This window comes from Plantibacter cousiniae (nom. nud.), assembly GCF_977070315.1.
Genome location: NZ_CDRVEU010000012.1, coordinates 1 through 57,157, shown reverse-complemented (window position 1 = coordinate 57,157; position 57,157 = coordinate 1). Strand labels below are relative to the sequence as shown.

51 protein-coding genes (1 of these 51 cut by a window edge) are annotated in these 57,157 nt (G+C 60.0%); 31 read left to right on the top strand and 20 right to left on the bottom strand.

Annotated features, from left to right (window positions below; translation table 11 throughout):
• The 13 genes from ACW55A_RS21255 to ACW55A_RS21195 form a co-directional block, all read left to right on the top strand.
• Positions 1-842 carry the 3' portion of an ATP-grasp domain-containing protein gene (locus ACW55A_RS21255; RefSeq protein WP_455809580.1) on the top strand. The gene continues 157 nt to the left of window position 1, outside the view, so only the last 842 of its 999 coding nucleotides appear in the window; its start codon lies off the left edge, out of view; its stop codon occupies positions 840-842.
• A gap of 54 nt (positions 843-896) precedes the next feature.
• Positions 897-2,036, top strand: a complete 1,140-nt coding sequence (locus ACW55A_RS21250; protein WP_498811577.1) for a trypsin-like peptidase domain-containing protein — start codon at positions 897-899, stop codon at positions 2,034-2,036.
• Positions 2,037-2,102: 66 nt separating this feature from the next.
• Positions 2,103-3,236: a phosphoribosyltransferase domain-containing protein gene (locus ACW55A_RS21245; protein ID WP_498811576.1), complete on the top strand. Its 1,134-nt coding sequence runs from the start codon at positions 2,103-2,105 to the stop codon at positions 3,234-3,236.
• Positions 3,229-3,987, top strand: a complete 759-nt coding sequence (locus tag ACW55A_RS21240) for an HAD family hydrolase (RefSeq protein ID WP_003430718.1) — start codon at positions 3,229-3,231, stop codon at positions 3,985-3,987. Before ACW55A_RS21245 ends, ACW55A_RS21240 begins: the two co-directional genes overlap by 8 nt.
• The gene (locus ACW55A_RS21235) at positions 3,980-5,074 is read left to right on the top strand and encodes a cysteine protease StiP family protein (protein WP_046719953.1); all 1,095 of its coding nucleotides are present in this window, start codon (positions 3,980-3,982) and stop codon (positions 5,072-5,074) included. Before ACW55A_RS21240 ends, ACW55A_RS21235 begins: the two co-directional genes overlap by 8 nt.
• A complete protein-coding gene (locus tag ACW55A_RS21230) occupies positions 5,074-6,024 on the top strand; it encodes an HpcH/HpaI aldolase/citrate lyase family protein (protein ID WP_003371290.1) in 951 nt (316 codons plus the stop codon). The genes ACW55A_RS21235 and ACW55A_RS21230 overlap by 1 nt, the downstream gene beginning before the upstream one ends.
• Entirely contained in the window at positions 6,025-6,771 is a 747-nt protein-coding gene (locus ACW55A_RS21225) for an HAD-IB family hydrolase (RefSeq protein WP_003371292.1), read from the top strand.
• 34 nt (positions 6,772-6,805) lie between these two features.
• Positions 6,806-7,411 carry a TerD family protein gene (locus tag ACW55A_RS21220; RefSeq protein ID WP_499140635.1) on the top strand — a complete coding sequence of 202 codons (606 nt, stop codon included), beginning with the start codon at positions 6,806-6,808 and terminating at the stop codon, positions 7,409-7,411.
• On the top strand, positions 7,408-8,601 hold the full coding sequence (locus tag ACW55A_RS21215) for a TerD family protein (protein ID WP_498811575.1): 1,194 nt from the start codon (positions 7,408-7,410) through the stop codon (positions 8,599-8,601). The genes ACW55A_RS21220 and ACW55A_RS21215 overlap by 4 nt, the downstream gene beginning before the upstream one ends.
• Positions 8,568-9,101, top strand: coding sequence for a tellurite resistance TerB family protein (locus ACW55A_RS21210; RefSeq protein ID WP_498811574.1), 534 nt, complete (start codon positions 8,568-8,570; stop codon positions 9,099-9,101). Before ACW55A_RS21215 ends, ACW55A_RS21210 begins: the two co-directional genes overlap by 34 nt.
• A 26-nt stretch (positions 9,102-9,127) precedes the next feature.
• Positions 9,128-10,162 (top strand): TerC/Alx family metal homeostasis membrane protein, encoded by a 1,035-nt coding sequence (locus tag ACW55A_RS21205; RefSeq protein ID WP_003371301.1) that lies wholly within the window; start codon positions 9,128-9,130, stop codon positions 10,160-10,162.
• A 27-nt stretch (positions 10,163-10,189) separates the two neighbouring features.
• Positions 10,190-10,765: a TerD family protein gene (locus ACW55A_RS21200; RefSeq protein WP_003371302.1), complete on the top strand. Its 576-nt coding sequence runs from the start codon at positions 10,190-10,192 to the stop codon at positions 10,763-10,765.
• A 37-nt stretch (positions 10,766-10,802) separates the two neighbouring features.
• The gene (locus tag ACW55A_RS21195) at positions 10,803-11,381 is read left to right on the top strand and encodes a TerD family protein (RefSeq protein WP_003371304.1); all 579 of its coding nucleotides are present in this window, start codon (positions 10,803-10,805) and stop codon (positions 11,379-11,381) included.
• Positions 11,382-11,605: 224 nt separating this feature from the next.
• Here the strand turns inward: ACW55A_RS21195 and ACW55A_RS21190 are convergent, their stop codons facing one another.
• Positions 11,606-12,682, bottom strand: a complete 1,077-nt coding sequence (locus ACW55A_RS21190) for a TIGR00266 family protein (RefSeq protein WP_003430709.1) — start codon at positions 12,680-12,682, stop codon at positions 11,606-11,608.
• 47 nt (positions 12,683-12,729) lie between these two features.
• Entirely contained in the window at positions 12,730-13,578 is an 849-nt protein-coding gene (gene nadC / locus ACW55A_RS21185; protein ID WP_044310142.1) for a carboxylating nicotinate-nucleotide diphosphorylase, read from the bottom strand.
• Between the two features lie 353 nt (positions 13,579-13,931).
• Between nadC and ACW55A_RS21180 the strand changes: the two genes are divergently transcribed.
• From ACW55A_RS21180 to ampE, 3 genes are all read left to right on the top strand, one after another.
• Positions 13,932-16,172: a DUF1631 domain-containing protein gene (locus ACW55A_RS21180; RefSeq protein ID WP_498811573.1), complete on the top strand. Its 2,241-nt coding sequence runs from the start codon at positions 13,932-13,934 to the stop codon at positions 16,170-16,172.
• A gap of 222 nt (positions 16,173-16,394) precedes the next feature.
• The gene (gene ampD / locus ACW55A_RS21175) at positions 16,395-16,943 is read left to right on the top strand and encodes a 1,6-anhydro-N-acetylmuramyl-L-alanine amidase AmpD (RefSeq protein WP_003430703.1); all 549 of its coding nucleotides are present in this window, start codon (positions 16,395-16,397) and stop codon (positions 16,941-16,943) included.
• A gap of 15 nt (positions 16,944-16,958) precedes the next feature.
• Complete coding sequence (gene ampE / locus ACW55A_RS21170) at positions 16,959-17,795, top strand: regulatory signaling modulator protein AmpE (protein ID WP_003371314.1); 837 nt, start codon at positions 16,959-16,961, stop codon at positions 17,793-17,795.
• A gap of 34 nt (positions 17,796-17,829) precedes the next feature.
• Here the strand turns inward: ampE and ACW55A_RS21165 are convergent, their stop codons facing one another.
• Positions 17,830-18,624, bottom strand: coding sequence for a TatD family hydrolase (locus ACW55A_RS21165; RefSeq protein ID WP_074809160.1), 795 nt, complete (start codon positions 18,622-18,624; stop codon positions 17,830-17,832).
• A gap of 2 nt (positions 18,625-18,626) precedes the next feature.
• Positions 18,627-19,622: a catabolite repressor/activator gene (gene cra / locus ACW55A_RS21160; protein ID WP_003371318.1), complete on the bottom strand. Its 996-nt coding sequence runs from the start codon at positions 19,620-19,622 to the stop codon at positions 18,627-18,629.
• 355 nt (positions 19,623-19,977) lie between these two features.
• Between cra and ptsP the strand changes: the two genes are divergently transcribed.
• The 3 genes from ptsP to ACW55A_RS21145 are packed head-to-tail and all read left to right on the top strand — an operon-like array spanning position 19,978 to position 25,544.
• Positions 19,978-22,848 (top strand): phosphoenolpyruvate--protein phosphotransferase, encoded by a 2,871-nt coding sequence (gene ptsP, locus ACW55A_RS21155; RefSeq protein WP_455809575.1) that lies wholly within the window; start codon positions 19,978-19,980, stop codon positions 22,846-22,848.
• Positions 22,848-23,789 carry a 1-phosphofructokinase gene (pfkB, locus tag ACW55A_RS21150; RefSeq protein WP_003430696.1) on the top strand — a complete coding sequence of 314 codons (942 nt, stop codon included), beginning with the start codon at positions 22,848-22,850 and terminating at the stop codon, positions 23,787-23,789. Before ptsP ends, pfkB begins: the two co-directional genes overlap by 1 nt.
• A 12-nt stretch (positions 23,790-23,801) precedes the next feature.
• Entirely contained in the window at positions 23,802-25,544 is a 1,743-nt protein-coding gene (locus ACW55A_RS21145) for a PTS fructose-like transporter subunit IIB (protein WP_003430694.1), read from the top strand.
• Between the two features lie 39 nt (positions 25,545-25,583).
• On the opposite strand, the gene ACW55A_RS21140 is transcribed toward ACW55A_RS21145, so the two are convergent.
• The 12 genes from ACW55A_RS21140 to dksA all read right to left on the bottom strand — a co-directional run bounded on the left by ACW55A_RS21140 (position 25,584) and on the right by dksA (position 40,692).
• Complete coding sequence (locus ACW55A_RS21140) at positions 25,584-26,762, bottom strand: acetyl-CoA C-acetyltransferase (protein ID WP_455809574.1); 1,179 nt, start codon at positions 26,760-26,762, stop codon at positions 25,584-25,586.
• A 107-nt stretch (positions 26,763-26,869) separates the two neighbouring features.
• Positions 26,870-27,736, bottom strand: coding sequence for an oxygenase MpaB family protein (locus ACW55A_RS21135; RefSeq protein WP_455809573.1), 867 nt, complete (start codon positions 27,734-27,736; stop codon positions 26,870-26,872).
• Between the two features lie 259 nt (positions 27,737-27,995).
• Positions 27,996-29,660, bottom strand: coding sequence for a glucose-6-phosphate isomerase (gene pgi / locus ACW55A_RS21130; protein WP_498811572.1), 1,665 nt, complete (start codon positions 29,658-29,660; stop codon positions 27,996-27,998).
• A 253-nt stretch (positions 29,661-29,913) separates the two neighbouring features.
• Positions 29,914-30,765, bottom strand: coding sequence for a pantoate--beta-alanine ligase (gene panC / locus ACW55A_RS21125; protein WP_455809572.1), 852 nt, complete (start codon positions 30,763-30,765; stop codon positions 29,914-29,916).
• Positions 30,762-31,562 (bottom strand): 3-methyl-2-oxobutanoate hydroxymethyltransferase, encoded by an 801-nt coding sequence (panB, locus tag ACW55A_RS21120; RefSeq protein ID WP_455809571.1) that lies wholly within the window; start codon positions 31,560-31,562, stop codon positions 30,762-30,764. The genes panC and panB overlap by 4 nt, the downstream gene beginning before the upstream one ends.
• A gap of 228 nt (positions 31,563-31,790) precedes the next feature.
• Positions 31,791-32,297 carry a 2-amino-4-hydroxy-6-hydroxymethyldihydropteridine diphosphokinase gene (folK, locus tag ACW55A_RS21115; RefSeq protein ID WP_498811571.1) on the bottom strand — a complete coding sequence of 169 codons (507 nt, stop codon included), beginning with the start codon at positions 32,295-32,297 and terminating at the stop codon, positions 31,791-31,793.
• Positions 32,290-33,693 carry a polynucleotide adenylyltransferase PcnB gene (locus ACW55A_RS21110; RefSeq protein ID WP_455809570.1) on the bottom strand — a complete coding sequence of 468 codons (1,404 nt, stop codon included), beginning with the start codon at positions 33,691-33,693 and terminating at the stop codon, positions 32,290-32,292. The genes folK and ACW55A_RS21110 overlap by 8 nt, the downstream gene beginning before the upstream one ends.
• Positions 33,694-34,391: 698 nt before the next feature.
• The gene (locus ACW55A_RS21105) at positions 34,392-35,825 is read right to left on the bottom strand and encodes a sigma-54-dependent transcriptional regulator (RefSeq protein WP_003430684.1); all 1,434 of its coding nucleotides are present in this window, start codon (positions 35,823-35,825) and stop codon (positions 34,392-34,394) included.
• Positions 35,826-35,847: 22 nt separating this feature from the next.
• Complete coding sequence (locus ACW55A_RS21100) at positions 35,848-38,796, bottom strand: sensor histidine kinase (RefSeq protein ID WP_032609075.1); 2,949 nt, start codon at positions 38,794-38,796, stop codon at positions 35,848-35,850.
• A complete protein-coding gene (locus ACW55A_RS21095) occupies positions 38,786-38,962 on the bottom strand; it encodes a hypothetical protein (protein WP_002552060.1) in 177 nt (58 codons plus the stop codon). The genes ACW55A_RS21100 and ACW55A_RS21095 overlap by 11 nt, the downstream gene beginning before the upstream one ends.
• 98 nt (positions 38,963-39,060) lie before the next feature.
• Entirely contained in the window at positions 39,061-39,948 is an 888-nt protein-coding gene (gene gluQRS / locus ACW55A_RS21090; RefSeq protein ID WP_046719946.1) for a tRNA glutamyl-Q(34) synthetase GluQRS, read from the bottom strand.
• A gap of 303 nt (positions 39,949-40,251) precedes the next feature.
• The gene (gene dksA / locus ACW55A_RS21085) at positions 40,252-40,692 is read right to left on the bottom strand and encodes an RNA polymerase-binding protein DksA (protein ID WP_003430674.1); all 441 of its coding nucleotides are present in this window, start codon (positions 40,690-40,692) and stop codon (positions 40,252-40,254) included.
• Between the two features lie 348 nt (positions 40,693-41,040).
• Here dksA and ACW55A_RS21080 point away from each other — a divergent pair, with 348 nt between their 5' ends.
• The gene (locus ACW55A_RS21080) at positions 41,041-42,213 is read left to right on the top strand and encodes a pyridoxal phosphate-dependent aminotransferase (RefSeq protein WP_455809569.1); all 1,173 of its coding nucleotides are present in this window, start codon (positions 41,041-41,043) and stop codon (positions 42,211-42,213) included.
• The gene (sfsA, locus tag ACW55A_RS21075) at positions 42,213-42,926 is read left to right on the top strand and encodes a DNA/RNA nuclease SfsA (protein WP_455809568.1); all 714 of its coding nucleotides are present in this window, start codon (positions 42,213-42,215) and stop codon (positions 42,924-42,926) included. The genes ACW55A_RS21080 and sfsA overlap by 1 nt, the downstream gene beginning before the upstream one ends.
• Before the next feature lie 30 nt (positions 42,927-42,956).
• Here the strand turns inward: sfsA and ACW55A_RS21070 are convergent, their stop codons facing one another.
• Complete coding sequence (locus tag ACW55A_RS21070) at positions 42,957-43,463, bottom strand: Rieske (2Fe-2S) protein (protein WP_498811570.1); 507 nt, start codon at positions 43,461-43,463, stop codon at positions 42,957-42,959.
• 49 nt (positions 43,464-43,512) lie between these two features.
• Here ACW55A_RS21070 and deoC point away from each other — a divergent pair, with 49 nt between their 5' ends.
• Positions 43,513-44,298, top strand: a complete 786-nt coding sequence (gene deoC, locus ACW55A_RS21065) for a deoxyribose-phosphate aldolase (protein ID WP_455809567.1) — start codon at positions 43,513-43,515, stop codon at positions 44,296-44,298.
• A gap of 366 nt (positions 44,299-44,664) precedes the next feature.
• Here the strand turns inward: deoC and ACW55A_RS21060 are convergent, their stop codons facing one another.
• Both ACW55A_RS21060 and ACW55A_RS21055 read right to left on the bottom strand, forming a co-directional pair.
• Positions 44,665-45,009 (bottom strand): pentapeptide repeat-containing protein, encoded by a 345-nt coding sequence (locus ACW55A_RS21060; protein ID WP_455809566.1) that lies wholly within the window; start codon positions 45,007-45,009, stop codon positions 44,665-44,667.
• Between the two features lie 100 nt (positions 45,010-45,109).
• Entirely contained in the window at positions 45,110-46,648 is a 1,539-nt protein-coding gene (locus ACW55A_RS21055; protein ID WP_455809565.1) for a bifunctional aminoglycoside phosphotransferase/ATP-binding protein, read from the bottom strand.
• A gap of 130 nt (positions 46,649-46,778) precedes the next feature.
• On the opposite strand from ACW55A_RS21055, the gene mrcB reads away from it, so the two are divergent.
• From mrcB to ACW55A_RS21040, 3 genes are read left to right on the top strand one after another with little or no spacing between them, the layout of a single operon-like run.
• Positions 46,779-49,100: a penicillin-binding protein 1B gene (gene mrcB, locus ACW55A_RS21050; RefSeq protein WP_003371363.1), complete on the top strand. Its 2,322-nt coding sequence runs from the start codon at positions 46,779-46,781 to the stop codon at positions 49,098-49,100.
• A 17-nt stretch (positions 49,101-49,117) separates the two neighbouring features.
• Positions 49,118-49,861, top strand: a complete 744-nt coding sequence (locus ACW55A_RS21045; RefSeq protein WP_044310159.1) for a tetratricopeptide repeat protein — start codon at positions 49,118-49,120, stop codon at positions 49,859-49,861.
• Positions 49,861-50,190 (top strand): YqcC family protein, encoded by a 330-nt coding sequence (locus ACW55A_RS21040; RefSeq protein WP_003371368.1) that lies wholly within the window; start codon positions 49,861-49,863, stop codon positions 50,188-50,190. Before ACW55A_RS21045 ends, ACW55A_RS21040 begins: the two co-directional genes overlap by 1 nt.
• 11 nt (positions 50,191-50,201) lie before the next feature.
• Here ACW55A_RS21040 and ACW55A_RS21035 read toward each other — a convergent pair whose 3' ends face one another.
• Positions 50,202-50,618 carry a DUF4124 domain-containing protein gene (locus tag ACW55A_RS21035; protein WP_003371370.1) on the bottom strand — a complete coding sequence of 139 codons (417 nt, stop codon included), beginning with the start codon at positions 50,616-50,618 and terminating at the stop codon, positions 50,202-50,204.
• A 397-nt stretch (positions 50,619-51,015) separates the two neighbouring features.
• Between ACW55A_RS21035 and ACW55A_RS21030 the strand changes: the two genes are divergently transcribed.
• The 6 genes from ACW55A_RS21030 to msrQ all read left to right on the top strand — a co-directional run bounded on the left by ACW55A_RS21030 (position 51,016) and on the right by msrQ (position 57,029).
• Positions 51,016-52,740, top strand: a complete 1,725-nt coding sequence (locus ACW55A_RS21030; protein ID WP_003430666.1) for an acetolactate synthase 3 large subunit — start codon at positions 51,016-51,018, stop codon at positions 52,738-52,740.
• 2 nt (positions 52,741-52,742) lie between these two features.
• Positions 52,743-53,234 carry an acetolactate synthase small subunit gene (gene ilvN / locus ACW55A_RS21025; protein WP_002552075.1) on the top strand — a complete coding sequence of 164 codons (492 nt, stop codon included), beginning with the start codon at positions 52,743-52,745 and terminating at the stop codon, positions 53,232-53,234.
• Positions 53,235-53,281: 47 nt separating this feature from the next.
• A complete protein-coding gene (ilvC, locus tag ACW55A_RS21020) occupies positions 53,282-54,298 on the top strand; it encodes a ketol-acid reductoisomerase (protein ID WP_002552076.1) in 1,017 nt (338 codons plus the stop codon).
• Positions 54,299-54,468: 170 nt separating this feature from the next.
• Positions 54,469-55,314 (top strand): CDP-diacylglycerol--serine O-phosphatidyltransferase, encoded by an 846-nt coding sequence (gene pssA, locus ACW55A_RS21015; protein ID WP_498811569.1) that lies wholly within the window; start codon positions 54,469-54,471, stop codon positions 55,312-55,314.
• 69 nt (positions 55,315-55,383) lie between these two features.
• Entirely contained in the window at positions 55,384-56,397 is a 1,014-nt protein-coding gene (gene msrP, locus ACW55A_RS21010) for a protein-methionine-sulfoxide reductase catalytic subunit MsrP (RefSeq protein ID WP_003430665.1), read from the top strand.
• Positions 56,397-57,029, top strand: a complete 633-nt coding sequence (gene msrQ / locus ACW55A_RS21005) for a protein-methionine-sulfoxide reductase heme-binding subunit MsrQ (protein WP_129485213.1) — start codon at positions 56,397-56,399, stop codon at positions 57,027-57,029. Before msrP ends, msrQ begins: the two co-directional genes overlap by 1 nt.
• Positions 57,030-57,157 lie beyond the last annotated feature (128 nt).

Here is a 57,157-nt window from a genome sequence, read left to right as displayed (position 1 = left end):
ACGACGAGCGTATCGACTGGGTGCTGCAGACTGCTCGCTCGCTGGGCGTCAAGATTATTGTCGCCGGGCGTATAGGCAGCTTTTACGAAGCGCAGCGTGCGCGTTTTGTCGCTGAAGGGTTGGACCTCGTTACCGGCGGAACGTCCCTGCAGACCTTCATGGATGTCGATGACAAGAGTCGTTTCACGGCGGCGGCCGAGGCGGCGGGGCTGGCGTGTATTCCGGGGATTGCCGTCAGCAATGCCGAGGAGTTGCAGACGGCTTACGATGCGTTGGCGGTGTCTGGCGAGGTGTGTATCAAGCCGGTGGTCGGGATTTACGGGCGCGGCTTTTGGCGCTTCAAGACCGGCGTTGACGATTTTCGTTGTTTCGCCAACCCCGATGCGCGTGAGACGACCTTTCAGGCGTACCTTAATGCTTATCGTCAGGCTGATGACGTGCCGGACATGCTGCTCATGCCGTATATGCCGGGCAGTGAGTGTTCGGTAGACATGGTTTGCGAGCACGGCAAGGCGGTCGCCTTTGTCGGGCGGCGCAAGGTGGGGCTCAATCAGACTTTCGAGCGTGACAGCGAAGCGGTACAGCTGGCGGTACGTGCGGCGGAGCATTTTGCCTGCGACGGGCTGATCAATGTGCAGACCCGCGACGACGCGGATGGCAAGCCGCGCTTGCTGGAGATCAACCCGCGTTATTCAGGCGGCATTGGCTACACCCGTGAAACCGGCATCAACCTGCCGGGTATTTTCGCGGCCCGGCGTCTCGGCTTGAAAGAACCGGAAACACATTGGCTCGAAGATATCCGCGTCAAGGCCATCACGGTCGCTGTACGGGCCTCGGTTTGATCGTGATAATAGATTTTTGCTATCACTAATCGCTCTTATCAGGGAGGATCGGGCATGAAGCTTCTTGCGCCAGGTGCAAACACTGCTTTAGCTAACTCCCACTGCTCCTGGAACCTGGAGAGCGGTAAGTCTTCGGCTTTTGGTGAGTACGCAGCGGTCGCCTTGCTGGCGGTCAACGACAAACGCCAGCCAATGGGTGATCCGGCGCTGCTGCATCAGGAGCAGGGCTGGATGGAGTGGAGCGGCGGCCCTCAGGACGTTGGCTGCACGTTAAGGCTGGACAGGTTGCCGACGGGCAGTGATCGCGTGCTGCTGATGGTCTACGTCTACGCCGCCATGGGGCCGATCCGTGATATTGCCAGCCTGCACCTCAACGTGGATGGTGATATCGAGCACCGCCTGGACCTGCGCGATAACGGCGAAGCGGCGATCATCATCGGCGAGTTCTACCAGCGCAATGAGCAATGGAAATTCCGCGCGCTGAGCGAAGGCTCGGCGTATGGACTGTCGGCGTTCGGGCGCAAGATCGGTCTGGACGTGGACGACCGTCATCCGCGCCGCCCGTCTGCGGGTTCGGGAGTCGGGCCGCGGCATGAGTCGGCGACCGGCACGGCGTTCGTGGTCGGCCCGGCGCACGTCATGACCTGTGCGCATGTCATCGAAGACATGGGCGTGTTCTACATCACTTCACTGGAGGGCCGTTACAAGGCCGAGCCGGTGGTCATCGACCGTCGCAACGACATCGCGCTGCTGCGCGTGCAGGGCGCACCGCTGTTGTCTCCGGTTACATTCCGGGACGGGCAGGGCTGTGAGCCGGGTGATACCGTAGCGGTTTTGGGCTATCCACTGGCGTCCATTTCAGGTGGCGGGTTGCAGGTGACTCAGGGCGGGATCTCCGGTCTGTTCGGTCTGCACAACGATGCCAGCCTGTTTCAGTTCACGGCACCGATACAGCCGGGGTCCAGTGGCAGCCCGTTATTCGACAATGGGGGCGCGGTGATTGGCATGGTGACCTCAACCGTACCGGACGGGCAAAACATGAACTTCGCCGTGAAGTCCGCACTGTTGCTGGCCTTTCTGCAGGCGTGCCGCATCGACGCTGCGCATGCCCGCCCGGAAAGGTCCTACACCACCACAGAAATCTCACGCACCGCTCAGTCGTCGTTATGGCTCGTTGAAGCCTCTCGCCAATGAAGTTGGTGTTGCCTGGCTGGTCTGCAGGCGTCAGGGGCTGCGGCCCCGCTAATCAGGAATTTATCGATGGACAGCAGCGCAGCTTTTTCCAACCCTACAAAGCTTCGTGCTGATCTGCTTCGTGGTCGCCTCGATGTCAGCGTCGATTCGTCGACCATCGCTCCGGATTCACTGTTCGGCTTCGCCGAGCGGCGTAACCCCAAGCGCGCGTTTCTCTTCGTGTCCCGAGTCTTGGGGCGCCATATCCCTGCGCGTCCAGGCGTGATGCTGAAAAGTTTTCAGGACCTGGCGCACAAGATCCCCGCAGACCTGCCCGGTCCGGTGCTGGTCATCGGCATGGCCGAAACGGCTGTCGGCCTTGGTGCCGGCGTACACCGTGCCTACAGCGCAACGCGCCCGGATGCCTTGTACATGGTCAGCACGCGCCATCCGACCGGCAGCGCATTGTTTGCCCGCTTTGAAGAAGAGCACAGCCACGCCAGCGCTCATCTGATCCACCTGCCCGTTGATCCGGCGTTACGCGAGATGATGCTCGGTGCCCGTTCGCTGGTGCTGGTCGATGACGAGGCGTCGACGGGCAAGACCTTCATCAACCTGCATCAGGCGCTGGTCGAGGCCGGGTTGAGCAAGATCGAGCGCGTGGTGACCTGCGTGCTCACTGACTGGTCGGCGGGCGCGGTCAGTACCTCGATGGGCGCAGTGGCAGAGCAGGTTTCGCTGCTGCAAGGCTCTTACTCCTTTGATGAAGACGTAAGCGCGCCGCTGCCGGAGATGCCGGAAGTCGGCACCGTTGCCATGGGGGACTGGCCGCTGGTCACCGCCAACGATTGGGGACGCATGGGTGTGCTCTCGGTGGCCGATACGCTGGCACCCGGCATTACCGTCAAAAAGGGCGAGCGCATTCTGGTGGTTGGCACCAGTGAGTTCGTCTGGCGTCCGTTCCTGCTCGCCGAGCGTCTGGAGAAGGCCGGAGCCGACGTGCACTTCAGCTCCACCAGCCGTTCACCGATTGCACTCGGTCACGCCATCGGCCATGCGCTGTCGTTCTCCGACAACTATGGCCTGGGCATTCCCAACTTCCTCTACAACGTGCGGCCGGGTCAGTTCGACCGGGTGCTGATCTGTACCGAAACCCCAAGGCAGGCGGTGCCTGCCGAGTTGATCGAAGCACTGAACGCCGAGGTCATCTGCGATGAGTAACGACCGCCCGCTGATCTTCGTCGATCTGGACGACACCCTGTTCCAGACCGCACGCAAAACGCCGGCTGACATTGAAAAGCACGTCGCAACGCTGGACATCTCCGGTAATGCCAATGGCTACATGACCAATGTGCAGAAGTCGTTCGCGCACTGGCTGCTGGCGCATTCCGATGTGGTGCCGGTGACGGCGCGCAGTGTCGAGGCCTACAGCCGGGTCAAACTGCCGTTCACCGCAGGTGCGATCTGCTCCCATGGTGGCGTGATGCTCGATGTCATGGGACGGCTGGACCATGACTGGAACGAACAGATGAAACAGACCCTGGCCAGTTACCAGTCGCGCCTGCATGAGCTGTCGGCGACGACACTGGCGATCGGTCAGGAGCTGGGGTTTTCATTGCGCGGCTGGGTGGTCGAAGAGGCGCAGTTGTTCCATTACGTCGTGACCAAGCACAACGAGAGCGATGACAGCATCCTCGGCAAAGTGCTGGCCGAAGTGCAGGCGCGTGGCTTGCTCGACGGCATGCATATTCATGGTAACGGCAACAATCTGGCCTTTCTGCCCGAAGGGCTGGCCAAGCGTTACGCGGTTCAGGAGTGGCTGCGACGCGACAAAGCGATCAATGGCGAACGCCCGGTGCTCGGTTTTGGCGACAGCATTACCGATCTGGGTTTCATGGAGGAGTGCCACTGGTGGGCGACGCCTGCCCGCAGTCAGTTGGCGAAAATGTTTGTCGGAGCCGCGCATGAGTGATCCCGTTCACGGGCTCGATACGGTCGGTAGTGGCAGTTACCTGCACGACGACGTGCATTTCCTGTTGCGCGGCGTGGCGATGCAGACCACCAGCGTCGAGGAGAAGGAGCGCCTGATTCAGACGCGACAGAAGCACTATTCGGAAATGATCAGCGAGGAGTCAGCGCCCAGCGTCGCTCACAAGGCGCTGTATGAGCGGGCGCTCAAGCAGAACGGCGCGCGCATGGCCGAAGATGTACAGGCCCTGGCCCAGACGCTTGACCGCGATTGCACAGGCGCTGAAATCATTCTGGTGTCGTTCGTGCGCGCCGGTCTGCCGCTGGGTGTGCTGTTGCGACGGGCGCTGATCGATCTGGGCCGCGAAGCGCACCACTACGGCATCAGTATCGTCCGTGATCGCGGCATTGATACGGTGGCGCTTGAAGCCATTATTCAGGCCCACGGCGCGCAGAACATCGTGTTCGTCGACGGCTGGACCGGCAAGGGCGCGATTTCGGGGGAGATCCGTCGCAGTCTGGCGGGCGATACGCGCTTTCCGGATCAGCCACGGCTGGTGGTGCTGGCCGATCCGTGCGGCAGTGCCTGGCTGGCAGCGTCGGCAGAGGACTGGGTGATTCCGTCCGGCATTCTCGGTGCCACGGTGTCCGGTCTGGTGTCGCGCTCTATCTGGCCGACGGACGGCGGGCTGCACGGTTGCGTGGTGTACGAGCAGTTGCGCGACCACGACGTCACGCAGTCTTTTATTGAACAGATCGACAGCCAGCGTCGTCAAAACAGTTCTACGCTCACACTGACACCCTGGACGCTGCCTCAGCGAACCGAACTCAAGGCCGCCGCATTACAGGTGGTCGACCGTCTGGCCGAGCGCTTCGGGATCAATAACTTCAATCGCATCAAGCCGGGCATTGCCGAAGCAACCAGAGCCGTCATGCGCCGCGTGCCGGATCATGTACTGGTGCGCAACCTGGCTGACAGCGACGTGCAATTGCTGTTGCACCTGACCGAAAAAGCGGGGATTCCCGTCGAAGAAGTTGGCGATCTCCTGGGGCCCTATCGGGCTGTGACCATCATTCGGAGTCTGAGCTAATGGCCTTATTCTCGCCTTATGCGCTGGGGGCAACGCTGTACATGCCCGCGACCCGGGACGACATCGTCGATGTGGTGTTCGGTGAAAAGATTCCCGAGCTGCGTTCGCTGGTCGTCTGTCTGGAAGACGCCGTAGCACTGACCGATGTCGACACGGCGTTACTCAATCTTCGTCAGGTACTCACCCGTATCCGCGATCGTGGCGGTCGTCCGGCCGACGGTCCGCTGCTGTTCGTGCGTCCAAGAGACGCTGCGATGGCGCGAATTCTCAACGACTGGCCGCTGATGGCGCACGTCGACGGTTTCGTTGTTCCCAAGCTCTCGCTGAAAAGTCTGACGAACTGGGAGCAGGCCGTCACCAACCCGGCGCTGGCGTTGATGCCTACACTGGAAACCCCTGAAGTGTTCAATCCGACAGCGATGGTCGAGCTGGGGGAAGCCTTGAAGGCCAGTCTGTGCGAGCGGATCATTGCGCTGCGCATCGGGGGCAATGACTTGATGGGCTGCCTGGGGCTGCGCCGTAATCCGGCCATGACCCTGTATTCGACGCCGATGGGGTATGTCATCCCGATGCTGGCGGGTGTCATGGGTTCGCAGGGCTTTGCGCTTACCGCTCCGGTGTTCGAGCAACTGGCTACTCCGGACATTTTGGAGCATGAGCTGGCGCTGGATATTGCCAATGGATTGGTCGGTAAAACGGCAATTCACCCCTCGCAAGTCAATATCATTCAGAATGCGCTACGCGTCAGTCTGGAGGACATCAACTCCGCCCGGATGATTTTGAACTCTGTGGCCCCCGCAGTGTTCAAGTACAACGACGCGATGTGTGAACCGGCTACCCACTATAAATGGGCAACCCACATCATGGAGCGCGCCAAATGGCATGGAGTGTTATCCGCACCCGCTTCGATCATGGATGCCAGCATTCGACTCGCTGAGGCAGTTAGCTAGATGATAGAACCTGACCTTGAAACCGTAGAACCCGATCTTGAACCAGCAGGACCCGACCTTGAAATCGAAGTTGAACAACGCCTGTTGGCGGTTTTCGATTTTGACGGGACCATCACCCGACACGACAGCTTCGTGCCGTTTCTCAAGTTCGCCTTTGGGCAACGAGCCTTCTCTGTGCGTATGGCCCGGCTGGTATTGCCGAGCATCGGCTTTCTCGCCAAGCGCGTGACCCGCGACGAACTGAAAGGCCGCCTGATCAAGGCCTTCCTCAGTGGCGTCGAAGTGCAGTGGCTGCAGCAGAAGGCTGAAGCGTTCTGCCAGTCGCATTGGAAACGCCTGATGCGTCCTGCCGCGCTGGAGTCCATTGCCGCTGAAATCGAGAAGGGTGCCATTGTCACGCTTTGTTCAGCATCGCCTGCTATGGTCCTGCAACCTTTCGCTGATCGCCTGAAAGTAGAGCTGATCGGTACCAATCTGGAAGTGATCGACGGCAAGCTGACCGGCTTGATCGAAGGTAGCAACTGCCGTTGCGACTCGAAAGTTGCACGCCTGGAGAGCGTTTACGGGCCATTGACCCAGTTCCGGGTTCGCGCCTGGGGCGACACCCGAGGTGACCACGAATTGCTCGCCGCTGCTCAGGATGCGCACTGGCGTTTGTTCCATCCGACGTGGCGTCGAGGCCGCTATAAGGGCCCCGTTAACGCCAAGTTACACAATCCTGATGGCAAAGACGGGCCAACACGGTAAGGCTGTAACACTTTTATCCGAAATCCAACGTCACATGGAGCGAAAAATGGCACTCACTTTGGCAAAGAACCAGACGATCTCACTCGAGAAAACTGCTGGTACAGGCCTCAAGAAAGTCAGCATGGGACTTGGATGGGACCCTGAAAAAGCCAGTGGTTTCTTCGGTAAATTGCTCGGTGGTGGCGGCGGCGATATCGACCTGGATGCCTCGTGCATCATGCTCGACGCCGACAAAAAGCCCCTCGATCTGGTCTGGTTTCGCCAGCTGCAATCGCGTGACGGTGCCATTCAGCATTCGGGTGACAACCGTACCGGCGAAGGCGCAGGCGACGATGAAACCATCAGCGTCGATCTGGAAAGACTGCCTGCCACGGTCAAATACCTGGTGTTCACCGTCAATTCGTTCACCGGTCAGAATTTCGAAAAAGTCGCCAACGCCTACTGCCGTATTGTCGACTTGGGCAGCCGTAACGAACTGGGCCGCTTTGATCTGTCCGAAAAAGGTCAGCACACCGGCGTGGTGATGTCCTATCTGGCGCGCACCCCTGCAGGTTGGGATTTCACCGCAGTAGGGCAGGTCACCAATGGCCGTACTGCAGATGATCTGGTCGAGCTGGCGATCGGGGCTGTACGCGCATGACCCAACTTGTCCCGGGCGCCAATGCGCCGGTCGCTGCCGGCCCGCTGACGGTGGAAGTTATTTACTCTCCGCTCGCGGATGCGGATATCGATGTGTCTGCGTTCCTACTGACCGGTTCCGGCAAGGTCCGTGGCGATCAGGACATGTGTTTCTACGGCCAGAAAAGCGTGAACGGCGGTGCGCTGCAGCAGACGGAAGCGTCAGCCGGACGCGCAGTGTTCAGTCTTGATCCGAGCCGTCTCGACTCAGCCATCGAGAAGGTGGCTCTGACGGCGACCATCTATGAGAACAAGGCCAGTTTTGGCAGCGTGTCGCGCCTGGCCTTGAACATCACCGGTGGTATCGAAGCCGATATCCCTACCAGCGGCATGAAAGAAACCGCGTTGATTCTGGGCGAGTTCTACCTGCGTCAGGGGGCATGGAAGTTCCGTTGCGTGGCCCAGGGTTTTGCTGGCGGCCTTGAGCCATTGGCAAAAAACTTCGGCGTTGAAGTCGCCGCGCCGCAGGATCAGCCTGCACCTGCACCTGCACCTGCACCTGCACCTGCACCTGTTCCAGCGCCTGTGCCCAAGTCGACCGTCAGTCTGAGCAAGATTACGCTCGACAAGACCCGTGCTTCGATCAGTCTGGAAAAATCCAGTGCCGGTTTCGGTGAGATTCGGGTCAACCTGAACTGGAACCGTCGTAACGACAGCAAGGGCGGTGGCTTCTTCTCTATGAAGAAGAGCAATGCCATCGACCTTGATGTAGGCTGCCTCTTCGAAATGCAGGACGGTCTCAAAGGCGCTGTTCAGGCGCTGGGCAACTCGTTCGGTTCGCTCAACACCGAGCCGTTCATCAAGTTGATGGGCGATGACCGTACCGGCTCGATCAGCGACGGTGAGTGGCTGCATATCAATGGCGCGCACTGGAGCAAGATCCGTCGCATTCTGGTCTACGCGTTCATCTATGAAGGTGCGCCGAACTGGAAGGAAACCGACGGGGTCGTCACCATTCACGCGCCGGGCCAGCCGCCCATCGAGGTTCGCCTCAATGAAGAGGGCGGTCGCCAGGGCATGTGTGCCATTGCCCTGCTGGAAAATGACAACGGTGCGGTCAAGGTGACGCGTCGTGTGGATTTCCATAACGGCCACAGCAACATGGATAAAGCCTACGGATGGGGCATGCGCTGGGCTGCCGGTTCCAAGTAAACATACCGTGGTATTTCTGGGCTGGCTGTGCCGCCTCATGGGAGATAGACATGCTGGACTGGTTGAAAACAAACGCAACAGCTGCTCGCGACAAGCTGGCTTCGGAAGTCTCGAAGTTCAAGAATCGCGAATTCATGGAGGCTGTGGTTTCCGGCTGTGCTCTGGTATCGGCCGCAGACGGTGATATCAGCTCCAGTGAAAAGCAGAAAATGGCCGGCTTCATTCAGAACTCTCAGGAACTGAAAGTTTTCGACATGAAGGACGTCATCCAGGGCTTCCAGGAAGCCTGCTCAAAGTTCGAGTTCGATTTTGAAATTGGTCGTGCCGAGGCCTTGAAAACCATCGGCAAGATCAAAAAGAAAGAAGATGCAGCCCGTTTGCTGGTGCGCGTCTGCTGTGCTATCGGCGGCGCCGATGGCAGCTTCGATGAGAAAGAGCGGGAAGTCTGCCGCACGATCTGTCGAGAGCTTGGCCTCAACCCGTCCGATTTCGACCTCTAATTTTTTACCCTAAGGAACGCAGTTAAATGGAAAGCACCTCTCTAGGCTTCCCTCCACTCACGATGGCGGTTTTCGTCGGTCTGGCCGTTACGGCCATGGCTATCGACATGTTCTCCCACCGGGGAAACAAGCCAATCACCCTCGCGCAAGCCTCGGCGTGGTCGATTTTCTGGGTCGCCATTTCGCTGGCCTTCGCCGGTTTCCTGTATGTCCAGCACGGCTCTGAAGTCGCCACGCTGTTCGTGACCGGTTATGCGCTGGAAAAAGTGTTGAGCGTCGACAACCTGTTCGTGTTCATGGCGTTGTTCTCCTGGTTCAAGATTCCGGATGGCCTGCGCCACCGCGTTCTGTACTGGGGCATCATCGGTGCCATCGTCTTCCGCGGCATCTTCGTCGCCATCGGTACCGGCCTTCTGGCGCTGGGCCCATGGGTCGAAGTGGTGTTTGCGGTCATCGTTGCCTGGACAGCCATCATGATGCTCAGGGCGGGCGATGACGACGACGAAGAAGTCGACTACTCGCAACACATGGCTTATCGCTTCGCCAAGAAGCTGTTCCCGGTGTGGCCAAAACTGCACGGCAGCAACTTCTTCGTTCGTCGCTCGGTTCTTGAGCAGGAAGTCAAAAAGCCTGAAAACGCCGGTATCACGCTGGCGGCCAAAGGCGCTCTGTTCGCGACCCCGCTGTTCCTGTGTCTGGTTGTGGCGGAAATCTCCGACGTGCTGTTCGCGTTCGACTCCGTGCCTGCAATCATTGCCGTGAGCCGCGAGCCGCTGATCGTGTTCTCGGCCATGCTGTTCGCGATTCTCGGTCTGCGTACCCTGTACTTCGTTCTGGAAGCCCTCAAGCGCTACCTGGTGCACCTGGAGAAAGCGGTTATCGCCTTGCTGTTCTTCATCGCCGTCAAACTGGGCCTGAATGCAACCAACCACCTGTTCCATCACGGTTACGAGATCAGCGCCAACACCAGCCTGCTGGTTGTGGTCGTCGTATTGATCATCGGTATCGTTGCAAGCCTGCTCTTCCCGGGCAAAGACGAATCCGCGGAAGAAAAAGCGTAAACACTGGATAAAGGAGATAAACGAATCATGGCTTTGACTCTGCAAAAAGGTGGCAACCTTTCGCTGTCGAAAACCGACCCTACCCTGACCAACGTATTGATCGGTCTGGGCTGGGATCCGCGAGCCACTGACGGACAGGATTTCGACCTGGACGCCAGCGCATTCCTGTTGGCCGCCAATGGCAAGGTCCGCAGTGAAGCTGACTTCATTTTCTACAACCAGCTCAAGAGCGCCGACGGTTCTGTCGAGCACACCGGTGACAACCGTACCGGTGCTGGCGACGGCGATGACGAAGTCCTCAAGGTCGATCTGGCCCGTGTCCCTGCCGATGTGGAGAAAGTTGTTTTCGTCGTGACCATTCACGACGCAGACAGCCGCAAGCAGAACTTCGGTCAGGTGGGTGGCTCGTTCATTCGCGTATTGAATGAGCAGTCAGGTTCTGAAGTTGTTCGCTATGACCTGGCAGAAGACGCTTCCACTGAAACCGCGATGATTTTCGCCGAACTGTACCGCAACAATGGCGAGTGGAAGTTCCGCGCCGTGGGTAGCGGTTTTGCCGGTGGACTGAAAGCCGTAGCCAACTCTTTCGGCATGAATTTCTGATTCACGCCCAACCACTTTTCTGGAAAGGATCAAGAACATGGCAGTAAGTCTGAGTAAAGGTGGCAACGTTTCCCTGTCCAAAGAGGCCCCTGGCCTGACAGAAATCACCGTGGGCCTGGGCTGGGATCCGCGTGTGACCGATGGCACCGAGTTCGACCTGGATGCTTCGATCTTCATCGTTGGCGAAAATGGCAAAGTGCTGGACGACAGCAGCTTCATCTTCTACAACAACAAGAAGTCGGCTGATGGTTCGGTCGAGCACCTGGGCGATAACCGTTCAGGCGCTGGCGAAGGCGATGACGAGTCGGTAACGGTCAAGCTCACTGGCCTGGCAGCGGCAGTGAAGAAGCTGGTTTTCGCGGTCACCATCCATTCCGCTGAAGAGCGCAAGCAAAGCTTTGGCCAGGTTTCCAACGCTTACATCCGCGTTGTGAACAAGGCTGACGGCAAGGAAGTTGCTCGTTACGACCTGTCGGAAGATGCATCGACCGAAACCGCGATGATCTTCGGCGAGTTGTATCGCAATGGCGAAGAGTTCAAGTTCAAGGCCATTGGCCAGGGCTTTGCCGGCGGTCTGAAGCCGTTGGCAGAAGCTCATGGCGTGGCAATCGGCTAAACCCGAGCAGCGCCCAATAAAAACCCCCGCCAGCGATGGCGGGGTTTTTTTATTGGGTGCTGATCATAGCTATCGTTCCTCACGCTCCAGCGTGGGAATGCATGTCGCGTCGCTCTGCGTCGTCAAGAGGACGCGGAGCGTCCGGAACGGCATGCGACGCAGAGCGCCGCACGATAGTTGCAAGTGCGCAACACAGTCTTCGGTCCAATAACGTAGTGCTGAGGTTAACGTTCGCTTCTGCCCACACCCGATGGTCCTGCGGCCAGCATGCGCCCGGCCAGTCGGGAGAAGGGCAGGCTTTGCAGCCATACTGTGCCGGGGCCGGTCAGTCTGGCGAAGAAAACCCCTTCGCCGCCGAACAGCATCGACTTGATGCCGCCACCGACCGTGCGGATATCGTAATCGACGGTCTGGGTCATGGCTGCCAGGCATCCGGTGTCGACGTCCAGCGCTTCGCCTGCCGCCAGTTCGATCTTGCGCACCGTGCCGCCCATGTGCACGAACACCCAGCCGTCACCTTCCAGCTTTTGCAGGATGAAACCTTCGCCCCCGAACAGACCGGTGAGGATTTTCTTCTGGAACTGTATACCGATGGAGACGCCCTTGGCGCCAGCCAGAAAACTGTCTTTCTGACAGATCAGCCTGCCGCCGAAGTCGCGCAGGTTGAGCGGCAGTATCGTGCCGGGGTAGGGCGCTGCAAACGCCACGCGGCCCTTGCCTGAACCCTGTTGCGAAAACACCGTAGTGAACAGGCTCTCGCCGGTCAGCATGCGCTTGCCTGCACCGAACAGCGAACCCAGCAGCCCGGACGATTGATTGCTGCCGTCGCCGAAGATGGTCTCCATCTGCACGTCGCAGGTCTTGTACATCATCGCTCCGGCTTCGGCGACGGCGCTTTCGCCAGGGTCAAGCTCCAGTTCGATGAACTGGGTTTCCGTGCCGTACAGCTTGAAGTCCACGCCATCGGTGGTCTGCGCCAGGCCATAGCCGCCCGAGGCGTTCGGGTCGGGCGTAAACGAAGGGCGTCTGGCGGGCACAGAGGCCGGCGCGGGTGTCGGGGCTGCCTGCGCCGGCAGCGCGGACGGCCTGGGCTGGATCATGTCCGGCGTCGGATCAGGAAAAGGCGTCACCCCGTCCTTCTTCATGGCGCGCACCTGCGGCACCTGATAGATCGGCTGCCAGTCCGGCATGCCCTGCTTCCAGCACCACGCGCCGGGCGACTCACGGGCAATCAGCCGCGCAGCATCCGCGTCCATCGGGCCGAGTTGCTTGCCCGCGTTCATCACAAACCATTGTTCCAAAGCGTCTACTCCCGAGCGAATAGTGACAGTTGGCTGTGCGCGATGCGTCAGAGGCTCAGGCGCATGGACAGGTCCACAGCTTTCACGTCCTTGGTCATCGCACCGATGGAAATGTAATCGACACCCGTTTCTGCAATCACCCGCAGGGTGTCGTCATTGATGCCGCCGCTGGCTTCAAGGCTGGCACGGCCTGCGGTAAGGCGCACAGCCTCGCGCATGTCATCAAGGCTCAATTCATCGAGCATGATGATGTCGGCGCCTGCGTCCAGCGCCTGCCTGAGCTCACTCAGGCTTTCCACCTCGACTTCCACAGGCTTGCCGGGGGCAATCCGGTGCGCCGCTTCTATTGCCTGAGCGATGCCGCCACAGGCTGCGATATGGTTTTCCTTGATCAGAAAAGCGTCGTAGAGCCCGATGCGATGGTTATGACAGCCGCCGCAGGTGACCGCGTATTTCTGCGCCAGGCGCAGGCCCGGCAGGGTCTTGCGGGTATCCAGCAGTTTGACCTGAGTGCCCGCGACCATGTCCGCGAAGTACTGCGCCCGGGTGGCCACTCCCGAGAGCATCTGCAGGAAATTGAGCGCGCTGCGTTCGCCGGTCAACAGCGAGCGGGCCGGGCCTTCAAGGTGAAACAGCGCCTGATTGGGACTGACACGGTCGCCATCGGTCACTTGCCAGTGCACGGCGACGCGCGGGTCCAGTTGCCGGAAGACCGCATCGACCCAGGCAGTACCGGCGATCACCGCTGCATCGCGGGAAATGATAGTGGCCTTGGCCAGCCGTTCTGCCGGAATCAGTTGGGCGGTGATATCGCCGCTGCCGACATCCTCCAGCAATGCGCGACGCACATTGGCCTCGATCTCGGCGGTCAGGTCGGCAATTCGTAAATTCGGCATAGCGGGCTCCAGTAGCAAAGTCGTTCGAGTATAAGGCACCGCATCCCGCTTACCCACCAGCGCCATGCCAGGGTGTTACCCCTGGAAACGTGCAGTTGGTCGGTTTGGCAAATTCGTTTGCGATGGAAAGCGAATATCGCGGTCTATCGCTGCACATGAATGCCTTGCCGCTTCCTTCGCGAGAGTGAAAGAAAAGTCTCACTGGCGTTGATGACAAGTTTTGAAAGATAATCCGACTTGTAATTGACGCCATGAGTTTGACGTTGCGCAAGGCCAAGGGGGTCGCTTCACAGTGCGAGGGTAACAAGCCACGTTTGTGATGGGGTTCAGGTTGTTTCCTGTCAGGGGGTGTAATGCCAAACGACGAAAAAGTAGTGCCGTTGAGCAAATCGTTCCCTTTGCAGGGGGCGGGTACTCCGTTGGCCCGGTTACCCGTTGTGTTGTTGCAGGTTCGCGACAAGGCGGCCCAGCAGCTCAAGGATGCATTGCAGGCGTTGTTCGATAACGCCGACGATACGCTGTTCGAAATGGCTGACCGCGCCCGCAGCAACACTGAGCAGAACATCTTTTTTGAAGCCATACGTGACCTGCGCCTCAAGCGCAAAAGCATAGAACGTGGCTTCCTCGACAAGTTCTACGAGTCCTTTCTGGTCCTGGGCCAGTATCAGATTCAGGAGCCTGTGCTTCCGGCCCCTGTGTCCTTCGACAAGCTGTCGCTGGTGCACAACGACGATCTCGAGAAGACCGTGGCCGTGGACGCTATGGTCAGCAAGGTCATGAGCCGTGACGCCCTCGCTCTGGGTCAGCTCACTGCACGCCTGAACGTGCTCATTCCGCAAGCCATTGCCGAAGACTCCAACCCCCTGGGGCCGGCGATGCTGTGCAGGTTCTTTCTGGACGCCGGGCGCAGCCTTGGCGTCGAGATCAAGGTCAAACTGATCATTCTCAAACTGTTCGAGAAGTACGTCCTGGCCAATACGGACGACCTGTACAGCGAAGCCAATCAGTTGCTGATTGCCACAGGTGTATTACCGAACATGAAAGCATTGCCGGCCCGTCGTTCATCCGACAGGGCGGCGCCCAGAAGTCGTGTCTCCGAGATGTCCGACCCTGCCCTGAACGAAGCCGCCGACAAGCTCGACAAGGGTGTGCAGGAGGTCTTCTCGGCCTTGCAGGAACTGCTGCTGCACGTGCGCGGTAATCTCGCGCCGCGTCATGAGCCCAACGCTGAAGTGCGTCCGATTTCCAGCCGGGACCTGCTGCGCCTGCTGTCTCACTTGCAGCAATATGTGCCGTCGCAGGACACTTCAGACGATTTCGACCTGCGCAATCAGTTGGAACAACTGCTGACGCGAGTCAACGTCAAGACCGGCAAATCCAGAATCGTCGGTGTCGGTGACGAGGACGTCATCAACCTGATCGCCATGCTGTTCGAGTTCATTCTCGATGACCGCAACCTGACGCCTTCATTGCGTGCTTTGATCGGGCGCCTGCAGATTCCGATGCTCAAAGTGGCGGTCATCGACAAGAGCTTCTTCAGCCGCGGCAGTCATCCTGCCCGTCGCCTGCTTAACGAAATTGCCACTGCCGCATTGGGCTGGGGCGGTCGTGACGACTATCAGCGCGACTCGCTGTATCAGCGTGTCGAGCAGATCGTGCAGCGCCTGCTCAATGATTTTGTCGATGACCCGGCAATTTTTTCCGAGTTGCTGGCGGATTTTCTGGCCTTCACCAGTGACGAGCGTCGCCGCAGCGAGTTGCTCGAGCAGCGCACCCGCGATGCCGAAGAAGGGCGCGCCCGTGCCGAATTGGCCAGGCAGCAGGTGCAGCATGAGCTGAATCAGCGCCTATTGGGCAAAACCTTGCCCGAGGTGGTTGTGCGGCTGTTGCAGGAGGCCTGGAGCAAGGTCCTGCTGTTGACCTGTCTCAAGCATGGCGAAGAGTCCAGCGAGTGGCAGGCCGGGCTGGAGACCATGGACGAGTTGATCTGGAGCGTCGAGCTGCACGACGACCCGCAGGCTCTGCAGCGCTTGCTGGAGCTGGTTCCGGGACTGCTCAAGTCGCTGCGTGATGGCTTGACCAGCGCCGCGTTCGACCCGTTTGCCACCAGCGAATTCTTCAGCCAACTGGAGTCGCTGCATGTCCAGGCTTTTCAGCACTTCTCGCGCTTGCAGGAAGGCGAGGGCGATACCGTTCAGGCAGACGGCCTGGCCGTCGAAGGCCCGCCGATGATGGCGGTGGTCGAGGAAATCGTTCTGATTACTCCTGAAGAGCAGATGCTCAATGAACCGGTGGTTCAGCTACCCGACGACGATGCAGGCCTGCAGATGGTCGACAAGTTGCGGGTCGGTTGCTGGGTCGAGATTCAGGAAGATGAAGAGCACAAGCTGCGTTGCAAGTTGACCGCGATTGTCGAGCCTACCGGACGTTATGTGTTCGTCAATCGTACCGGCATGAAGGTTCTGGAAAAGACCCGCACCGGCCTTGCCGTCGAATTTCGTCGCGGTGCGGTGCGTATTCTCGACGACGCGCTACTCTTCGATCGGGCTCTGGAGTCCGTCATCAGCAACCTGCGCAACCTCAAGGGCGCCTGATTGACTGATTAAAGCTATCGTTCGTCTGCGCTGCTGATCGTCAGGCAGCCGATTGACCAGCGTGCCGACGCCTCGCGTTGGCACGTGCCAGTGACGCTCCGTCACAGATCCCTGCATCTACGGCGTCTTTCCTACATCGCGGATCCGTACCCCAACCCCCACGTCAGCTGCTGTCACGGGCATAATCAGCGCTACTTATTTACCCCCGTTCAAGGAGCATTCATGCAACTGGACTCCGCAAGCGGCTGGTGCGACGGCGTGCAGCATTGCCCCTCGCCCAACTTCAATGCGCGACCCGAAGGCGAAATCTCGCTGCTGGTGATCCACAACATCAGCCTGCCGCCAGCGCAATTCAAGACCGGCAAGGTGCAGGCTTTCTTTCAGAACCGGCTCGACACCGACGAGCATCCCTACTTTGTGGGGATTGCCGATCTGCGCGTTTCAGCGCATTTTCTGATTGAACGTGATGGCGAGGTCATTCAGTTCGTCTCTTGTCTTGATCGTGCGTGGCACGCCGGTGTTTCCTGTTTTCAGGGCCGGGAAGGGTGTAATGACTTTTCTGTCGGCATCGAACTGGAGGGGACGGATGACCAGCCTTTCACCGATGCGCAATACCACGCGCTGATCGACCTGACGCGACAGTTGCGCCAGGCATTCGAGGCGATCACCCCCGAGCGTATCTGTGGTCACAGTGACGTGGCACCGGGACGCAAGACTGATCCTGGGCCCTGTTTTGACTGGGCCAGGTTTCGAGCGGCTTTGCTGGATTGATGTGAGGGACGAACAATGAGTTTTCTGGTGCTACTGCTGGCCGTTCTTATCGAAAAGTTTTCTGCCCTGCGTCAGCGCGTTCAGCGTGACGGGCCGTGGCTGAAAGAACTGGCAAAGCTCGAGGCCAGCCCGCGGACCTCGACACGTCCCTGGTTGATGCTGGCGCTGCTGGTGCTCGTGCCCGTGCTGATCCTGCAACTGGCGCTGACCATCATCGGCTCGGTAGCCTATGGCTGGCTGGTTCTGCCCATTCACCTGCTGGTGTTGATCTACAGCCTTGGCCGGGTGGATCTGGTTGCGGTGCTCGGGCCGTTTCGCGATGCCTGCCGACGTGGCGATGCGCAGGCTGCGGTGCACGTGGCCGAGCGCGACATGGGCGTGCAGGCGGACAACAGCGAGCAATTGCTGCAGGGTGTGCAGGGCTACCTGCTCTGGCAGGCGTTTCAGAGTTTCTTCGCCGTGATTTTCTGGTACTTCGTACTCGGCCCGGTGGCTGCGCTGGCCTACAGGCTATTGGCACTTGCTGCCGAGCACGGCAAGACTCCAGCACTGGTCGAGCGTGCAGGGCAGTTGCGCCATGCCTTTGACTGGGTACCGGTCAGGTTGCTCGCCGCCAGCTTCGCATTGGTCGGCAATTTTGTGGCGGTCACCCGGGTGATGCTGCATGAACTGCTGAACTGGAACATCAGCGCTGCACAACTGATTACGCGCGTTGGCTGCGCTGCCAGCGAGGTCCCGCCGCCGATGATGGGCGCGCAGGGCGTCACCGGCCTCGACATGCTCTGGGAGCTGCTGGTACGTGCGGCGGTGGTCTGGTACGCAGGGTTTGCCCTGTGGACCCTTCTGCTCTGATCCGATCCTGGCCGCACGGGTCAGGCAGGTGACATCAGGTGTGTGACAGGCGAGGCCAGTCGAACAGTTCGCAGGCGTTGTCCGTGCTCGCCTGGGCCAGTCGCTGGGGGCTGATCTTCATCAGCTCCGCGATGGCCTCGCAAATGTCGGGCAAGTGCTGCGGGCTGTTGCGCTGGTAGGGATGCATGGCGGGCGCCATGTCCGGTGAGTCGGTTTCCAGCACCACGCTGTCCAGCGGCAGTTCGGCGATGACCCGATGCATGCGCAGTGCCTGCGGCCAGGTCGCCGCTCCGCCCAGACCCAGTTTGAACCCCAGTTTGATGTATTCGCGTGCCTCTTCGCGGCTGCCGGCAAAGGCGTGAATGATGCCGCTGCGTTTTGGTTTGTGGCGCTTGAGCGTCGAGATCACATCGGCATGGCTGCGGCGCACGTGCAGCAAGGCGGGCAGGTTGAAGTCCGCTGCCAGCTGCAATTGCGCGTCAAAGAGCGTCTGCTGACGCGCCTTGTCCGGGCGCTCTACGTAATAATCCAGACCGATCTCACCCACCGCACATAACTGCGGATGGCCTTTCAGGCGCGTCAGCCAGTTGCCCAGCTCGATCAGGTGTTCGGTACGGTGCTCATCGATGTACACCGGATGCATGCCGAACGCTGCGTGCAGGGCGGGGTTGGCTTCGGTCAGTTCCCAGAGCCGCTGCCAGTTACGCTGATACACCCCAAGCACCACCATGCGCTCAACGCCAAGCGTCAGACAGTTGTCCAGAACCTGAGCGCGGTCGGCATCGAAATCCGGAAAATCCAGGTGGGTATGGGTATCGATCAGCGTCACAGTCACGCCTCGTGAATACGTTGCTTGAAAGCCCTGGCAATCGCGTGCACGCCGGGCTGGTAATCGTCCTTCTCGATAGCGGCCAGCGCCAGTTGCAGGGCCTTGTCGGCGATCAACTGGTGTTGCTGGGCCATGGCGTTGACGGGCAACGGCAGAAAATCGAGCAACTGCGTATCGCCGAAGGTGCCCAGATGCAGTGGAGGCGATTGCAGCACCTGACTTTGCAGCACATCGAACACGCCTTGCAGCAGCACATAAGACGTTGTGATCAACGCGTCCGGAAAATGCCCCTGGCGCTGTAGCAGTTCGGTCATCAAACGCTGACCACACTGGCGGCTGAACGCTTCGCCGTGCTCGATGATGGTGGCGCCGGTAAACCCGTCGAGTGCATGTTCGAAGCCGGCTGCACGCGCGCGACTGATGCTCAGTTCAGGGCGTGCGCCGATCAGGGCGATATGTCGCGGTCGGGTTTGCAGGAGGCTGTGGGTCAGTTGCTGGCAGGCGTCATGGTCATCGCTGACCACCGAGCAGAAAAACTCGGGATTCATTTCCCGGTCGATGGCGATGATCGGCGTGCCCTTGAGCTGCAATTCCCGGTAGCTGTCGTCACCGGTCGGCAGGCAGCTGGCCACCAGCAGCGCGTCGCAACGGCGGGCGCGGAACAGCTGCAACAGTTGCAGTTCGCTGGCGGGGTCGTCATCGGAGCTGGCGATCAGCAATTGATAACCGAGGCTGCGCGCGCCTTGCTCGAGCAATTTGGCAATGCGTGCATAGCTGGGGTTTTCCAGGTCGGGCAGGATGAAGCCCAGTGTCTTGCTGTGGCGGCTGCGCAGACCCGCCGCTTGCGGGTTGGGTCGGAAGTCGTGCTGCTCGACCACGGCTTTGACACGCTCGACCGTTGCCGGACTGATGCGCTGTTTTTCGGCCTTGCCATTGATCACGTAACTGGCCGTAGTGACAGAAACACCTGCCAGACGTGCGATATCGCTCAGTTTCACCCCGGAATTTCCTTTTATTAGGTACGCGGCTCAGGACAATCGAGTTATTTTTTTCATGGCGCTGATCTTTACACCAGACCGTAGGAAATTCCCAAGTACTTCACGTATTTTGGGAATTGTCCCACAGTGATCGCGCCGTCCGGGCTTCAATGAATCCGCAGAATCGAGTAACGTGCCGGGCAATTCTAGATTAAACGATTCAGCACGCCTGTTGTCTGCTGCAATCGAGATGAAAGTGATGTCCGATACGATGCTCGGAAAGATATCACCCTCATCCCCCCTAAGCTGTCGATCACGTGATCGTCATTAAAACAAGAATCAGGTGGCGCCTTGGCGCTGCACAGGAGTCAAGGCAATGCTCGAACTCACTCTGGAGCAAATATCCATGGCCCAGTCGGCTGTGGATAAAACTGCCGCACTTAAGCTGATTGCCGACCACCTGGTCGCTGATGGTCTGGTTGCCGAGGGCTACCTCACCGGGCTGATGAACCGTGAGCAGCAAGGCTCGACCTTTCTCGGCCAGGGCATCGCCATCCCACACGGTACACCCGAAACCCGCGACCTGGTGTTTACCACCGGTGTGCGTCTGATGCAGTTCCCCGAAGGGGTGGACTGGGGCGACGGACAAATGGTTTACCTGGCGATTGGTATCGCTGCCAAATCCGACGAGCACTTGCGTTTGCTGCAACTGCTGACGCGCGCACTGGGTGAAGAGGACCTCGGCCAGGCGCTGCGCGAAGCGAAGACCCCGGAAGACCTGCTCAAGCTATTGCAGGGCGCTCCGCAGGAACTGGCACTCGACGCCCAGATGATCAGCCTCGGCGTTTCGGCCGACGATTTCGAAGAACTGGTCTGGCGCGGCGCACGCCTGTTGCGCAAGGCCGACTGCGTGAGCAACGGTTTTGCCGCCGTGCTCCAGCAAGTGGAGGCGTTGTCGCTGGGTGATGGCCTCTGGTGGCTGCACAGCGAGCAAACCGTCAAGCGTCCCGGTCTGGCGTTCGTCACCCCCGACAAACCCATGCGCTACCTGGGTCAGCCGCTGACCGGTCTGTTCTGCCTGGCCAGCCTCGGTGAGGCGCATCAGGCGCTGCTCGAGCGTCTGTGTCTGTTGCTGATCGAAGGCCGTGGCCACGAGTTGGGTCACGCCACCAACAGTCGCGCCGTGCTGGAAGCGCTCGGCGGCGAACTGCCCGCCGAGTGGCCGACCCGGCAGATTCAGCTGGCCAACGCCCATGGCCTGCACGCTCGCCCGGCGAAGATACTGGCGCAGTTGGCCAAGGAGTTTGACGGCGAGATCCGCATGCGTGTGCTGGAAACCGGCGAAGCCGCCGTGTCGGCCAAGAGCCTGAGCAAGCTGCTCAGCCTCGGTGCGCGCCGTGGTCAGACGCTGGAATTCATTGCCGAGCCGACCATCGCCGACGACGCGTTGCCAGCCCTGATCGCTGCCGTTGAGCAAGGTCTGGGCGAGGAAGTCGAACCCTTGCCTGCTGTCTCGCAGACCGAGGCTGCGCCAGCGCCGGCCCCGGCGGCTGCCAAACCGCTCAGCGCTCCTCCAGCAGGCAGCGTGTTGCAGGCCGTGTCTGCTTCACCTGGCATTGCCATGGGGCCGGCGCATATTCAAGTGCTGCAAAGCTTCGATTATCCCCAGCGGGGTGAGTCGGTGGCTGCCGAGCGCGAGCGCTTGCACAAGGCGATTGGCGAAGTGCGCAGCGATATCGAAAATCTCATTCAGCGCAGCAAATCAAAGGCCATCCGGGAAATCTTCATCACCCACCAGGAGATGCTCGAAGACCCGGAACTGACCAACGAAGTCGAGGTGCGCCTCAATAACGACGAAAGCGCGGCGGCTGCGTGGGCCACGGTCATCGAGACCGCTGCCGTTCAGCAGGAACAGCTACAGGACGCGTTGCTGGCCGAGCGCGCCGCAGACCTGCGTGACGTCGGTCGCCGCGTACTGGCGCAGATCTGTGGCGTCGAAACCGTTGCGGCCCCGGACGAACCCTACATTCTGGTGATGGACGAAGTCGGCCCGTCCGACGTTGCCCGTCTCGACCCGGCGCAGGTCGCCGGTATTCTTACCGCACGTGGCGGTGCCACCGCGCATAGCGCCATCGTGGCGCGTGCGCTGGGCATTCCTGCACTGGTAGGGGCTGGTGATGAAGTGTTGCTGCTCAAGCCGGGCACCGTACTGCTGCTCGACAGCCAGCGCGGACGGCTGACCGTCGCGCCTGACGAGGCGACTCTGCAGCGCGCAGTTCAGGACCGTGACGCGCGTGAGCAGCGTCTCAAGGCGGCAGCCGAAGCACGCATGGAGCCCGCCGTGACGCGCGATGGTCATGCTGTCGAAGTTTTCGCCAATATCGGCGACAGCACCGGCACACCGGCCGCCGTGGAGCAGGGCGCGGAAGGCGTCGGCCTGCTGCGTACCGAACTGCTGTTCATGGCGCATTCCCAGGCGCCCGATGAAGCTACGCAGGAAGCTGAATACCGCCGCGTGTTGACCGATCTGGGCGGGCGTCCGCTGGTGGTGCGTACGCTGGACGTCGGTGGCGACAAGCCGCTGCCTTACTGGCCGATCGCCAAAGAGGAAAACCCGTTCCTCGGCGTCCGCGGTATCCGTCTTACCCTGCAGCGCCCTGACGTCATGGAAAGCCAGCTTCGCGCCCTGTTGCGTTCGGCAGACAGCGGCCCGCTGCGCATCATGTTCCCGATGATTGGCACGCTTGAAGAGTGGCGTCAGGCGCGGGACATGACCCAGCGCCTGCGCGAGGAAATTCCGGTCAGCGACCTGCAACTGGGGATCATGATCGAGGTGCCATCGGCGGCGCTGATCGCTCCGGTGCTGGCGAAGGAAGTGGACTTCTTCAGCATCGGCACCAATGACCTGACGCAATACACCATGGCCATCGACCGCGGCCACCCGACGCTGTCGGCCCAGGCTGACGGCCTGCACCCGTCGGTGCTGCAACTGATCGACATTACCGTGCGCGCTGCGCATGCCAACGGCAAATGGGTGGGCGTGTGCGGTGAGCTGGCTGCAGACCCGCTGGCCGTGCCGATTCTGGTCGGTCTGGGCGTGGATGAATTGAGTGTTTCGGCGCGCAGCATTGGCGAGGTCAAGGCCTGCGTACGTGAACTGACCCTGAGCAGCGCTCAGCAACTGGCGCAAAATGCGCTGACGGCGGGCAGCGCCGCTGAAGTCCGCGCGCTTGTGGAGGCTGTGTAATGGCGAAGATTCTTACCCTGACCATGAACCCGGCGCTGGACCTGACTGTGCAGTTGGGGCAGTTGGAGCTGGGCCAGGTCAACCGCAGCACGGCGATGCTCACTCACGCCGCGGGCAAAGGCCTGAATGTGGCGCAGGTGCTGGCTGATCTGGGCCATGACCTGACCGTTGCCGGTTTTCTCGGTGTTGATAATCAGCAAGCGTTCGAGGCGTTGTTCGAGCGCCGTCAGTTCGTCGACGAGTTTGTCCGGGTGCCGGGCGAAACGCGCAGCAACATCAAGCTGGCCGAAGGCAGTGGCCGCATCACTGACTTGAACGGCCCGGGCCCCCAGGTTAGTGAAGAGGCGCAGCAAGCGCTGTTCACTCGCGTTGAACAGATCGCTCAGGGTTTCGACGTGGTGGTCGTGGCGGGCAGTCTGCCGCGCGGTGTCACGCCGGAGTGGCTGCAAAAACTGTTGCTGATGCTCAAGGACCTCGGTCTGAAAGTGGCGCTGGACAGCAGTGGTCTGGCCTTGCGTGCCGGTCTGAAGGCCGGGCCCTGGCTGATCAAACCCAATACCGAAGAGCTGGCTGATGCGCTCGACGCACCGATCATCTCCATCGCTGCACAAGCCGAGGCGGCTGCGCGTTTGCAGGCGCAGGGCATCGAGCATGTGGTGATCTCTCAAGGCTCCGAAGGCGTGCACTGGTTCAGCCCGAGCGTGGCACTGCATTCACTGCCGCCCAAGGTCACCGTGGCCAGTACGGTCGGTGCGGGTGACTCGCTGCTGGCAGGCATGGTGCACGGCTTGATCAGCGGTCAAGAGCCGCAGAAGACCTTGCGCACTGCCACAGCGATTGCCGCCATGGCGGTGACCCAGATCGGTTTCGGTATCACCGATGCCGCGCAACTCAAACGGCTTGAAGGCGGCGTCACTGTACGCAGCCTTTCAGAACAATAAGAGAGGATCGTCATGAAGTTAGCCATAGTTACGGCCTGCCCGAACGGCAAGGTCAGCAGCGTACTCAGCGCACGATTGCTCGAAGCGGCGGCCCTGCGCCAGGGCTGGGAAACCAGCGTCGAAATCATCGATCCCAATAAGGCCGATCAGCACTTGTCCGCTCAGGACATCGAAGCCGCCGATCTTGTCCTGGTGGTCAATACCGGTCCTGTGGACCTGAGCCGCTTTGTCGGCAAACGCCTGTTTCAGGATTCGCCTGCGCATGCGTTGCAGGATGTCGACAGTTTTCTGCAGCGCGCCGAGCGAGAAGCGCAGGTGCATGTGGCGTCCGAAGCAGCGGCGCCTCAGGCAAGCGGTGATACGGGCGCGCAACCGCGCATCGTTGCGATCACGGCTTGTCCGACCGGCGTCGCGCACACGTTCATGGCGGCCGAAGCGATCCAGCAGGCTGCCAAGCGTCTGAATTACGACCTGCAAGTCGAAACCCAGGGTTCGGTCGGTGCACGCAACCCGCTCAGCGCCAAGGCCATCGCCGATGCCGACGTGGTGCTGCTGGCGGCGGATATCGAGGTCAATACCGACCGCTTTGCCGGCAAGAAGATCTACCGTTGCGGCACCGGGATCGCCCTCAAGCAGTCCGAGGCGACCCTGAAAAAAGCCTTGGCGGAAGGGCAGGTGGAATCCGATGAGGCCACCGCCAAGTCACCCGCCAGACAAGAAAAGACGGGCGTCTACAAGCACCTGCTGACCGGCGTGTCGTTCATGCTGCCGATGGTCGTGGCAGGCGGGCTGTTGATCGCTCTTTCCTTCGTGTTCGGTATCACCGCGTTCAAAGAGCCGGGCACGCTGGCTGCGGCACTGATGCAGATCGGTGGGGAAGCGGCGTTCAAACTGATGGTGCCGTTGCTGGCCGGTTACATCGCCTATTCGATTGCTGACCGTCCGGGGCTGGCACCCGGCATGATCGGTGGTCTGTTGGCGAGTACGCTGGGTGCCGGGTTCATTGGCGGTATCGTTGCAGGCTTTCTGGCCGGTTACAGTGCTGCCGCGATCAACCGCTACGCACGTCTGCCGGCCAGTGTCGAAGCGCTCAAGCCGATTCTGATCATCCCGTTGCTGTCGAGCCTGTTCACCGGTCTGGTGATGATTTACGTGGTCGGCAAGCCGGTTGCCGGGATGCTCGAAGCGTTGACGCACTTCCTCGACAGCATGGGCACCACCAACGCGATCCTGTTGGGCGTGGTGCTGGGCGCAATGATGTGCGTCGACCTCGGTGGGCCGATCAACAAGGCGTCCTATGCGTTCTCGGTCGGTTTGCTGGCGTCCCAGAGCTACGCGCCGATGGCCACAGCGATGGCTGCCGGTATGGTGCCGCCCATCGGCATGGGCATCGCCACGATCCTGGCTCGCCGCAAGTTCGCCCAGAGCGAGCGTGAAGCAGGCAAGGCGGCGTTCGTGCTGGGGCTGTGCTTCATCTCGGAAGGTGCCATTCCCTTCGCTGCCAAGGACCCGTTGCGGGTGATTCCGGCCAGTGTCGTGGGTGGCGCGCTGACGGGTGCGTTGTCGATGTACTTCGGTTGCAAGCTGATGGCACCGCATGGTGGCCTGTTCGTGATGCTGATCCCCAACGCGATCAACCATGCGCTGCTTTATCTGGTGGCGATCATCGCCGGCAGTGTGCTGACCGGCGTGATCTACGCGCTGATCAAGCGTCCGGAGCCTGCTGACATGGAAGTGGCGCCCGCAGCCGCCTGATGATGCAAGGCGCGGGCTGTCCCGCGCCTTCTGCCTGCCCTAGCGCTCCAGCGCCAGGGCAACCCCCTGACCACCACCGATGCACAGCGTGGCCAGGCCCTTCTTCACATCGCGCCTGATCATCTCGTGCAGCAGTGTCACCAGCACGCGGCAGCCCGACGCGCCAATGGGGTGGCCAAGGGCGATAGCGCCACCATTCACGTTGAGCTTTTGCGGATCCAGCCCCAGCTCCTTGCCCACCGACAGGGATTGTGCGGCAAAGGCTTCGTTGGCTTCGATCAGGTCCAGTTCGGCCAGCGACCAGCCAGCCTTGTCCAGGCAGCGACGCGTGGCACTGACCGGCCCGATGCCCATGATGGCCGGGTCGACACCGGCGTTGGCATACGCGGCGATGCGCGCCAGCACCGGCAAACCCAGTTGCTCGGCCTTGGCGGCACTCATCAGCATCACGGCGGCAGCCCCGTCGTTCAGCGACGAGGCATTGCCGGCGGTGACCGTGCCGTCCTTTTTGAAGGCGGGCTTGAGCTTGGCCAGGGTCTCGGCGGTGGTGCCGGCGCGGGGCTGCTCGTCTGTTGCAAAGGACAGCGGATCACCCTTGCGCTGGGGGATCAGGATCGGCGTGATCTCATCGGCGAAGCGTCCGGCTTCAATCGCAGCCATCGCCTTTTGCTGAGACAAGGCGGCGAACTCGTCCTGGGCTTCACGACTGATGTCGTACTGCTTCGCGAGGTTCTCGGCGGTGATGCCCATGTGGTAATCATTGAATGCATCCCACAGGCCGTCAGTGATCATTGTATCGACCATGCTGGCGTGGCCCATGCGCAGACCGGTGCGCGCGCCCGGCAGCACGTAGTTGGACAGGCTCATGTTTTCCTGGCCGCCGGCGATGATGATCTCGGCGTCGCCGCAGCGGATCGCCTGGGTCGCCAGGTGCAGGGCCTTGAGGCCGGAGCCGCAGACCTTGTTCAGGGTCATGGCCGGTACCGAGAAGGGCAGGCCGGCCTTGATGGCTGCCTGTCGCGCCGGGTTCTGACCAGCGCCTGCGGTCAGCACCTGACCCATGATGACTTCATCGACCTGCGCGCCGTCCACGCCGGTGCGGGCAAGCAGTTGACGAATGACCGCTGCGCCGAGGTCGACTGCGGCGACAGAGGCCAGTGAGCCCTGAAAGCTGCCCACGGCGGTACGGGTGGCGGCGACGATAACGACGTCGAGCATGGTGCTGATCCTCATTGTTATTGAGCGCTCATGGTGGCACAGATAGGCCGGCAGGTTCCAACCGTGAACCGCTCGGTCACGGTTTGCCGCAAACCGTCACGTGTGGTTCAAACGTCCATGCGGCGCCTGGCACGTTGCGCCGATCCGTCGCGTACGGCCCAGCGCAGAATGGGCGCAGTACTGTTGACGCCCAGGTGGATCATCCGGCGTTTGAAGGGGCTTTGCGTGATGTCGAGCATGTCACTGGCCCAGTCCGGCAGCAGATCGATACCGGCGCGCATCATCAACACGCCAAACGGCTTGGCCAGCCAGTTGGGGGCAGGCGCGTCAAGCAGCAGGCGCAGCACTTCACGGCTGCGCGCGTCACAGATCAGTTGACCACGAATGTCTGCCAGATAGTCAGCGATGGCCTGATGCGAGCGTGGAACGTTGCGTGCACCGAGTCGCTCGGCAACCAGCGCTGTTTCAGCGTAATACGCGTCCTGATCGGCGAGCGACATATCCGGGTTGAGGTAGCGCAGATGGGCTGCGAGAAAGCTGCTGACTTCAGCCACATGCACCCAGGTCAGCAAATCCGGGTCGCTGGCGGCATACGGCCGGCCATCGGGCGCGGTGCCGACGATGTTAAGGTGAATGTTGCGGACCTTGTCGATCAGCCAGTTGGCATCTCGCGTTGAGCCATAGGTGGTGCCGGACAGAAATTGCCCGGTACGGCGCAGGCGGCCGAGCATGTCCTGACGAAAGTTGGAGTGGTCCCAGATGCCCGCCAGTGCCAGCGGGTGCAAAGCCTGCAGCATCAATGCGCTGATGCCGCCGACCAGCATGCTGGTGAAATCGCCATGCACCTTCCAGCACACCGCCTGAGGGCCAAACAGACCCGGATCGCCCTTGGGGCTTTCCAGATCAAGTTGACCCAGCGCCAGGCCGGTAAGGCTGATGACCTGGGTTTCGATGCGGGTGCGGATGAATTTCATGTCGTGCTCAGGGCATCGGGGAGGGCGTGGATAAAACTGACTGAAGCTCTCATGCCAAGCGCGCAGCGCTCACTGTGATGCACAAGTCCAACTGACTATCGTGTCGACGTTATACACAAATCCAAATGACTATCGTGCCGACGCTCCGCGTCGGCATGCAGTTCTGGACGCTTTGCGTCCTTTTTGTGACGCAGAGCGTCACGAACGGCATTCCCACGCGGAGCGTGGGAACGATGGTCATAACCATGAGAGGGACAAATCAGCCGCGGTGACGGCCGCGGAAGTAGTTGATCAGACCTTGGGTCGATGCATCGTCAGCCGGCTCTTCGGTGCCGCCGGTCAGGCGCTGGTAGACCGCCTTGCCCATTTCCTTGCCCAGCTCCACACCCCATTGGTCAAAGGCGTTGGTGCCCCAGATCACGCTCTGCACGAACACCTTGTGTTCATACATGGCCACCAGCGCGCCAAGACGACGCGGGCTGATGCGCTCGACCACCAGCGTGTTGCTTGGACGGTTGCCGGGGATGACCTTGTGCGGTGCCAGCTTCTGCACCTCTTGCTCGCCCATACCCTTCTCGCGTAGTTCTGCTTCGGCTTCTGCGCGGGTCTTGCCCATCATCAGTGCCTGGCTTTGCGACAGGCAGTTGGCGTACAGCCACTGGTGATGGTCGGCAACCGGGTTGAAGCTGACGATCGGCACAATGAAGTCGGCCGGAATCATCTGCGTGCCCTGGTGCAGCAACTGGTGGTAAGCGTGCTGACCATTGGCGCCCACGCCACCCCAGATCACCGGCCCTGTATCGGTCGACGTCGGCGTACCGTCCTGACGGACGCTCTTGCCGTTGGATTCCATGTCCAGTTGTTGCAAGTGCTTGGTGATGTTACGCAGATAGTGATCGTACGGCAGAATCGCGTGGCTTTGTGCGCCCCAGAAATTGCCGTACCAGACGCCCAGCAAGCCCAGCAACACCGGCATGTTCTGCTCGAACGGCGCGCTCTGGAAATGCTGGTCCATGGTGTAGGCACCGGACAGCAGTTCCTTGAAGTTGGACATGCCGATGGCTAGCGCGATAGGCAGACCGATGGCTGACCACAGCGAATAGCGACCGCCGACCCAGTCCCACATCGGGAAGATGTTTTCTTCACGGATGCCGAAGGCCACGGCCGCCGCGTTGTTGCTGGACACCGCGATGAAGTGGCGATGCAGTTCGACTTCCGAGCCGCCCTGCGCCAGGTACCAGGCACGTGCAGCCTGAGCGTTTTTCAGGGTTTCCAGCGTGTTGAAGGATTTCGACGAGACGATGAACAGCGTGGTCTCGGCACGAATCTTCATCGACAACTCGTGAAACTCGCTGCCGTCGATGTTGGCCAGGTAATGGCAGCGGACACCCTTGTGCGCGTAGGCCACCAGCGCTTCGGAGACCAGCTCCGGGCCGAGGAACGAGCCGCCGATGCCGATGTTCACCACGTCGGTGATCGGTTTTTCGGTGTAACCGCGCCACAGGCCGTCATGGATGCGGCCGACCAGTTCGGTCATCTGATTGAGTACGCGGTGTACGTCCGGCATCACATCGACGCCGTTGACTTTCAACTTGTCGCCGACCGGACGGCGCAGAGCGGTGTGCAGAGCAGGGCGGCCTTCGGATGAGTTGACCAGCTCGCCGTCATACTGAGCCTTGATCGCCTCCTTGAGGCCCACTTCGCCAGCCAGGCTGACCAACAGGTCGCGGGTCTCGGTGGTGATCAGGTTTTTGGAATAATCGAGAAACAGGCCAGCGCTGCTGAGGGTAAATTGGCTGAAGCGCTGCGGGTCGGTGTTGAACGCTTCGCGCATGTTGAAGTTCTGCATGGCCTGGCGGTGTTTGCTCAACGCTTGCCAAGCGGGCAGAGCGGTCACATCGGAAGGAGTGCGGTAGTACGCCATCGCTGCGGGTTTCCTTTAACTGGTTCTGTCTTTGGATATTGTTGGAGCGAGGTCGCAAGCTTTCTCACGGGCTACACATCGCAGACTACCCTTCGCGTACCTGTTTGTCTGCGCCTCGCCTTACATGACCCCGGTACTTTTTCGCACACAGGCAACCGGGGTTTTGTCTCGAATACTGTCGGCTGTGGTTCAGGCAACCTGTACCGGTATGGCATTACCGGTGTGTCTTAGTTCATTGCCTGCGCACATCCTGTCAGCTTCTGGTCAGGTGCAGGTTGTCGATCAAGCGGGTTTTGCCCAGGAATGCCGCTGCGAGGATGACCAGGTTGCGATTCTCGGCAGTCGTCGGACGCAGGCTGGTGGCATCGCGTATCTCCAGATAGTCGATACGAAAACCGGCGGCCTCCAGTTGCTGCCTCTTGCTCGCCAGCAGCGCATCGAAATCCTGCTCGCCGGCCCTGATCGCGTCGGCGGTCTGGCGAATCGCCTGATACAGCGCGGGTGCCGCGGCGCGCTGATCGTCGCTCAGATAACCGTTGCGCGAGGACAGCGCCAGGCCATCGTCGGCACGTACCGTCGGCTCGCCGATGATCTGGATCGGCATGTTCAGATCACGGACCATGGCCCGAATCACGGCCAGTTGCTGGAAGTCTTTTTCACCAAAGATCGCCAGATCAGGCTGCACCATGTTGAACAGCTTGCTGACCACGGTCGCGACACCTTCGAAATGGCCGGGGCGGCTGGCGCCACACAGGCCTTGCGACAGGTGCGGCACGCTGACCAGTGTCTGGTCGGCCATGCCGTGCGGGTACATTTCCTCCACGCTTGGCGTGAACAGGAGGTTGCAGCCGGCCTGCAGGAGTTTTTCCTGATCGGCAGTCAGCGTGCGAGGGTAGGTGGCCAGGTCTTCATTGGGGCCGAACTGCAGCGGATTGACGAAAATGGTAGCGACCACGAAATCGGCACGCTGCGCCGCCTTGGTGACCAGCGCGGCGTGGCCGCTGTGCAGGTTGCCCATCGTTGGGGTCAGCGCGATGCGCTTGCCTTCGCTGCGTGCCCGCGCAACAGCGGCGCGCAGGTCCTGTACGTTTTTTACTGTGTTCATGCCGAGAATCCGTGTTCAGTGGCCGGAAAGCTGACGTCTTTGACTGCGGCCACGTAGGCCCGGATAGCCGACTGGATGTCGGGCTGGCCGGTCATGAAATTTTTCACGAACTTGGGCACGCGCCCGGTGATGGACAGGCCGAGCATGTCGTGCAGCACCAGGACCTGACCGTCGGTGGCACTGCCTGCGCCAATGCCGATGACCGGGACCTTCACTGCCTGGGTGATTTCCTCAGCCAGTTCGCTGGGTACGCACTCCAGCAGGATCATCGCTGCGCCCGCCTGTTCCAGCGCGATTGCATCGGCGCGCATCTGCCTGGCCTGCGCCTCCAGCCGACCCTGAACCTTGTAGCCGCCCAGCACGTTGACGGCCTGTGGGGTCAGGCCCATGTGCGCGCACACCGGAATGCCGCGCTCGGCCAGCAAACGGATCGACTCGGCCAGCCATGCAGCGCCTTCGACCTTGATCATGTGTGCGCCCGCCTGCATCAGCGTTGCGCTGTTGATCAGGGTCTGTTCCAGCGTTGCGTTGGCCATGAACGGCAGGTCGGCGAGAATCATCGCGCCCTGGTTGCCGCGTTTCACACAGGCGACGTGGTACGCCATTTCAGCCGTGGTAACAGGCAGGGTGCTGTCGTGACCCTGCAGGACCATGCCCAGCGAGTCGCCTATCAGCAGCACTTCGACACCCGCCTGGGAGGCCGTGTGGGCGAAAGTTGCGTCGTAGCAGGTCAGCATGGTGATTTTCTCACCCTTCTGCTTCATGGCCAGCAGCGACGTAACGGTTATGTTCGGCATGTAAAGTCCTCCATCAGGCGCTGTGAAGACGGGTGCTCAGCGCGTGAGAGTCATCCTGGAAAAGCAGGCACACCGTCGTATCGCGGTGTTTTGCAAAGGCCTGTTTCGCGCCCGTTCGCCTGTGGTGTGGCGGCGGGAGGCCTATCTTCGTGAGGAGGGGGCGTGAAGTCAATTGAAGGTGTTACCTGTGCGTCCGACCGGTTACACCGGTGCGGTGACAGACAGGCTTCATGCCTCGGCAGGCAGACGCTCAAGACCTGTGAACGGGCATTCATCAAGCAGGCGATTCAGTGGGCGCCCGTCGGCCAGTGTCAGCTCTGGAGCCAGCTCTGCCAGTGGGTACAGCACGAATGCCCTGGCCTGCATGTGGTAATGCGGCACTTTGAGGCGTGGTTCGTCAATCAGACGGTCGCCGAACAGCAGAATATCGAGGTCCAGCGTGCGCGGCCCCCAGCGTTCATGGCGTTCGCGGCCCTGATCCAGCTCAATGGCTTGTAGCGCATCAAGCAGCGTCAGGGGGGGCAGAGCGGTGTCGATTGCCGCGACGGCATTGGTGAAGCGCGGTTGGCCTGGCAGTAGCGAGTCGCTGATATAGAAGGACGACACGCCGCTCAAGTGACAATCGGGCAGCTGCGAAATGGCTTTGAGGGCGCTGCGCAATTGCTCAGCCGTGTCAGCCAGGTTGCTGCCCAGACCGATATACACGCGTTCAGTGGCCAACAGCGGTTCACTCACCGCCTTGCGCCTCGCCCGTGGTGCGCTTGCGTTTGGCGCCGCTGTTACGACGACGCTTGCGCGGGGCTGTGCCCGCCGCTTCAGGCTTGTTGCTCAGGTCGCGAATCATGTCGCGGCGTTCGCTGTCGTTGCATTCCTGATAATCGGTCCACCACTGGCCCAGACCATCGGTCTGCTCGCCCGCTGTTTCACGCAACAGCAGGAAGTCGTAGCCCGCGCGGAACCGCGAGTTGTCGAGCAGCAGGTCGGCGCGTTTGCCCGAACGGCGCGGCAGGCGCTCCTGCATGTCCCAGATCTCGCGGATCGGCAGGGTGAAGCGCTTGGGAATCGCGATGCGCTGGCATTGCTCGATGATCAGTTCGTGAGCGGCTTCCTGCATCGCTGCAATCGGCGGCATGCCACGTTCCTGGGCGCGCAGCACCTTGGCTGGCAGCGCAGGCCAGAGCAGAGCAGCAAACAGAAACGCCGGCGTGACCGGTTTGTTCTGCTTGATGCGCAGGTCGGTATTGATCAGCGCATTGCTGATCAGCGTATGGGTGTAGGTCGGGTTGTATTCCAGGGCCTTGGAGCTGGCCGGGAACAACGGTTCGAACAACTCCAGGTCCACCAGCATTTCAAAGGTGGGGGCAGCGTGCCCGGAGAGGAACAGTTTGAGCACTTCTTCGAACAGGCGGGCCGACGGAATGTCACGCAGCATCGGCGCCAGTGCGCGGATCGGTTGAGCGCTGTGCTTCTCGATGCCGAAGTCCAGCTTGGCCGCGAAGCGCACGGCACGCAGCATGCGCACCGGGTCTTCTTTATAACGCTGCTCCGGATCGCCGATCAGGCGGATCAGGCGATTGCGGATGTCATGCACGCCGTTGGCGTAATCCAGAACGCGCTCGCTGACCGGATCGTAGTAAAGCGCGTTGATCGTGAAGTCGCGACGCTGGGCGTCTTCTTCGAGCGTGCCGTATACGTTGTCACGCAGGATGCGTCCGCTTTCATTGCGCGAGGACTGGTTGCTGTCCTCTTCTTCGTCATCCTGAGGATGATTGGCGCGGAATGTCGCCACTTCGATGATCTCGCGACCGAAGTGGATGTGCACCAGCTTGAACCGACGACCGATGATCCGCGCGTTGCGGAATTCGGCACGCACCTGTTCGGGCGTGGCGCTGGTGGCGACGTCGAAATCCTTGGGCGTGATGTTGAGCATCATGTCGCGTACGCAGCCACCGACCAGATAGGCCTGGTAGCCGGCATTCTGCAGGCGCTCGACGATATTCACGGCATAGCGACTGAACTGACTGCGTTGCAGCGAATGTTGGCTGCTGTTGAGCACTTCAGGCGTGGTGCGCGTGTGTTGCTGCGGTTTGCGCAGTGGGGAACGAAATGACTGGAACAACTTCTTCAGCATGGGATGCACTGTTTGAAGGAATATTCGGCCAAAAACGTGGAATGACCGCATGATGGGCGGGGATTCTAGCATTTAGTCGAGTGATGGTGTAGGAAGCTGTCGCGGAAGGGTAAGCGATGGCGCGGATCAAGGCGGGGAAGCTACTGGGGGAGCCGAAGCTCCCCCAAAGTGTGTGCTCTTTATTATTGTTTTCTGCCTGGGCTTCTTGTTTTTGTTGAGTGCCCATTCACGAGACTTGCGTCTGTGAAACCTCCCAATCGGGAGTCAAGAGCAAACGGATTGCTTTGGTCGCTGCGTTGCAATGATCATTCGATCCAACCAGTTCAGGCGCTACCTAAGGGTAGTTTTTGTTGTTCTCGGCCTGGTTGCGGGGCAAGCCCCCAATACAACTCCTCTCCAAAAGAATCAGTTAGCTGCGCCTCCGCCGTGTTGTTCTTGTTATGCGTGAGTCGATTCGTATTGTTTTTATTATGGGTGTCGTACGGCTTGTTGTTCTTCTCGTACCAAGCATATAGCAGAAGCTGTGCCAACTTTGACCAGGCCCCGTAAACCGGGCCTTTGCGGTCGAAAGGCCGTTCGAGTGCGCACAAAAAAGCCGGGCCTGCGTTACCGTAAGACCCGGCTTTTGTTACGTGAAGCGCGTGAGGTAACAGTTTGTCCCCGCCCTGCGCACCGCGTGCCAGAGCCTTGGGCTGATTTTATGTCTCGTTGGCGACGCCCTTGCGACGCGGGATACCCAGACGCTGACGGCGCTCCCACAGACATTTGCGACTGACACCCAGTTTGCGCGCCAGCTCGGTCTCAGTCATATGGTCCTGATGCTCCAGAACGAAGTGCTGAAAATAGTCTTCGAGCGACAGGTCTTCGGCGGGCTCGTTGCCCGTCGAGCCAGAAGAGCCCGGCAACGGCGCCATGCCCATGTATTCGTCGTCATCCAGCCCGTCGAGCTCAATGTCGATACCCAGCAGGTCAGCGGTGATTTCCGGGTTCTCGCACAGAATCACCGAGCGTTCCACGGCGTTTTCCAGCTCGCGTACGTTGCCCGGCCAACTGTAATGGCGGATAGCCTGTTCCGCGTCATGTGCAAATTTGAGGTCGTCGCGCCCGACCTTGCTGCTCTGGCGAGCCAGGAACGCACGGGCGATTTCCAGGATGTCGCTGCCACGTTCCCGCAGCGCCGGGAGTTTCAGGGCGATGACGTGCAAGCGATAGAACAGGTCTTCACGAAACTCGCCATTTTTGGCCAGCGTTTTCAGGTCCCTGTGGGTCGCGGCAATCAGGCGTACGTCGACCTTTTGCGATTGCACCGAGCCGACGCGACGGATTTCGCCCTCTTGCAATACGCGCAGCAGGCGAGCCTGGGCTTCCAGCGGCAGTTCGCCGATTTCATCGAGAAACAGCGTGCCACCGTCAGCGGCCTCAACCAGACCTGCACGGCCTGCGCTGGCTCCGGTGAACGCGCCTTTCTCGTGACCGAACAGTTCGGACTCGATCAGCGATTCGGGAATGGCCGCACAGTTGACGGAAATCATCGGCGCCTTGGCGCGGCGTGAGAGATTGTGCAGGGCGCGGGCGACCAGTTCCTTACCAGTGCCTGATTCCCCTTGAATCAGAACATTGGAATCAGTCGGGGCGACTTTGCGGATCTTGCTGTAGAGATCGAGCATGGGCGGGCATGAGCCGATGATGCCGATCTCGCCATTATGGTTCTGTGCCGGGCCTTTTTCAGCGCTGCTGGTTTTGGCGGTGGCGTTGCGCTCGTCCTGAAGGTGCTTGACCGTCTGTCGATCACGCAGGATCCGCGAGACTGCCTGGAGCATTTCATCGTGATCGAAGGGTTTGGCGATGTAGTCCACCGCGCCCATCTTCATCGAGTCGACCGCCGAGCGCAGGCTCGCATAACTGGTCATGATCAGCACCGGTTTGCCTTCGCCGAGCTTGATCAGCTCGGTGCCGGGCGCGCCAGGCAGGCGCAGGTCGCTGACGATCAGATCGAACGACGGGATGCTGAAGCGTTCCTGAGCCTCTTGAACGGAGCCGGCTTCACTGACTTCATACTGGTTGCGTTCAAGCAGGCGACGCAGGGCTGAGCGGATAATCGTTTCGTCTTCGACGATCAAAATATGCGGCATTGATTCAGTTCTCTCGACGGTCTCAGTTCGCGGTGGACGTCGCGTCGACATGGCGTGGCAAGGTCACCCTGATTCGGGTTCCACGCTGCTGCTCGGGATCGGCCGGGCTGTCGATAGTGATTTGTCCATAATGCTCTTCAACGATGGAATAGACCAGCGCCAGGCCAAGTCCGGTTCCCTCGCCAGGGTCCTTGGTGGTGAAGAACGGCTCGAACAATCGGTCCATGATTGCCTTTGAAATCCCACTGCCTTCGTCTTCGACGATCAAGTCCACAGTGTGCTCGGATACTTCGCTTCTGACCCTGACTGCACTGCCTGCCGGGGAGGCATCGCGGGCATTGGAGAGCAGATTGATCAACACCTGCGCCAGCCGCTGCGGATCGCCGACAGCCCAGTGCTCAGGGTTGCACAGGTTGTAGAACTGTACTTCGAAATTACGCCGGTTCAGCGCCAGCAGACCAATAGCATCCTGAGCCACCACGGCCAGACAAACGGCTTCGTCGCTATGTTGATGGGCGCCCGCGTGGGCAAAGCTCATCAATGACTGGACGATGCGCGATACGCGCTTGGTCTGTTCGAGGATCTGGCTGCTGATTTCCTTGAGCTCGCCGTCCTCTTCGCGTTCTTCGCGCAGGTTCTGGGCGAGACAGGCAATACCGGTGATCGGATTGCCGATTTCGTGCGCCACACCGGCGGCCAGTCGGCCAATACTTGCCAGACGTTCCGAGTGCACCAGCTTGTCTTCGAGCATTTGCGTGTCGGTCAGGTCTTCGACCAGCACCACGAGGCCGCTGTTGCCCGGCGCCAGGGGCTCGTTAATGGCTGCCTTGTGCAGATTGAGCCAACGGGTCTGGCCGTCCAGACCGAGCTTCTGCTTGTGCAAATGCTCATCGGGCAGGCTGGTAAAACCGGTCAGCAGGCCCTTCCACGGCTCGGCAATGGTTTCCAGTCGCGAACCGACCACGCGCTGGGCGACGATTCCGGTCAGTTCTTCCATGGCCCTGTTCCACATCAGGATCTCCTGATCTTCGGCCAGCGAGCAGACGCCCATCGGCAGTTCCTGAAGGGTCTGGCGGTGGTAGCGGCGCAAGGCATCGAGTTCGGCGGCAAGGCCGGTGAGGCGCGAGTGGTAGTCCTCAAGCCGGCTCTCAATGAAATGTATGTCTTCGGTGACGTATTTTTCGCTGCCCGATTTGTACGGCAGAAAGGTTTCCACCATGTCCTGCGCTACGCTGGGGCCCATCAGCCCGGACAGGTTGGCTTCGATGCGGTCGCGCAGGCGGCGCAGGGCATAGGGGCGGCGCTCGTCGAACGGCAGGTAGAGATCGCGCAGTGCTTGCTCGACCTCCTTCTGCGCGGCTTTCGCGCCCAGCGGCTTGGCCAGTTGGGTGGCGAACTCCTGCGGCGAGATGGCATGCAGTTCACGGCGTTGCGGGCGGCGTACGTTATCGACCGCGCAGGCCTCGGCAGCCCCGGCTTCTTCAGGGCTGGCATTGGTGAACAGCGAGATCAGGGTGAACAGCAAGACGTTGGCGGCCAGCGAGGCGATGGCTGCCATGTGCCAACTGGTGTCGTCCAGCACATAGATCATGTTCAGCCAGGGAATATAGAAGCCCTGCAGGTTGCCGATCAGCGGCAACAGCATGCTGACCGCCCAGACCGAAATGCCGGCCAGCAGCCCGGCGATGAAGCCGCGCCGGTTGGCGGTCGGCCAGTACAGTACCGACAGCACACCCGGCAGGAATTGCAGGGTCGCAACGAAGGCGACGATGCCCAGATTGGCCAGATCCTGCTGCGCGCCGAGCATCAGATAGAAGCCGTAACCCAAGGCGATGATCGCCACGATCAGTCCGCGTCGCGTCCACTTCAGCCAGCGGTAGATATTGCCCTCGGCGGGTGGCTGATACAGCGGCAGCACCAGGTGATTGAGTGCCATGCCGGACAACGCCAGCGTGGTGACGATGATCAGCCCGCTGGCCGCCGACAGCCCGCCTATATACGCGAGCAGGGCCAGAGACTTGCTGTTGGCGGCGATCCCGATGCCGAGCGTGAAGTATTCCGGGCTGGTGGTGGCGCCGAGCTTGAGGCCTGCCCAGAGGATCAGCGGTACTGCGAGGCTGATCAACAGCAGAAACAGCGGCAGACCCCAACTGGCGCTGACCAGCGAGCGCGGGTTGAGGTTTTCCGTGAAGGTCATGTGGTACATGTGCGGCATGACGATGGCCGAGGCGAAGAACACCAGCAGCAGCGTGCGCCACGGGCCTTCCTGCAAAGGCGTGTGCAGCGAGGCGAGGGCGGTCTGGTTCTGCAGCAGCCACAGTTCCAGTTGTTGCGGGCCGTCGAACACGCCATACAAGGCATACAGCCCAACGCCGCCCAGGGCGATCAGCTTGATCAGCGATTCAAAGGCGATGGCGAACACCAGGCCCTCGTGTTTCTCGCGCGTGGCGATGTGCCGTGAGCCAAAGAAAATCGTGAACAGGGTGATCAGTGCGCAGAACGCCACTGCGACCCGGTCCTGCACCGGCTCGCGGGTCAGAATGCCGATGGAGTCGGCGACCGCCTGAATCTGCAAGGCCAGCAGTGGCAGCACGCCGATCAGCATGAATACGGTGGTCAGCGCGCCGGCCCAGGTGCTGCGAAAACGAAAGGCGAACAGATCGGCCAGTGATGACAGCTGGTAGGTGCGGGTAATTCTGAGGATCGGGTAAAGCAACACCGGCGCGAGGAGGAAGGCCCCGGACACCCCCAGATAACTGGACAGAAAGCCGTAGCCATACTGATAGGCCAGACCAACCGTGCCATAAAACGCCCAGGCGCTTGCGTAGACACCCAGTGACAGGGTGTAGGTCAGCGGGTGACGAATGATCCAGCGCGGAATCAGACCGTGTTCGCTGACCCAGGCCACACCGAACAGCACCAGCAGGTAGGCGGCGCTGACCAGCAGCATCTGCGTCAGACTAAAGCTCATCGGCATCTCGCTGGCTCTGCAGAATGAACGTCACCACAATCAGGATCAGCCACAGCATGTAGGGCCTATACCAGGCACCGGTGGCATCGATCCACCAGTCCATGATGGCTGGAGAGAACAGATAAATGCCGACCACCAGAAGCAAAACCAACCGGTATATGTACATCTGGTCTCCCTGCGCTGGTAGATGAGGAGCGGCATGTTAACGGATGCCGGATAACCTGCAAGTATCCTTGCGTCGCAGTTTGCGGCGACCGCTCTGGATCAGTCTATCCGGGCTTCTTCAATATTGCGCAGTCGGGGTATCAGGTCAGCGTTCCAGTGGCGGATGCCCCAGGCAAGCACTTCCTGCGCGGTGCCATCGCTCATGTGTGCATCGAGCGGCTGCCCCAGTGCTCGCAAGGCCCGAAGCAGCAGCGGCGTCGCCTGGTCGGCCGGCAGTGGCGGGGAACGATAGGACTTGCCCAGCTTGTGACCATCAGGCTGGGTGATCAACGGCACATGCAGGTAGCGCGGTTGGGGCAGGCCCAGCAGTTCCTGCAGGTACAGTTGGCGGGGTGTCGAGTCGAGCAGGTCGGCACCGCGGACGATATCGGTGACGCCTTGCCAGGCGTCGTCAATGACCACGGCCAGTTGATAGGCATACAGACCATCGCGCCTGCGGATCACAAAGTCACCGCTTTCGCGCCCCAGGTGCATTTTGAAGAGGCCCTGAACCCGGTCTTCGAAGCGATATTCCAGCTCCGGTACGCGAATGCGGATGGCGGCGTTTTCCGGAGAATGCCCTGCATTGCGGCAGAAACCCGGATAGACACCCTGAAAGTCTTCAAGCTGTTTGCGCGAGCAGGTGCAGGCGTAGGCCAGGCCATGATTGAACCAGCGCTGGAGGATCTCGGCGTAAGCGTCATGGCGTTCGCTTTGCCGCACCATCTGGCCGTCCCATTCAAAACCGTAGCGCTCAAGCGTCTCAAGAATCCCCGCCTGCGCGCCGGCCACTTCACGCGGCGGGTCGAGATCCTCCATGCGCAGCAGCCACTGACCGTTTGCCGCACGCGCATCGAGATAGGAAGCGAGGGCTGCGACCAGCGAGCCAAAGTGCAGGTAACCACTGGGAGTCGGCGCAAAGCGCCCGATATAGGCCGGTTTTTTCATGGGCGGGATGTTACGGGTGACGGGCTTGGGCGGGCAAGTGGAACGCAGTGGGTGGTTATGCAGAGTCTTGTGTCAATGCTCCGCGTTGGCGTGCAGTTCGTGACGCTCTGCGTCACACAGCAGTGCCGTCACTAACGTCGCACTCTGCGTCGTCAGTGCCATCGCGATCAAAGAGCGCATGGGAGTCAGTTGGACTGTGGACAGCGATGAGCACGGAGTGGGAACAAGATTCGCCGGCATCGTGCTTTCAACAGGCACAAAAAAAGACGCCGAAGCGTCTTTTCAGTCAAAGGCGGCCCCAGGTCATTTACCGACCTGTTTTTCCTTGATTTCTGCAAGGGTCTTGCAGTCGACGCACTGGTCTGCAGTCGGGCGAGCCTCAAGACGGCGGATGCCGATCTCTACGCCGCAGGATTCGCACCAGCCATATTCTTCGTCCTTGATCAGTTGCAGCGTCTTGTCGATCTTCTTGATCAGCTTGCGTTCGCGATCGCGGGCACGAAGTTCAAGGCTGAACTCTTCTTCCTGACTGGCACGGTCGGCCGGGTCCGGGAAGTTAGCAGCCTCGTCCTTCATATGGTCTACCGTTCGGTCGACCTCTTGCATCAAGTCCTTCTTCCACTTGTTCAGGATCTTGGTGAAGTGCGCGCGCATCGGCTCGCCCATGTACTCTTCACCCTTCGTTTCCACGTAGGGCTCAAAGCCGCTGATTAGATGGTTCTGTTGCTTTTCTGGGGTGGGCATGTCTGGACCGCCTCTCACTCTTCTAATCTATTGCGCAGGATTGTTCCATCACCGACACCCGTCGGCCCTGCAGCTGCAAGCGGGCGAACTTACCAGATCAAATCGGAGTGCGCTACTCCCGGTTGTCGAGCATGACGACGCCGTCTTCTTGTGGAGATGGCCATTTCGCATCTGCCCTCCATCCAAATGAACTCTAGCCGCTGTGCACCGTCGTAGCTTTCTTTTATTCAGCGTTTGGAAACCGGGTTTTTCAGTTCGCAAACGCACCGTCGGGCGGGTGGTTGGGTAGAATCATGGCGCGCCGTGATGACAATCATGTTTTAACACCCGCCCTATAAAGGAATATCCATGAGCCAGCCTTACAGTGCGCGCAGTCGCGCCATAGAACCTTTTCATGTCATGGCATTGCTGGCGCGTGCCAATGAATTGCAGGCGGCGGGTCATGATGTGATTCACCTTGAAATCGGCGAGCCCGATTTCACGACTGCGCAGCCCATCATAAAGGCTGGCCAGGCGGCGCTGGCAGACGGCAAGACGCGCTACACCGCCGCGCGCGGTCTGCCGCAACTGCGTGAGGCCATTTCCGGGTTTTATGCTCAGCGTTACGGCGTAGACGTCGATCCTCAGCGGATTCTGGTCACGCCGGGCGGTTCAGGCGCCTTGTTGCTGACCAGCAGTCTGTTGGTCGATCCGGGCAAACACTGGTTGCTGGCCGACCCTGGCTACCCGTGCAATCGACACTTTTTACGTCTGATAGAAGGTGAGGCGCAGTTGGTGCCGGTCGGTCCGCAAGAGCGCTATCAGCTGACTCCCGAGCTGGTGGCCACGCACTGGAACCCGCACAGTGTCGGCGCTCTGGTGGCATCGCCGGCCAATCCGACCGGCACTCTATTGAGTCGTGACGAACTGGCAGCCTTGTCTCAGGCACTGAAAGCCCGCAATGGCCATTTGGTGGTGGACGAGATCTATCACGGCCTGACCTACGGTGTGGATGCCAGTAGCGTGCTGGAAGTGGATAACGACGCTTTCGTCCTCAATAGTTTTTCAAAGTATTTCGGCATGACCGGGTGGCGTTTGGGGTGGCTGGTCGCACCACAGGATGCGGTGGCCGATCTGGAAAAACTGGCCCAGAACCTCTACATCAGCGCGCCGAGCATGGCGCAACATGCGGCGCTTGCCTGTTTTGAGCCGCAGACACTGACCATACTCGAGCAACGGCGCGCCGAGTTCGGCCGCCGCCGGGACTTTCTGCTGCCAGCGCTGCGCGAGTTGGGTTTCGGTATCGCCGTCGAGCCGGAAGGGGCCTTCTATTTGTATGCGGATATCTCCGCGTTTGGCGGTGATGCCTTTGCCTTTTGCCGGCACTTTCTGGAAACCGAGCACGTCGCCTTTACACCGGGGCTGGACTTCGGCCGTTTCCAAGCCGGGCACCACGTGCGCTTTGCCTATACGCAAAGCCTGCCGCGCCTTGAACAGGCGGTCGAGCGAATCGCTCGCGGTTTGCGTAGCTGGGGCGTCTGATGCGTTTTTCTCCGCAGCTTGAACAGGGTCGTCTGCTGGCGCGTTACAAGCGTTTTCTCGCTGATATCGAAACCGATAGCGGTGAGTTGCTGACCATTCACTGCCCTAACACCGGTTCGATGCTCAACTGCATGATGTCCGGCGGGCGCGTGTGGTTCAGTCGCTCGAATGACCCCAAGCGCAAACTACCGGGCACTTGGGAAATCAGCGAAACCCCGCAGGGTCGCCTGGCCTGTATCAATACCGGACGGGCCAATACGCTGGTTGAAGAGGCCTTGCGCGCCGGGGTCATCAGCGAACTGACGGGTTTCACGGCGCTCAAGCGCGAGGTGGCCTACGGACAGGAAAAAAGCCGTGTGGACTTTCGTCTGGAGTACCCGGATGGCTACCTGTACCTGGAAGTGAAAAGTGTCACTTTGGGGTTCGATGGTTCCAGCGTGGCGGCATTCCCCGATGCGGTGACCCAGCGTGGCGCGCGGCACCTGCGTGAACTGGCGACGCTGGCGCGCGAAGGCGTGCGCGCCGTGCTGTTGTATTGCGTCAATCTCACCGGTGTGGACGCTGTGCGGCCTGCGCAGGAGATTGATCCTGCCTACGCAGCGGCGTTGCGTGAAGCCGTTGATGCCGGTGTGCAAATTCTTGCCTACGGTGCGCAACTGACGTCTGAAGAGATCTTTATTGACCGGCGTCTGCAAGTACTCGGGCTGGATTGAGGCATCCGGGTACAGACGGTTCAGTCCCCTTCATGCATCCAACTGCAGCGACACCCAGATGCCCTCGGCGTCTTCACGGCTTTTGATGATGGTCAGGGACTGGCCTTCACAAGGCCCGGCCACGCATTCGCCGTTGTCGATCAGAAACAATGCTCCATGCGTAGCGCACTGGATCAGGCTAGCGCTGCTGTCCAGAAATTGATCAGGTTGCCATTCCAGGGGAACGCCGCGATGCGGGCAGCGGTTTTTGTAGACGAAGACCTCGCCCTGACGGCGCACGGCAAACAACGCATGTTCGCCCAGCTCGAAGCCTTTGCTGTGAGCTTCGGGCAGGTGGCTTGAAGTGCAGAGGAATATCAAGAAGCCTCCATAGGCCGGTTCTTCGGGGGCCAGTTTTTGGGTTGATGCCTGATCGGACAAGTCTGGCATTTTCTTCGGATCGATGCGCTGCGTTACGTTGACGTTATTACAGGCTGCGTCGGTTCTTTCCTGTCTTTTTGTAGCTTTCGTCTCTAAGCGCACCGCCCGCGCCAGCAAGCCTTGCAGCCGTATATCGTCGGCTCATGTTTTGCAGAGCGGAAACACTATGAAAGAGATGACAGCAGATGATGAGCGACTGGCGCGTCAGGTCATCGGGCTGCTTGAGCTGTTCGCCCTCAATACAGATGACACGGAGCAGCGCATAGTCGGCATCTGTCGGCGTGCATGCACGCCTGTGGGACCGGTCGCAGCGGTCAGCGTCCAGCAACGTTTCGTGTGCCTGGCGCGCACCACGCTGGATCGCATGCAGGCTCGTCACATCAAGGTCATCGCCGTGGTCAATTTTCCTCATGGCAGTAGCAATGTTCAGTCGGTCATCGCGCAGGTACGCGCTGCGCTGATGGCTGGCGCGGACGAGATCGACGTCGTCTACCCCTTTCGCGCGCTGCTCGGCGGAGACCGGCAACCCGGCCTGGCGATGATCTCGGCGTGTTCGGCCTTGTGTGCCGGGCAGGTCAGGCTTACAGCGACCCTTGAAACCGGTGACTTGCGCGACTCGCAAATGATCCTCAATGCGTGCCGCGATGCAATCGTCTCAGGCGCCGACTTTATCAAGACCAGCACCGGCAAGGCCGCCACACATGTCACGCCGCAGGCTGCACGGGTCATGCTGGAGTCGATTGCGGACGTAGGCGGGCAGGTGGGGCTGAAGATTGCAGGCGGGATCCGTACGTTCGACGAGGCACGTGTTTACATGGCACTGGTCCGCGCCCGGTTTGGTCTGCAATGGATCAACGCCGGGCGTTTACGGCTGGGAGGATCGAGCTTGCTGGACGACTTGCTGGCAAGACTGGGCCTGCTTGAGTCGCATGGCGGCGGCGATGGTTTTTGAGTGTTCGTTGGTTTTGCGCCGGACAAAAAAAGACCCGGCAAAGAGCCGGGTCAAAAACCGTGATTAGCCTGATGAGGAGATAATCTGAAAGTCCGAACCAAGGTCTTTCAGGCTACCGTCCAGTCTCGCGACCGGATGTGATAATCATAACGATTCTCATTTGTAAGTCAACATTTCTTTTGGTCGTACGGGTGCCGGTGCCTGCTTATGATCCAGGCAGGGTATTCAAGGATTAAAAAGTGCGGGGCACAGCGTAGCGTCAGTGGCGATGGGGCTGCTCATGCGAGAGAAGAAGGGGTGAAAGCAGGACAATACATCGCCAGCCTGCCGTGCATCGCGCATGCAGGCTGCAACGTTTTTGCGGTATCAGTGGGTACTGTAGCGCAGGCGCGTGCCGAAATTCACCGACATCAGAATCTCGTCAGCCGAGAGCTCAGCCGGGAAGAACACCCCTGAAATCTGAGCGTGAGCGATGCTCGCACCTTCCATCGGTGTATTGCGCAGGTCCAGGCCACGAAGGTCGGCAGAGCGAAAATAAGCGTCGGTGAAGTCGATATTGGCGGTGTCCAGCGCGCGAAGGTCCAGCCCCCTGAAGTCGCCCCCGACCATATCAATGGTGCCGGTTCGTGGTTTCTCTTGATTGAAACCTTCGACATCATCTTTGCGCAGCAGCATATAAAGCGGTGAGTCGATCTGTTTGGGGTGGCTCATGATGGCCTCGCACATGTCATTGCGTTGGAATTATGGCGCCAGTATATCGCCATCATCTTGAGGCCGTGAAGCGTTAACCGCTCAACGGCCATGTGTCTTTTTACAGGCCCGGCAGGCGCTGGCGCAGGTTGTCGATAAGGCTGTCCAGGTCGCTGCTGACGTTGGTTGCAACCTTCTTGCTGCGCAGGATCTCGTCGGCGCCGAGCGGCTCGCGACTGGCCTGCTGAGCCTCGATGACTTCCAGCGTCGCGTCAGACGGGTCGTTGTCCTGCGCCTGACGCTGCGCAAGCCAGCCAGCGATCACAGCCTGTGGCGCTTCGCAATCCAGAATCAGGAACGGCACACCGGTGTTTTCCGCAATCTTTGCCGCCGCATCGCGCTGCTCGCGCTTCAGGTAGGTGGCATCGATCACCACCGAGAAGCCCGCGCGCAGGGTTGCGGTAGCAAGCTCATGCAGGCGCGCATAGGTTGCGCCGCTGGCTTGCGCGTCGTACAGATCCTGATTCTGGCCGGCAAACAGGCGCTTGCGCTCTACGTCCGAGCGCAGGCGGATGGCGCCCAGCGATTCCACCAGACGCATCGCAACGTGGCTTTTGCCGACGGCAGAGACACCGTGGGTAATCGTCAGAAACGGTGAAGGGATGGCGCTGTAGCTCTCTGCCAGATTGGCATAGTTGCGGTATTGACGAAGCGTCGCTGCGCGCTGCAAGCCGTCGGCATTGGCCGGCTGGCTGAACAACGCCACCTTGGCACGAACCATTGCGCGGTAGGCCTTGTAGAAATTCAACAGCTCCAGGCCTGCATAGTCGCCGGTGACTTCCAGGTACTGACTGATCAAGCGCCGCGACAGCGACTTCAGGCCACGGTCTTCAAGGTCCATTGCCAGAAAGCCGATGTCGGCGTAGACATCGGTCTTGCGGAACGGCTCGTTGAACTCGATGCAGTCGAACAGCACGACCTTGCCATCAATCACCGTCGCGTTGCCCAGATGAATGTCGCCATGGCATTCGCGGATGAACCCGTCGGCCTTGCGGTGAAACAGCAGCGGCTTGAGTCGCGCAAAGCTCGACTCTGCCCACGCCTGCAGGGCATCAAGCTGTGCCAGGTCGGATTTTTCGCTGATCAGCGGGCGAATCTGCTCGAAATTCTGTACCACCGGGGCCATCACGCTGTCAGGCGAGCCGAGTTCGCTTTCAGCCCCGACCTGCGGCGAGGTCATGTGAAAACCGGCAATCTGGTGCGCCAGTTCGTCGATGTGCGCAGTCGTCACTTCACCGTTGGCCTGTAGTGTGCTCAGCAGGCCGTCCTGCGAGAACTGCTTCATCTTCAGCGCGTATTCGATGGCTTCGCCGTCGCCGCCCAGTTGCGGCGCGTCCGCTGTGCCGGTGATCGGCAGGACTTCGATGTAGAGGTCGTCGGTCAGGCGCTGATTCAGGCGCAACTCTTCCTCACAGAAATGCTTGCGCAGGGCCAGCGTGGTGAAGTCCAGAAAGCCGAAGTTCATCGGTTTTTTGAATTTGTAGGCGTACGGACCCGTCAGCAGCACCCAGGAAATGTGCGTTTCGATGACCTGGAAACTCTCCACCGGATGGGGGAAGAGGGCAGGGTTCTGCAGGGCAGCAATCAAAGACTGGCTCACGGTCGATCCTTCAGGAATGTGTTCAAAATGTAAGTACACGATGCCGCCATTATGGCCGCTTGGCGCGAGGCTGCAAACCGCTGACTCGGGCGTCTGTCGATCCTCGGTAAAGTGCGTATAATCCGCGCCCATGACTCGATCCCGCACCTCTCGTTCTGCAAAAAAACAACCTCCCCGCAGCCTTAACAAGTGGCTGGGATGGGCGCTGAAGCTTGGTATTGTCGGCCTGGTTCTGCTGGGCGGCCTGGCCATTTACCTGGATGCCATCGTCCAGGAAAAATTCTCCGGCAAGCGCTGGACCATCCCGGCCAAGGTCTATGCACGGCCGCTGGAACTTTTCGTCGGACAGAAGCTGAGCCGCGATGACTTTCTCATCGAGCTGGACGCCCTGGGCTATCGCCGCGAAAGCGTGGCCAATGGGCCCGGCGCCGCAGCGGTGAACGGCAATACCGTCGACCTCAACACACGTGGTTTCCAGTTCTACGAAGGCACTGACGCAGCGCAGCAGGTTCGCGTGCGCTTTTCCGGTGACTACGTGGCCGACCTGTCGTCGGGCAATGGAGCCAAGCTTGCGGTGGCGCGGCTTGAACCCTTGCTGATCGGCGGTCTTTACCCGAAGAATCTGGAAGACCGGATCCTGATCAAGCTGGATCAGGCGCCGCCCTATCTGCTCGACGGGCTGGTAGCGGTCGAGGACCGGGATTTCTATCACCACTTCGGCGTGTCGCCCAAGTCCATTGCCCGGGCGATCTGGGTCAATACCTCACAGGGGCAGATGCGCCAGGGCGGCAGCACGCTGACCCAGCAGTTGGTCAAGAACTTCTACCTGACCAACGAGCGCAGCCTCACCCGTAAGCTGACCGAAGCCATGATGGCCGTTCTGCTGGAGATCCATTACAGCAAGCAGGAAATCCTCGAGGCCTATCTCAACGAAGTGTTCGTCGGGCAGGACGGCCAGCGTGCCGTTCACGGTTTCGGTCTGGCCAGCCAGTATTTCTTCAGCCAGCCGCTCTCCGAACTGAAAATCCATCAGGTGGCGATGCTGGTCGGTCTGGTCAAAGGGCCTTCCTTCTACAACCCGCGTCGCAATCCGGAGCGTGCTCTGGAGCGTCGCAATCTGGTGCTCGACCTGTTCGAGCAGCAGGGTGTCGCTACTCCGGAAGTGGTTGCCGCTGCGAAGAAAATGCCACTGGGTGTGACCAAGACCGGGACACTCGCCGACAGCTCGTTTCCGGCGTTCCTCGATCTGGTCAAGCGTCAGCTGCGCGAAGACTATCGTGACGAAGACTTGACCGAAGAAGGGTTGCGGATCTTTACCAGCTTCGATCCGATCCTGCAGATGAAGTCCCAGGCTGCCATGGACGATACATTCAAGAAGCTCGCCGGGCGCAAGGGCTCTGACGAGGTGGAGTCGGCCATGGTCGTCACCAACCCTGAAACCGGCGAAGTGCAGGCGTTGATCGGCGGGCGTGAGGCCGGGTTCTCGGGCTTCAATCGGGCGATCGACGCGGTACGGCCGATCGGCTCGCTGGTCAAGCCGGCTATCTACCTGACGGCACTCGAACGGCCAAGCCAGTACACATTGACCAGCTGGATCGCCGACGAACTGTTTCAGGTCAAAGGCGCCGATGGCCAGATCTGGAAACCACAGAACTACGATCGCAAGTCACACGGCAATATCTTTCTGTATCAGGGGCTGGCGCATTCGTACAACCTGTCGACCGCCAAGCTGGGTCTTGAGCTGGGCATTCCAAACGTGTTCAAGACCCTCGCCAAACTGGGTGTGACGCGCGAATGGCCTGCCTATCCGTCGATGCTGCTGGGTGCGGGTGGCTTGAGTCCGATGGAAGTGGCCACCATGTATCAGACCATTGCCAGCGGTGGGTTCAATACGCCGATGCGCGGTATTCGCAGTGTGCTCACCGCTGAAGGCGAGCCGCTCAAACGTTACCCGTTCCAGATTGAACAGCGCTTCGATCCGGGTGCCATATACCTGGTGCAGAATGCGATGCAGCGGGTGATGCGCGAAGGTACGGGCAAATCTGTTTACAACGTGTTGCCGAGCTCGTTGAATCTGGCAGGCAAGACCGGCACCAGTAACGACTCTCGCGACAGCTGGTTTGCCGGGTTCAGTCAGGACCTGCTGGCCGTGGTGTGGATGGGCCGCGACGACAACGGCAAGACACCGTTTACCGGTGCTACCGGTGCCCTGCAGGTCTGGACCAGTTTCATGCGCAAGGCCGGTCCGCTGCCGCTGGACATGGCGATGCCGGACAACGTCGTTCAGGCGTGGGTCGATGCACAGACCGGTCAGGGTTCGGATGCAAGCTGCCCGAATGCCGTGCAGATGCCGTATATTCGCGGCAGTGAGCCCCAGCCCGGCGCGACATGCGGCGGCGCTCCGGCACCTGCCACTGAGGTGATGGACTGGGTCAAGGGTTGGTTGAACTAGGCAATCGAGGTTTTGAAGTGAATAAATGGTGGATTCCAGCTTTAACGGCACTGGCCTTGCTGAACGGCTGCGCCAGTGTGGAACGCGGCTCGATTCCGGTCGTGGATTCGAGCTCCAAGGTGTCCAACGGCGAACGTGCGGCAGCTTCGCGTAACGGTACTTACCGCACCAACACCGCGCCGGTGCAACAGCAGCCGCAAGCCGTACCGCAGGACTCGGGCGTCGTAGTGATGGTGCCGGGTGCGGGTGGTGCTGATGCCGGGCAGAGTTTCTCTGCGCCAGCCACTCAGGCGCCGTTCAGTGTCAACACTCCGCCTGTCGATGCCGCCCCGGTCAATCAGGCCCCGGTCAGTCAGGCTCCTGCGAATAACAGTTACAGCATGCCGGCTGCCTCTGCCCCGACCGGAATCCCGTCCAGCGGTGGCGGTCTGTCGGAGGACGAACAGCTTGATGGTCCTGTACTGGCATTGCTGACCACCGCGCAGCAACAGCAGAGCAGCGGCGATCTCAATGGCGCGTCGTCCAGTCTCGAGCGTGCGCAGCGGGTTGCACCGCGTGAGCCGCAAGTGCTCTATCGTCTGGCTCAGGTTCGTCTGGCTCAGGGTGATGCGGCCCAGGCCGAGCAACTGGCACGTCGTGGTCTGACTTACGCCAACGGACGCACCAGCCTTCAGGCCAGCCTGTGGGGATTGATCGCTCAGTCACGCGAAAAGCAGGGTGATGCGGCCGGTGCCGCCCTGGCTCGTCAAAAGGCTCGCTGATGGACGGACGTTTGCCTGAGGTTGCCGAGCAACTGTTGTTGATAGAGCGCGAGTTGCGCTTGCTGGGCTGGTGGGATACGACACCGCCCAGCGAGCAGGCGCTCGCCAGTCAGGAACCGTTCAGCGTCGATACTCTGGAGTTCGCCCAGTGGCTGCAATGGATTTTCCTGCCGCGGATGAAGGTCATCCTTGAACGCGACCTGCCATTGCCCAACGCTTCCGGCATTCTGGAAATGGCCGAGATGGTCTATGCCGGGTGCATGACTGAAACCCGGCAACTGCAAGCGCATCTGGCGCGGTTCGACCAGCTGATTACAGCAGCGCGCTGATCGGCGCGCTTCTATCGGCAGTATTCGCTGATAGCCCTGTTGGTTTCTTCGATACGCGTCTTGCGGTTCTCATCCGTAAGGCGCCTCGATTCCCCTCCCACCTGCTCACGCACGCGCGGATTGTTCTGCAACTGCGCGAGATTGGTGCGCAAGGTCTCGCAACTTTCCGCGCGCTTGGCTTCCTGAGCCTTCACCTGGCTTTTGACTTTCTGGTCAATCTCGCGTTGCTGCGCAGCCCCGTCGTCCGCTGGCATGCCCGGCGCGGCGGCAGGTGGCGGTGTCTGCACATTGATTTCCTGTACCTGCTGACCAGTAGGCGGCTGGGCATCGAAGTGCGTCACACCCTGGGCATCCACCCACTTATAGATTGAAGCGGCCTGGCTGGTTGCGCTGATGGCCAGCGCAGCGGCGAGAATCATCCAGTGCATGTTGGGTCCTTGAAAGTCTGTGCATGCAGAAAGCTACCATAACAGTGCATTTCAGTCCGAAACGGTGCGATTTCACTCGTCAGGTGTCAAGAAAGCGCACGGATCGCTTGACTTGAAGGGGGGGAATCACAACAATCCAAAGTTCGCTGTAGAAGGACTGCCAGAAGCAGACCCTCTCGGTAGATCATGAGGCGCACACCCGCGCCGACCTGTAACACCCGCAACGCGTTACCTCGCGCTGGGTGGGAATGTTCCGCAACACTCAGGGACCTCCCAATACTTGCTCAGTCAGTGCTGACGTAGTCGGCGACCACCGTCGCTCATGCTCTGCTGGCAGTAAACCTATTAAGACCCGTCCCGGAGTGGGCGGTATTCTGGCGTTTTAGAGGTGAACAACGTGGAGCTTTTATCTGGCGCTGAAATGGTCGTCCGCTTTTTGCGTGACGAAGGCGTTGAGCATATCTATGGGTACCCCGGTGGTGCCCTCCTGCATGTCTACGATGCCCTGTTCAAAGAACCGGCGGTGAGCCACATCCTTGTTCGCCACGAGCAGGCTGCCACGCACATGGCCGATGGCTATGCGCGGGCGACCGGCAAGGCGGGCGTGGTGCTGGTGACTTCGGGTCCTGGTGCAACCAATGCCATTACCGGTATCGCCACGGCGTACATGGACTCCATTCCGATGGTGGTCCTGTCCGGTCAGGTAGCCAGTACGCTTGTGGGCACCGATGCGTTCCAGGAGACCGACATGATCGGTATCTCCCGGCCTATCGTGAAGCACAGCTTCATGATCAAGCACCCGTCGGAAATCCCGGAAGTCCTGAAGAAGGCGTTCTACCTGGCACAGTCCGGTCGTCCAGGCCCGGTGGTCGTCGATATTCCGAAGGACATGACCAACCCGGCCGAAAAATTCGAATACGTCTTTCCGAAAAAAGCCAAGCTGCGTTCCTACAGCCCGGCGGTTCGTGGCCATTCCGGTCAGATCCGCAAGGCTGTCGAGATGCTGCTGGCGGCCAAGCGCCCGATCGTCTACGCCGGTGGCGGAGTGATCATGGGCAATGCTTCGGCGCAACTGACCGAACTGGCGCAACTGCTCGATGCACCGGTCACCAATACCCTGATGGGGCTTGGCTGCTATCCGGGCACGGATCGTCAGTTCGTCGGCATGCTCGGGATGCATGGCAGCTACACCGCCAACCTCGCGATGCACCACACCGATGTGATTCTGGCCGTCGGCGCGCGCTTCGATGACCGTGTGATCAACGGCGCCAGCAAGTTCTGCCCGAACGCCAAGATTATCCACATTGATATCGACCCGGCTTCGATCTCCAAGACCATCAAGGCCGACGTGCCTATCGTCGGTCCTGTCGAAAGCGTGCTGACCGAAATGGTCGCCACCTTGAAAGAGATCGGCGAGACACCCGACAAGGCATCCGTTGCCGCGTGGTGGAAGCAGATTGACGAGTGGCGCGGTACGGGTGATCTGTTCCCGTACAACCGTGGCGATGGCACGGTCATCAAGCCGCAGGCCGTTATCGAAACGCTGTGCGAAGTCACCAAGGGCGACGCTTATGTCACCTCGGACGTCGGCCAGCATCAGATGTTCGCTGCGCAGTATTACCGCTTCAACAAGCCGAACCGCTGGATCAACTCCGGCGGTCTGGGCACCATGGGCTTTGGCTTCCCGGCTGCGATGGGCGTCAAGCTGAGCTTCCCCGATGCGCACGTTGCCTGTGTGACCGGTGAAGGCAGCATCCAGATGAACATCCAGGAACTGTCGACCTGCCTGCAGTACGGCCTGCCGGTGAAGATCATTCTGCTCAACAACGGTGTGCTGGGCATGGTCCGCCAGTGGCAGGACATGAGCTACGGCGCGCGTCACTCGCACTCCTACATGGAGTCGCTGCCTGATTTCGTCAAGCTGGTCGAGGCCTATGGCCACGTCGGCATGCGTATCACTGACCTGAAGGATCTGAAGCCGAAGATGGAAGAAGCCTTTGCCATGACTGACCGGCTGGTGTTCATGGATATTCAGGTCGATGTGACCGAGCACGTCTATCCGATGCAAATCAAGGACGGCTCCATGCGCGATATGTGGTTGAGCAAGACGGAGCGGACATAATCATGCGCCATATCATTTCCCTGCTGCTGGAAAACGAACCGGGTGCACTGTCGCGCGTCGTCGGTCTGTTCTCCCAGCGTAATTACAACATCGAAAGCCTGACGGTTGCGCCGACCGAAGACCCGACCCTGTCGCGTCTGACGCTCACCACCGTAGGTCATGATGAGGTGATCGAGCAGATCACCAAGAACCTCAACAAGCTCATCGAAGTGGTCAAGCTGGTCGACCTGTCGGAAAGCGCTCACATCGAGCGCGAACTGATGCTGGTCAAGGTCAAGGCCACTGGCGCGCAGCGTGCCGAGATCAAGCGCACCACGGATATCTTCCGCGGGCAGATCGTCGACGTGACCGCCAGCGTTTACACCGTGCAGCTGAGCGGCACGAGCGACAAACTGGACAGCTTCATTCAGGCCATCGGCACCGCCGCTATCCTGGAAACAGTACGCAGTGGCGTAACGGGTATTGCCCGTGGCGACAAAGTGCTGAGCATCTAAATCAATTAAGCAAATGGCCTGTGTGGCCAAGATAACAGGGGATTTCCATGAAAGTTTTCTACGACAAAGACTGTGACCTTTCGATCATCCAGGGCAAGAAAGTCGCCATCATCGGTTACGGTTCGCAAGGTCACGCCCAGGCGTGCAACCTGAAAGACTCCGGCGTTGATGTCACTGTCGGCCTGCGTAAAGGTTCGGCCACTGTCGCCAAGGCCGAGGCGCATGGCCTGAAAGTGACCGACGTCGCTTCTGCCGTTGCCGCTGCCGACCTGGTCATGATCCTGACCCCGGACGAGTTCCAGTCCCAGCTGTACAAGAACGAAGTCGAGCCGAACCTGAAAAAGGGCGCAACACTGGCGTTCTCTCACGGTTTCGCGATTCATTACAACCAGGTCGTGCCGCGCGCTGACCTCGACGTGATCATGATCGCGCCGAAGGCTCCCGGCCACACCGTGCGTACCGAGTTCGTCAAGGGCGGCGGTATCCCTGACCTGATTGCGGTTTATCAGGATGCTTCCGGCAACGCCAAGAACGTTGCCCTGTCTTACGCTTCGGGCGTTGGCGGCGGCCGTACCGGCATTATCGAAACCACTTTCAAGGACGAGACTGAAACCGATCTGTTCGGCGAGCAGGCTGTTCTGTGCGGCGGTACTGTCGAGCTGGTCAAGGCTGGTTTCGAAACGCTGGTTGAAGCTGGCTACGCGCCGGAAATGGCTTACTTCGAGTGCCTGCACGAACTGAAGCTGATCGTTGACCTCATGTACGAAGGCGGTATCGCCAACATGAACTACTCGATCTCCAACAACGCCGAATACGGCGAATACGTCACCGGCCCTGAAGTCATCAACGCCGAATCCCGTCAGGCCATGCGCAACGCTCTGAAGCGTATCCAGGACGGCGAATACGCGAAGATGTTCATCAGCGAAGGCGCCACCGGCTACCCGTCGATGACTGCCAAGCGTCGTAACAACGCTGCGCACGGCATCGAAATCATCGGTGAAAAACTGCGCTCGATGATGCCTTGGATCGCGGCGAACAAAATCGTCGACAAAGACAAGAACTAAGCTTTTCCGGCTCACCGCCGGACTACAGCTGGTTCACAGGAAAAAGCGCGACCCATCGGTCGCGCTTTTTCGTTATGGGTCAGGCTCTGGTATAAAGCTGCATCGTTTGCAGGCGAACCCTCGCCGCAGACCTGTGTCGAACCTTTTCATACCGCTGCAAGGTAATCTCCATGAGCGAACGTCCTGAAGAGCCCATCAAGGCCTCTGACGCTGAAAGTCTGCTACCTATAGATGAACACGTGGAAGATGGCCATGACGCCGACGGCCGACAGGTCCGGCATCGGGGTATCTATCTGCTTCCCAACCTGTTTACCACGGCGAATCTGTTCGCGGGTTTCTACTCCATCATCAGCTCCATGAGTGCGCAAAGCGCCATGAGCGCCGGTGATTTTGCCGGGGCAAGCAAGTATTTCGCCTTCGCTGCGATTGCGATCTTCGTGGCCATGGTGCTCGACGGCCTGGATGGTCGTGTTGCGCGCATGACCAATACGCAAAGTGCGTTTGGCGCCGAGTACGACTCGCTGTCCGACATGGTTGCCTTCGGTGTGGCACCGGCGTTGCTGGCATTCGGCTGGGCATTAGGCGACATGGGCAAGGTCGGCTGGATGGTTGCCTTCATCTATGTAGCCGGTGCTGCATTGCGTCTGGCGCGCTTCAATACTCAGGTCGGCAAGGCTGACAAGCGCTACTTCATCGGCCTGGCCAGTCCGGCAGCGGCAGGTGTGGTGGCCGGCACGGTCTGGGCATTCAGCGATTTCGGGATTCAGGGCTCCAAGCTGTCGTTTCTCGTCGCGTTGCTGGTCGCCGCCGCCGGTATGCTGATGGTCAGTAACATCAAGTACAACAGCTTTAAGGAGCTGGACTTGAAGGGACGGGTGCCTTTTGTTGCGATTCTGGCGGTGGTCTTGGTGTTTGCTGTCGTATTCAGCGACCCGCCGCGCATTTTGCTGCTGATATTCCTCGCGTACGCTCTTGCTGGCCCCATTCAGTATCTGCTACGTCGCCGCAAGGCCTAGTCAAAGATCTAATTTCCACCATACTCCGTAGTCTATAGGTGCATCAGTTCCCTGGCCTGCGGAGTCATCATGCTAATCAAGCTTCCTTCTGCGTCCGACTCCAAAGAGTCGGACGTCACGCCTGAATCCATTTATCTCTCGCGACGCACATTGCTCGCCAGCTCGCTTGCGGGGCTCGCCGTCACAGCAATGCCGCGCTGGGCAGGTGCCGCCGATGCATCGCGGTATGCCGATGTAGAGCCTGGTAAAGCGCCGGGCTGGTTCGCGGACAAACTGCCCTCCACGAAGTGGCAGGCGGTCAACGTCAAGGACGAGGCGATCACGCCGTTCAAGGACGCGACCCATTACAACAACTTCTATGAGTTCGGTACTGACAAGGGCGATCCTGCCAAGAATGCCGGCTCTCTGCAGACCGAGCCCTGGAGTGTCGTGATCGATGGTGAAGTCGGCAAGCCTGGTCGTTATGCACTCGAAGACTTCATGAAGCCTTATCAGTTGGAAGAGCGGATCTACCGGTTGCGCTGCGTCGAAGCCTGGTCGATGGTCATTCCGTGGATTGGTTTTCCGATCTCTGCGTTACTCAAGCAGGTAGAGCCGACTTCCAAAGCCAAATACATTCGTTTTGAAACGCTGGAAGACGCCAAGTCCATGCCGGGCCAGCGCTCGGACTTTGCCCTGATCGACTGGCCTTATGTAGAAGGGCTGCGTCTGGACGAGGCGATGAACCCTCTGGCGATTCTGGCGGTGGGCATGTACGGGCGGGAGCTGCCTAACCAGAATGGCGCACCGTTACGTCTGGTGGTGCCATGGAAATATGGTTTCAAGAGTGTGAAGTCCATCGTGCGTATCAGCTTGGTCAGTGAGCAGCCGAAGACTACCTGGCAAAGCATTGCGGCAAACGAGTATGGCTTCTATGCCAACGTCAACCCGACTGTCGATCATCCGCGCTGGACACAAGCCCGTGAGCGTCGCTTGCCGAGCGGCCTTTTCAGTCCGAATCTGCGCGATACGAAGATGTTCAATGGCTATGAGGAAGAGGTGGGTTCCTTGTATGCCGGCATGGATTTGCGGAAGGACTATTGATGCGATATCCGTTTTTGCGTCTGGCTGTATTTCTTGCCGCTTGCATTGCCCCTGTGTGGTGGTTGTACCAGGCATGGATCTTTGCGCTCGGGCCTGATCCCGGCAAGGTCCTTGTGGAGAACTTCGGAGTGGCGACGTTGGTCATGCTGCTGATCACACTCGCCATGACGCCGTTGCAGCGTCTGACCGGTTGGTCGGGGTGGATCGTGGTGCGTCGCCAGCTGGGCCTATGGTGTTTTGCGTATGCGCTGCTGCACCTGACAATGTACGCGCTGTTCATTCTGGGGCTGGATTGGGGGCAGTTGGGTGTCGAACTGGTCAAGCGTCCTTATATCATCGTCGGTGCGCTGGCGTTCCTGGGGCTGCTTGCGCTGGCGGTGACATCCAACCGCTATAGTCAGCGTCGTCTTGGGGCACGCTGGAAAAAGCTGCACCGGATCATCTACGTGATTCTGGGACTGGGTTTGCTGCATATGTTCTGGATTGTCCGGGCCGACCTTAAAGAGTGGGCGCTGTATGCGGGGATAGGTGCATTCCTGTTGTTGCTGCGGATTCCCGTGTTTGCTCGGCGAATCCCGCGTCTGGGCGGCGCTGCGAAGGCCAGATCGTTAAAAGTTCAAAATAACGGTTGACGCCCTCTGTGAGGTGTCTATAATTCGCCCCACTTCCGGCGCAGACGGAAGCGAAAAAGCCTTGTAGATCAATAGTTTGCAAGGTTTTGGAGTGAAGAGTCAGCGAGGGAGGAGGTCGGGTCTGAATT

Excerpts from the sequence above, each read along its gene's own strand:
- ACW55A_RS21250 (WP_498811577.1), top strand. The coding sequence starts at position 897 with ATGAAGCTTCTTGCGCCAGGTGCAAACACTGCTTTAGCTAACTCCCAC.
- ACW55A_RS21245 (WP_498811576.1), top strand. The coding sequence starts at position 2,103 with ATGGACAGCAGCGCAGCTTTTTCCAACCCTACAAAGCTTCGTGCTGAT.
- ACW55A_RS21240 (WP_003430718.1), top strand. The coding sequence starts at position 3,229 with ATGAGTAACGACCGCCCGCTGATCTTCGTCGATCTGGACGACACCCTG.
- ACW55A_RS21235 (WP_046719953.1), top strand. The coding sequence starts at position 3,980 with ATGAGTGATCCCGTTCACGGGCTCGATACGGTCGGTAGTGGCAGTTAC.
- ACW55A_RS21230 (WP_003371290.1), top strand. The coding sequence starts at position 5,074 with ATGGCCTTATTCTCGCCTTATGCGCTGGGGGCAACGCTGTACATGCCC.
- ACW55A_RS21225 (WP_003371292.1), top strand. The coding sequence starts at position 6,025 with ATGATAGAACCTGACCTTGAAACCGTAGAACCCGATCTTGAACCAGCA.
- ACW55A_RS21220 (WP_499140635.1), top strand. The coding sequence starts at position 6,806 with ATGGAGCGAAAAATGGCACTCACTTTGGCAAAGAACCAGACGATCTCA.
- ACW55A_RS21215 (WP_498811575.1), top strand. The coding sequence starts at position 7,408 with ATGACCCAACTTGTCCCGGGCGCCAATGCGCCGGTCGCTGCCGGCCCG.
- ACW55A_RS21210 (WP_498811574.1), top strand. The coding sequence starts at position 8,568 with ATGGGGCATGCGCTGGGCTGCCGGTTCCAAGTAAACATACCGTGGTAT.
- ACW55A_RS21205 (WP_003371301.1), top strand. The coding sequence starts at position 9,128 with ATGGAAAGCACCTCTCTAGGCTTCCCTCCACTCACGATGGCGGTTTTC.
- ACW55A_RS21200 (WP_003371302.1), top strand. The coding sequence starts at position 10,190 with ATGGCTTTGACTCTGCAAAAAGGTGGCAACCTTTCGCTGTCGAAAACC.
- ACW55A_RS21195 (WP_003371304.1), top strand. The coding sequence starts at position 10,803 with ATGGCAGTAAGTCTGAGTAAAGGTGGCAACGTTTCCCTGTCCAAAGAG.
- nadC (WP_044310142.1), bottom strand. The coding sequence starts at position 13,578 with ATGCCGAATTTACGAATTGCCGACCTGACCGCCGAGATCGAGGCCAAT.
- ACW55A_RS21180 (WP_498811573.1), top strand. The coding sequence starts at position 13,932 with ATGCCAAACGACGAAAAAGTAGTGCCGTTGAGCAAATCGTTCCCTTTG.
- ampD (WP_003430703.1), top strand. The coding sequence starts at position 16,395 with ATGCAACTGGACTCCGCAAGCGGCTGGTGCGACGGCGTGCAGCATTGC.
- ampE (WP_003371314.1), top strand. The coding sequence starts at position 16,959 with ATGAGTTTTCTGGTGCTACTGCTGGCCGTTCTTATCGAAAAGTTTTCT.
- ptsP (WP_455809575.1), top strand. The coding sequence starts at position 19,978 with ATGCTCGAACTCACTCTGGAGCAAATATCCATGGCCCAGTCGGCTGTG.
- pfkB (WP_003430696.1), top strand. The coding sequence starts at position 22,848 with ATGGCGAAGATTCTTACCCTGACCATGAACCCGGCGCTGGACCTGACT.
- ACW55A_RS21145 (WP_003430694.1), top strand. The coding sequence starts at position 23,802 with ATGAAGTTAGCCATAGTTACGGCCTGCCCGAACGGCAAGGTCAGCAGC.
- ACW55A_RS21140 (WP_455809574.1), bottom strand. The coding sequence starts at position 26,762 with ATGCTCGACGTCGTTATCGTCGCCGCCACCCGTACCGCCGTGGGCAGC.
- ACW55A_RS21135 (WP_455809573.1), bottom strand. The coding sequence starts at position 27,736 with ATGAAATTCATCCGCACCCGCATCGAAACCCAGGTCATCAGCCTTACC.
- pgi (WP_498811572.1), bottom strand. The coding sequence starts at position 29,660 with ATGGCGTACTACCGCACTCCTTCCGATGTGACCGCTCTGCCCGCTTGG.
- panC (WP_455809572.1), bottom strand. The coding sequence starts at position 30,765 with ATGAACACAGTAAAAAACGTACAGGACCTGCGCGCCGCTGTTGCGCGG.
- panB (WP_455809571.1), bottom strand. The coding sequence starts at position 31,562 with ATGCCGAACATAACCGTTACGTCGCTGCTGGCCATGAAGCAGAAGGGT.
- ACW55A_RS21110 (WP_455809570.1), bottom strand. The coding sequence starts at position 33,693 with ATGCTGAAGAAGTTGTTCCAGTCATTTCGTTCCCCACTGCGCAAACCG.
- ACW55A_RS21105 (WP_003430684.1), bottom strand. The coding sequence starts at position 35,825 with ATGCCGCATATTTTGATCGTCGAAGACGAAACGATTATCCGCTCAGCC.
- ACW55A_RS21100 (WP_032609075.1), bottom strand. The coding sequence starts at position 38,796 with ATGAGCTTTAGTCTGACGCAGATGCTGCTGGTCAGCGCCGCCTACCTG.
- ACW55A_RS21095 (WP_002552060.1), bottom strand. The coding sequence starts at position 38,962 with ATGTACATATACCGGTTGGTTTTGCTTCTGGTGGTCGGCATTTATCTG.
- gluQRS (WP_046719946.1), bottom strand. The coding sequence starts at position 39,948 with ATGAAAAAACCGGCCTATATCGGGCGCTTTGCGCCGACTCCCAGTGGT.
- dksA (WP_003430674.1), bottom strand. The coding sequence starts at position 40,692 with ATGCCCACCCCAGAAAAGCAACAGAACCATCTAATCAGCGGCTTTGAG.
- ACW55A_RS21080 (WP_455809569.1), top strand. The coding sequence starts at position 41,041 with ATGAGCCAGCCTTACAGTGCGCGCAGTCGCGCCATAGAACCTTTTCAT.
- sfsA (WP_455809568.1), top strand. The coding sequence starts at position 42,213 with ATGCGTTTTTCTCCGCAGCTTGAACAGGGTCGTCTGCTGGCGCGTTAC.
- deoC (WP_455809567.1), top strand. The coding sequence starts at position 43,513 with ATGAAAGAGATGACAGCAGATGATGAGCGACTGGCGCGTCAGGTCATC.
- ACW55A_RS21060 (WP_455809566.1), bottom strand. The coding sequence starts at position 45,009 with ATGAGCCACCCCAAACAGATCGACTCACCGCTTTATATGCTGCTGCGC.
- mrcB (WP_003371363.1), top strand. The coding sequence starts at position 46,779 with ATGACTCGATCCCGCACCTCTCGTTCTGCAAAAAAACAACCTCCCCGC.
- ACW55A_RS21040 (WP_003371368.1), top strand. The coding sequence starts at position 49,861 with ATGGACGGACGTTTGCCTGAGGTTGCCGAGCAACTGTTGTTGATAGAG.
- ACW55A_RS21035 (WP_003371370.1), bottom strand. The coding sequence starts at position 50,618 with ATGCACTGGATGATTCTCGCCGCTGCGCTGGCCATCAGCGCAACCAGC.
- ilvN (WP_002552075.1), top strand. The coding sequence starts at position 52,743 with ATGCGCCATATCATTTCCCTGCTGCTGGAAAACGAACCGGGTGCACTG.
- ilvC (WP_002552076.1), top strand. The coding sequence starts at position 53,282 with ATGAAAGTTTTCTACGACAAAGACTGTGACCTTTCGATCATCCAGGGC.
- pssA (WP_498811569.1), top strand. The coding sequence starts at position 54,469 with ATGAGCGAACGTCCTGAAGAGCCCATCAAGGCCTCTGACGCTGAAAGT.
- msrP (WP_003430665.1), top strand. The coding sequence starts at position 55,384 with ATGCTAATCAAGCTTCCTTCTGCGTCCGACTCCAAAGAGTCGGACGTC.
- msrQ (WP_129485213.1), top strand. The coding sequence starts at position 56,397 with ATGCGATATCCGTTTTTGCGTCTGGCTGTATTTCTTGCCGCTTGCATT.